This is a genomic window from Rhizobium arsenicireducens (assembly GCF_964021225.1).
In genome coordinates, this window is record NZ_CAXHYK020000001.1 from 1,076,325 (window position 1) to 1,131,184 (window position 54,860).

General features: G+C 62.2%; 56 protein-coding genes and 1 riboswitch (1 of these 57 only partly in view). Of the genes, 27 read left to right on the top strand and 29 right to left on the bottom strand.

Features of this window, described 5'->3' with window-relative positions; all coding sequences use genetic code 11:
• Positions 1–226 carry the final stretch of an ABC transporter ATP-binding protein gene (locus ACWPVA_RS05045; protein ID WP_454286637.1) on the top strand. Its footprint begins 701 nt before the window's first position, so 226 of the gene's 927 nt are visible here — the last part of the coding sequence; its start codon lies beyond the left edge, outside the window; the stop codon is at positions 224–226.
• On the top strand, positions 223–984 hold the full coding sequence (locus ACWPVA_RS05050; RefSeq protein ID WP_454286638.1) for an ABC transporter permease: 762 nt from the start codon (positions 223–225) through the stop codon (positions 982–984). Before ACWPVA_RS05045 ends, ACWPVA_RS05050 begins: the two co-directional genes overlap by 4 nt.
• 6 nt (positions 985–990) lie before the next feature.
• Here the strand turns inward: ACWPVA_RS05050 and ACWPVA_RS05055 are convergent, their stop codons facing one another.
• The 3 genes from ACWPVA_RS05055 to ACWPVA_RS05065 are packed head-to-tail and all read right to left on the bottom strand — an operon-like array spanning position 991 to position 2,733.
• Positions 991–1,692 carry a TIGR02281 family clan AA aspartic protease gene (locus ACWPVA_RS05055; protein ID WP_454289530.1) on the bottom strand — a complete coding sequence of 234 codons (702 nt, stop codon included), beginning with the start codon at positions 1,690–1,692 and terminating at the stop codon, positions 991–993.
• The gene (locus ACWPVA_RS05060) at positions 1,689–1,910 is read right to left on the bottom strand and encodes a DUF1289 domain-containing protein (RefSeq protein ID WP_454286639.1); all 222 of its coding nucleotides are present in this window, start codon (positions 1,908–1,910) and stop codon (positions 1,689–1,691) included. The genes ACWPVA_RS05055 and ACWPVA_RS05060 overlap by 4 nt, the downstream gene beginning before the upstream one ends.
• A gap of 40 nt (positions 1,911–1,950) precedes the next feature.
• Positions 1,951–2,733, bottom strand: a complete 783-nt coding sequence (locus tag ACWPVA_RS05065) for an adenosylcobinamide-GDP ribazoletransferase (RefSeq protein ID WP_454286640.1) — start codon at positions 2,731–2,733, stop codon at positions 1,951–1,953.
• A 129-nt stretch (positions 2,734–2,862) separates the two neighbouring features.
• Here ACWPVA_RS05065 and cobT point away from each other — a divergent pair, with 129 nt between their 5' ends.
• On the top strand, positions 2,863–3,882 hold the full coding sequence (gene cobT, locus ACWPVA_RS05070; RefSeq protein ID WP_454286641.1) for a nicotinate-nucleotide--dimethylbenzimidazole phosphoribosyltransferase: 1,020 nt from the start codon (positions 2,863–2,865) through the stop codon (positions 3,880–3,882).
• Complete coding sequence (locus ACWPVA_RS05075; RefSeq protein ID WP_454286642.1) at positions 3,875–4,279, top strand: diacylglycerol kinase; 405 nt, start codon at positions 3,875–3,877, stop codon at positions 4,277–4,279. Before cobT ends, ACWPVA_RS05075 begins: the two co-directional genes overlap by 8 nt.
• Here the strand turns inward: ACWPVA_RS05075 and ACWPVA_RS05080 are convergent, their stop codons facing one another.
• Together ACWPVA_RS05080 and ACWPVA_RS05085 are read right to left on the bottom strand one after the other, a co-directional pair.
• Positions 4,280–5,254, bottom strand: a complete 975-nt coding sequence (locus ACWPVA_RS05080; RefSeq protein ID WP_454286643.1) for an endonuclease/exonuclease/phosphatase family protein — start codon at positions 5,252–5,254, stop codon at positions 4,280–4,282.
• Between the two features lie 108 nt (positions 5,255–5,362).
• Positions 5,363–6,898 carry a sensor histidine kinase gene (locus ACWPVA_RS05085; protein ID WP_454286644.1) on the bottom strand — a complete coding sequence of 512 codons (1,536 nt, stop codon included), beginning with the start codon at positions 6,896–6,898 and terminating at the stop codon, positions 5,363–5,365.
• A 110-nt stretch (positions 6,899–7,008) separates the two neighbouring features.
• Between ACWPVA_RS05085 and ACWPVA_RS05090 the strand changes: the two genes are divergently transcribed.
• The 4 genes from ACWPVA_RS05090 (at position 7,009) to ACWPVA_RS05105 (ending at position 9,451) form a co-directional block, all read left to right on the top strand.
• A complete protein-coding gene (locus ACWPVA_RS05090; RefSeq protein WP_454286645.1) occupies positions 7,009–7,599 on the top strand; it encodes a thermonuclease family protein in 591 nt (196 codons plus the stop codon).
• 21 nt (positions 7,600–7,620) lie between these two features.
• Complete coding sequence (locus tag ACWPVA_RS05095) at positions 7,621–8,232, top strand: glutathione S-transferase (protein ID WP_454286646.1); 612 nt, start codon at positions 7,621–7,623, stop codon at positions 8,230–8,232.
• A 36-nt stretch (positions 8,233–8,268) separates the two neighbouring features.
• Positions 8,269–8,898, top strand: a complete 630-nt coding sequence (locus ACWPVA_RS05100) for a uracil-DNA glycosylase family protein (RefSeq protein WP_454286647.1) — start codon at positions 8,269–8,271, stop codon at positions 8,896–8,898.
• A gap of 64 nt (positions 8,899–8,962) precedes the next feature.
• Positions 8,963–9,451, top strand: coding sequence for an Lrp/AsnC family transcriptional regulator (locus ACWPVA_RS05105; protein WP_454286648.1), 489 nt, complete (start codon positions 8,963–8,965; stop codon positions 9,449–9,451).
• A gap of 15 nt (positions 9,452–9,466) precedes the next feature.
• Here the strand turns inward: ACWPVA_RS05105 and ACWPVA_RS05110 are convergent, their stop codons facing one another.
• The 4 genes from ACWPVA_RS05110 to ACWPVA_RS05125 form a co-directional block, all read right to left on the bottom strand.
• Positions 9,467–10,159, bottom strand: coding sequence for a DNA alkylation repair protein (locus ACWPVA_RS05110; protein ID WP_454286649.1), 693 nt, complete (start codon positions 10,157–10,159; stop codon positions 9,467–9,469).
• A complete protein-coding gene (locus tag ACWPVA_RS05115) occupies positions 10,156–11,028 on the bottom strand; it encodes an NAD(P)-dependent oxidoreductase (RefSeq protein WP_454286650.1) in 873 nt (290 codons plus the stop codon). The genes ACWPVA_RS05110 and ACWPVA_RS05115 overlap by 4 nt, the downstream gene beginning before the upstream one ends.
• Positions 11,029–11,117: 89 nt before the next feature.
• On the bottom strand, positions 11,118–11,384 hold the full coding sequence (locus ACWPVA_RS05120; protein WP_454286651.1) for a hypothetical protein: 267 nt from the start codon (positions 11,382–11,384) through the stop codon (positions 11,118–11,120).
• An 83-nt stretch (positions 11,385–11,467) separates the two neighbouring features.
• Positions 11,468–12,277: a methyltransferase domain-containing protein gene (locus ACWPVA_RS05125; protein ID WP_454286652.1), complete on the bottom strand. Its 810-nt coding sequence runs from the start codon at positions 12,275–12,277 to the stop codon at positions 11,468–11,470.
• A 159-nt stretch (positions 12,278–12,436) separates the two neighbouring features.
• Here ACWPVA_RS05125 and ACWPVA_RS05130 point away from each other — a divergent pair, with 159 nt between their 5' ends.
• Positions 12,437–13,159: a DUF2270 domain-containing protein gene (locus ACWPVA_RS05130; protein ID WP_454286653.1), complete on the top strand. Its 723-nt coding sequence runs from the start codon at positions 12,437–12,439 to the stop codon at positions 13,157–13,159.
• A gap of 6 nt (positions 13,160–13,165) precedes the next feature.
• On the opposite strand, the gene ACWPVA_RS05135 is transcribed toward ACWPVA_RS05130, so the two are convergent.
• The 4 genes from ACWPVA_RS05135 to ACWPVA_RS05150 form a co-directional block, all read right to left on the bottom strand.
• Positions 13,166–13,432 carry an usg protein gene (locus tag ACWPVA_RS05135; protein WP_454286654.1) on the bottom strand — a complete coding sequence of 89 codons (267 nt, stop codon included), beginning with the start codon at positions 13,430–13,432 and terminating at the stop codon, positions 13,166–13,168.
• Positions 13,433–13,658: 226 nt separating this feature from the next.
• On the bottom strand, positions 13,659–14,489 hold the full coding sequence (locus ACWPVA_RS05140) for an ABC transporter permease (protein ID WP_454286655.1): 831 nt from the start codon (positions 14,487–14,489) through the stop codon (positions 13,659–13,661).
• Entirely contained in the window at positions 14,486–15,289 is an 804-nt protein-coding gene (locus ACWPVA_RS05145; protein WP_454286656.1) for an ABC transporter permease, read from the bottom strand. The genes ACWPVA_RS05140 and ACWPVA_RS05145 overlap by 4 nt, the downstream gene beginning before the upstream one ends.
• Positions 15,290–15,397: 108 nt before the next feature.
• Positions 15,398–16,174: an ABC transporter substrate-binding protein gene (locus ACWPVA_RS05150; protein ID WP_454286657.1), complete on the bottom strand. Its 777-nt coding sequence runs from the start codon at positions 16,172–16,174 to the stop codon at positions 15,398–15,400.
• A gap of 363 nt (positions 16,175–16,537) precedes the next feature.
• Here ACWPVA_RS05150 and ACWPVA_RS05155 point away from each other — a divergent pair, with 363 nt between their 5' ends.
• Complete coding sequence (locus ACWPVA_RS05155; RefSeq protein ID WP_454286658.1) at positions 16,538–18,898, top strand: OmpA family protein; 2,361 nt, start codon at positions 16,538–16,540, stop codon at positions 18,896–18,898.
• Between the two features lie 75 nt (positions 18,899–18,973).
• On the opposite strand, the gene mobB is transcribed toward ACWPVA_RS05155, so the two are convergent.
• From mobB to moaA, 5 genes are all read right to left on the bottom strand, one after another.
• Complete coding sequence (gene mobB, locus ACWPVA_RS05160; RefSeq protein WP_454286659.1) at positions 18,974–19,498, bottom strand: molybdopterin-guanine dinucleotide biosynthesis protein B; 525 nt, start codon at positions 19,496–19,498, stop codon at positions 18,974–18,976.
• Positions 19,495–20,121, bottom strand: a complete 627-nt coding sequence (mobA, locus tag ACWPVA_RS05165) for a molybdenum cofactor guanylyltransferase MobA (protein ID WP_454286660.1) — start codon at positions 20,119–20,121, stop codon at positions 19,495–19,497. Before mobA ends, mobB begins: the two co-directional genes overlap by 4 nt.
• Positions 20,121–21,341: a multidrug effflux MFS transporter gene (locus tag ACWPVA_RS05170; protein WP_454286661.1), complete on the bottom strand. Its 1,221-nt coding sequence runs from the start codon at positions 21,339–21,341 to the stop codon at positions 20,121–20,123. Before ACWPVA_RS05170 ends, mobA begins: the two co-directional genes overlap by 1 nt.
• Positions 21,342–21,360: 19 nt before the next feature.
• Positions 21,361–22,296, bottom strand: coding sequence for a DMT family transporter (locus ACWPVA_RS05175; protein ID WP_454286662.1), 936 nt, complete (start codon positions 22,294–22,296; stop codon positions 21,361–21,363).
• A 152-nt stretch (positions 22,297–22,448) separates the two neighbouring features.
• A complete protein-coding gene (moaA, locus tag ACWPVA_RS05180; RefSeq protein ID WP_454286663.1) occupies positions 22,449–23,438 on the bottom strand; it encodes a GTP 3',8-cyclase MoaA in 990 nt (329 codons plus the stop codon).
• Positions 23,439–23,646: 208 nt separating this feature from the next.
• On the opposite strand from moaA, the gene ACWPVA_RS05185 reads away from it, so the two are divergent.
• Positions 23,647–24,009 (top strand): gamma-butyrobetaine hydroxylase-like domain-containing protein, encoded by a 363-nt coding sequence (locus tag ACWPVA_RS05185; protein ID WP_454286664.1) that lies wholly within the window; start codon positions 23,647–23,649, stop codon positions 24,007–24,009.
• A 33-nt stretch (positions 24,010–24,042) separates the two neighbouring features.
• Here the strand turns inward: ACWPVA_RS05185 and ACWPVA_RS05190 are convergent, their stop codons facing one another.
• Positions 24,043–24,510, bottom strand: coding sequence for a MarR family winged helix-turn-helix transcriptional regulator (locus ACWPVA_RS05190; RefSeq protein WP_454286665.1), 468 nt, complete (start codon positions 24,508–24,510; stop codon positions 24,043–24,045).
• Between the two features lie 47 nt (positions 24,511–24,557).
• Here ACWPVA_RS05190 and ACWPVA_RS05195 point away from each other — a divergent pair, with 47 nt between their 5' ends.
• From ACWPVA_RS05195 to ACWPVA_RS05205, 3 genes are all read left to right on the top strand, one after another.
• Positions 24,558–25,496, top strand: a complete 939-nt coding sequence (locus ACWPVA_RS05195) for an alpha/beta hydrolase (protein ID WP_454286666.1) — start codon at positions 24,558–24,560, stop codon at positions 25,494–25,496.
• A gap of 69 nt (positions 25,497–25,565) precedes the next feature.
• A complete protein-coding gene (locus ACWPVA_RS05200) occupies positions 25,566–26,174 on the top strand; it encodes a pyridoxamine 5'-phosphate oxidase family protein (RefSeq protein ID WP_454286667.1) in 609 nt (202 codons plus the stop codon).
• A gap of 146 nt (positions 26,175–26,320) precedes the next feature.
• Positions 26,321–27,085, top strand: a complete 765-nt coding sequence (locus ACWPVA_RS05205; RefSeq protein ID WP_454286668.1) for a M15 family metallopeptidase — start codon at positions 26,321–26,323, stop codon at positions 27,083–27,085.
• Between the two features lie 14 nt (positions 27,086–27,099).
• Here ACWPVA_RS05205 and ACWPVA_RS05210 read toward each other — a convergent pair whose 3' ends face one another.
• From ACWPVA_RS05210 to fumC, 3 genes are all read right to left on the bottom strand, one after another.
• Positions 27,100–28,167, bottom strand: a complete 1,068-nt coding sequence (locus ACWPVA_RS05210) for a GGDEF domain-containing protein (RefSeq protein ID WP_454286669.1) — start codon at positions 28,165–28,167, stop codon at positions 27,100–27,102.
• A 223-nt stretch (positions 28,168–28,390) separates the two neighbouring features.
• A complete protein-coding gene (locus ACWPVA_RS05215; protein WP_454286670.1) occupies positions 28,391–29,998 on the bottom strand; it encodes a fumarate hydratase in 1,608 nt (535 codons plus the stop codon).
• Between the two features lie 185 nt (positions 29,999–30,183).
• Positions 30,184–31,575: a class II fumarate hydratase gene (fumC, locus tag ACWPVA_RS05220; protein ID WP_454289531.1), complete on the bottom strand. Its 1,392-nt coding sequence runs from the start codon at positions 31,573–31,575 to the stop codon at positions 30,184–30,186.
• Between the two features lie 77 nt (positions 31,576–31,652).
• Here fumC and ACWPVA_RS05225 point away from each other — a divergent pair, with 77 nt between their 5' ends.
• From ACWPVA_RS05225 to ACWPVA_RS05240, 4 genes are all read left to right on the top strand, one after another.
• Positions 31,653–32,063, top strand: coding sequence for an ArsR/SmtB family transcription factor (locus tag ACWPVA_RS05225; protein WP_454286671.1), 411 nt, complete (start codon positions 31,653–31,655; stop codon positions 32,061–32,063).
• A gap of 9 nt (positions 32,064–32,072) precedes the next feature.
• A complete protein-coding gene (locus tag ACWPVA_RS05230; RefSeq protein WP_454286672.1) occupies positions 32,073–32,567 on the top strand; it encodes an arsenate reductase ArsC in 495 nt (164 codons plus the stop codon).
• A gap of 47 nt (positions 32,568–32,614) precedes the next feature.
• Positions 32,615–33,661, top strand: a complete 1,047-nt coding sequence (gene arsB / locus ACWPVA_RS05235) for an ACR3 family arsenite efflux transporter (RefSeq protein ID WP_454286673.1) — start codon at positions 32,615–32,617, stop codon at positions 33,659–33,661.
• 327 nt (positions 33,662–33,988) lie between these two features.
• Positions 33,989–35,827, top strand: coding sequence for a L,D-transpeptidase family protein (locus ACWPVA_RS05240; protein WP_454286674.1), 1,839 nt, complete (start codon positions 33,989–33,991; stop codon positions 35,825–35,827).
• A gap of 36 nt (positions 35,828–35,863) precedes the next feature.
• Here the strand turns inward: ACWPVA_RS05240 and gph are convergent, their stop codons facing one another.
• Positions 35,864–36,538: a phosphoglycolate phosphatase gene (gph, locus tag ACWPVA_RS05245; RefSeq protein WP_454286675.1), complete on the bottom strand. Its 675-nt coding sequence runs from the start codon at positions 36,536–36,538 to the stop codon at positions 35,864–35,866.
• A 162-nt stretch (positions 36,539–36,700) separates the two neighbouring features.
• Between gph and rpiA the strand changes: the two genes are divergently transcribed.
• The 3 genes from rpiA to gor all read left to right on the top strand — a co-directional run bounded on the left by rpiA (position 36,701) and on the right by gor (position 39,451).
• Positions 36,701–37,399 (top strand): ribose-5-phosphate isomerase RpiA, encoded by a 699-nt coding sequence (gene rpiA, locus ACWPVA_RS05250; protein WP_454286676.1) that lies wholly within the window; start codon positions 36,701–36,703, stop codon positions 37,397–37,399.
• Positions 37,400–37,417: 18 nt separating this feature from the next.
• Complete coding sequence (locus tag ACWPVA_RS05255; RefSeq protein ID WP_454286677.1) at positions 37,418–37,945, top strand: DUF2059 domain-containing protein; 528 nt, start codon at positions 37,418–37,420, stop codon at positions 37,943–37,945.
• Between the two features lie 117 nt (positions 37,946–38,062).
• Positions 38,063–39,451: a glutathione-disulfide reductase gene (gene gor / locus ACWPVA_RS05260; RefSeq protein ID WP_454286678.1), complete on the top strand. Its 1,389-nt coding sequence runs from the start codon at positions 38,063–38,065 to the stop codon at positions 39,449–39,451.
• 515 nt (positions 39,452–39,966) lie between these two features.
• On the opposite strand, the gene ACWPVA_RS05265 is transcribed toward gor, so the two are convergent.
• Positions 39,967–40,857 carry an alpha/beta hydrolase family protein gene (locus ACWPVA_RS05265; protein ID WP_454286679.1) on the bottom strand — a complete coding sequence of 297 codons (891 nt, stop codon included), beginning with the start codon at positions 40,855–40,857 and terminating at the stop codon, positions 39,967–39,969.
• A 262-nt stretch (positions 40,858–41,119) separates the two neighbouring features.
• Between ACWPVA_RS05265 and ACWPVA_RS05270 the strand changes: the two genes are divergently transcribed.
• Together ACWPVA_RS05270 and ACWPVA_RS05275 are read left to right on the top strand one after the other, a co-directional pair.
• Entirely contained in the window at positions 41,120–42,496 is a 1,377-nt protein-coding gene (locus tag ACWPVA_RS05270) for a class II 3-deoxy-7-phosphoheptulonate synthase (protein WP_454286680.1), read from the top strand.
• An 87-nt stretch (positions 42,497–42,583) separates the two neighbouring features.
• A complete protein-coding gene (locus ACWPVA_RS05275; protein WP_454286681.1) occupies positions 42,584–43,000 on the top strand; it encodes a GFA family protein in 417 nt (138 codons plus the stop codon).
• Here ACWPVA_RS05275 and ACWPVA_RS05280 read toward each other — a convergent pair.
• Together ACWPVA_RS05280 and ACWPVA_RS05285 are read right to left on the bottom strand one after the other, a co-directional pair.
• Positions 42,964–43,884 carry a hypothetical protein gene (locus ACWPVA_RS05280; protein ID WP_454286682.1) on the bottom strand — a complete coding sequence of 307 codons (921 nt, stop codon included), beginning with the start codon at positions 43,882–43,884 and terminating at the stop codon, positions 42,964–42,966. The genes ACWPVA_RS05275 and ACWPVA_RS05280 overlap by 37 nt on opposite strands.
• Before the next feature lie 214 nt (positions 43,885–44,098).
• Complete coding sequence (locus ACWPVA_RS05285; protein ID WP_454289532.1) at positions 44,099–46,027, bottom strand: LTA synthase family protein; 1,929 nt, start codon at positions 46,025–46,027, stop codon at positions 44,099–44,101.
• A 200-nt stretch (positions 46,028–46,227) separates the two neighbouring features.
• On the opposite strand from ACWPVA_RS05285, the gene ACWPVA_RS05290 reads away from it, so the two are divergent.
• The 4 genes from ACWPVA_RS05290 to ACWPVA_RS05305 all read left to right on the top strand — a co-directional run bounded on the left by ACWPVA_RS05290 (position 46,228) and on the right by ACWPVA_RS05305 (position 51,847).
• On the top strand, positions 46,228–47,907 hold the full coding sequence (locus ACWPVA_RS05290; protein WP_454286683.1) for an NAD+ synthase: 1,680 nt from the start codon (positions 46,228–46,230) through the stop codon (positions 47,905–47,907).
• Positions 47,908–47,940: 33 nt separating this feature from the next.
• The gene (locus tag ACWPVA_RS05295) at positions 47,941–48,774 is read left to right on the top strand and encodes a TolB family protein (protein WP_454286684.1); all 834 of its coding nucleotides are present in this window, start codon (positions 47,941–47,943) and stop codon (positions 48,772–48,774) included.
• 43 nt (positions 48,775–48,817) lie between these two features.
• Positions 48,818–49,041, top strand: a riboswitch (cobalamin riboswitch).
• A 46-nt stretch (positions 49,042–49,087) separates the two neighbouring features.
• A complete protein-coding gene (gene bluB / locus ACWPVA_RS05300; RefSeq protein WP_454286685.1) occupies positions 49,088–49,789 on the top strand; it encodes a 5,6-dimethylbenzimidazole synthase in 702 nt (233 codons plus the stop codon).
• A gap of 180 nt (positions 49,790–49,969) precedes the next feature.
• Positions 49,970–51,847 (top strand): methyl-accepting chemotaxis protein, encoded by a 1,878-nt coding sequence (locus tag ACWPVA_RS05305; protein WP_454286686.1) that lies wholly within the window; start codon positions 49,970–49,972, stop codon positions 51,845–51,847.
• Positions 51,848–51,949: 102 nt separating this feature from the next.
• Here ACWPVA_RS05305 and ACWPVA_RS05310 read toward each other — a convergent pair whose 3' ends face one another.
• The 3 genes from ACWPVA_RS05310 to ACWPVA_RS05320 all read right to left on the bottom strand — a co-directional run bounded on the left by ACWPVA_RS05310 (position 51,950) and on the right by ACWPVA_RS05320 (position 54,710).
• Positions 51,950–53,008: a DUF2865 domain-containing protein gene (locus ACWPVA_RS05310; protein WP_454286687.1), complete on the bottom strand. Its 1,059-nt coding sequence runs from the start codon at positions 53,006–53,008 to the stop codon at positions 51,950–51,952.
• Between the two features lie 186 nt (positions 53,009–53,194).
• Positions 53,195–53,836 carry an acyl-homoserine-lactone synthase gene (locus tag ACWPVA_RS05315; RefSeq protein ID WP_454286688.1) on the bottom strand — a complete coding sequence of 214 codons (642 nt, stop codon included), beginning with the start codon at positions 53,834–53,836 and terminating at the stop codon, positions 53,195–53,197.
• Positions 53,837–53,963: 127 nt separating this feature from the next.
• The gene (locus ACWPVA_RS05320) at positions 53,964–54,710 is read right to left on the bottom strand and encodes a helix-turn-helix transcriptional regulator (RefSeq protein ID WP_454286689.1); all 747 of its coding nucleotides are present in this window, start codon (positions 54,708–54,710) and stop codon (positions 53,964–53,966) included.
• Between the last annotated feature and the right edge of the window lie 150 nt (positions 54,711–54,860).

Consider the following 54,860-nt stretch of genomic DNA (forward strand, 5'->3'; position numbering starts at 1 on the left):
GAAGGCACCGATCAGCGAGATACCCGAGGCGCTTTCCGCCTGGAACCTCTCGCTGTCCGAGACCGGCGAGCAGTTGGTCTACCAGTATGACGACGAGAGCAATCACGGCGGCATCGCGCGGTTTTTGGCAGCGGTCGAGGCGGCCGGCATCGGCTTCGCCGACCTGTCGACCCACCAGACCTCGCTGGAGGACATTTTCGTTTCCCTGATCGGAGAAGGCAGATGAATTTCGAAGCGATCAAGGCGATCTATTATTACGAAATGGCGCGCACGCGCCGCACCCTGCTGCAGAGCGTGGTTTCGCCGGTCATCACCACGGCCCTCTACTTCATCGTCTTCGGCGCGGCTGTCGGCTCGCGCATGGAGCCGGTCGATGGCGTCGGCTATGGCGGCTTCATCACGCCGGGTCTGATTATGCTGACGTTGATCACGCAATGTGTGTCGAACGGCTCGAGCGGCATCTATTTTCCGAAGTTCACGGGCACGATCTACGAGATTCTCTCGGCGCCGATCGCCATGACGGAAATCCTGATCGGTTATGTCGGTGCGGCAGCGACCAAGGGCATGATGATCGGCCTGATCACCCTCGCGACCGCCACACTCTTCGTGGATCTTCGCATCGAGCATCCGATCCTGATGCTCTTCTTCATGCTGCTGACGGCCGTCGCCTTCAGCCTGGCCGGCTTCATCATCGGCATTTGGGCAAAGAACTTCGAGCAACTGAGCATGGTGCCGATGCTGGTCGTTCCGCCACTCACCTTCCTCGGCGGGACATTCTATTCGGTCAGCGTGCTGCCGCCGTTCTGGCAGACGGTCAGCCATTTCAATCCGGTGCTCTATCTGGTGAGCGGATTTCGCTGGAGTTTTTTCGAGGTGTCGGATGTGCATCCGCTGATCAGCCTGGCCATGATCGGCCTGTTCCTCGCCGCCTGCCTCGGATTTCTCGCCTGGGTGTTCCGGACCGGCTACAAGCTGCGCGCCTGAGCGAGCTCAATCGCGCAGGCGCAGTTCGTCGCTCTGCATCTGCAGGGATCCGAGCGTTGACAGGAAGCTCATGCCGAGAAGGCTCTGGCCGAGCCGGCCTTCCTCGATGACGGCCGCGCGGACGTCCTCGCGCAGGATCGGGCCGAGGGCAACCTGCCGCAGGCGTACCGGCGCCGCCAAGGCCTGGCCGTTCGCCGTCATGATGACCTGCGTGAACGCGAGGTTGGCGGGATTGATGCCGATACGCATGGCGTCTTCGTAACGGAGCGCCACTGTGCTCGCGCCCGTATCGATCAGGACTGAAACGGGCACGCCGTTGATATCCACCGAGGTCTCGAAATGGCCGCCGAGCGACTTGTGCAGGATCACTTCGGTCTGACCGTCACTTGTCGTGATGACCACTGCACGACCCGGTACGAGCCCCGCGACCAGCCGGTCTGCGATCGCCTGCAGTTCCATGCGGTACAGATAGCCGGTGACGAGCGCCAGCACGATCAGCAGCCAGATTGCAAGCTGGCGGGCACTCTGGCCGAGCGAACGGCGCGAGGCGAAGATGCCGACTGACAGGAGCGCGGCGAGGGGAAGGAGCCGGACGAATTGGCCGAACTCCTCGTTGTCCATGCCGAAGCTCTGACCGGTGTCGTGGTTGAAGACAAGCACGGCGAGGCCAAAGCCGAGAATGGCAAGAACCAGGATCAGCTGCATCAGTTCATCTCGCGCTCTCTGGCCATGCGCGTACGACGGGTCTCCCGGCGCGGCTTGCGCTCGACGGTCTCAAGGCGGGCCGGCAAGGCTGCCATGATCGAACGGCGTTCGGCGTCTGTGTAGCCCGTCCAGCTGCCGATCTCGTCACCGGTGCGGCCGCAGCCAAAGCAGTAGCCGGTCTTCATGTCAATCGAACAGACGAGTGTGCAGGGTGATTCCATCGTGCGGCCTTGGGTTTGGGTCCGAAATTATATCGGGTGCTCAGGTGGCCATGGCAAGGGCCGCAAGTGCCGCGATCTCGGCCACTTGCTGGGTCGCGCCGATGGTGTCGCCGGTATGGCCGGAAAGCGCGCGACGGACCTTGGCGGTGAAGGCGGAGGCAGCGAGTCCGGCAATGACGACGGCAAGGAAATAGGCAAACAGCGAGGCCGTTGGCACCAGCAGGACGGCGGCAATCGCGAGGCCGGAGATCAGGGCCAGGTTGAGAGAGGACTTGAGCGGCGTGCCGACCGCGAACGCCAGGCCGCTGGTGCGCGCTGGCGGCAGGGCCGACCAGTGCCACACCATCAGCGCGCGGCTAAGGGCCGCGACGGCGGGCAGGCTCAGGGCCGCGCCGAGCGCGCCGAGATGCGTTGCGAGTTCTGCGATCGCCGCGGCGCGCAATCCCAAGGCGAGGAGGAGGGTGACCGCTCCATAGGAGCCGATCCGGCTGTCTTTCATGATTTCCAGCGCATGGTCCCGGTCGCGTCCCCCGCCGAGGCCGTCGGCGGCGTCCGACAGTCCGTCCTCATGCAGCGCACCGGTCACCACTGCCTGTACTGCAAGCGCGGCAAAGGCGGCGAGCAGGGGGCTCGCACCCAGGACCAGCATGAGGAATAGCGTTGCGGCCGCGGGAAGCGCAATCAGCATGCCTGCCAGCGGAAAGGCCCTGACGCCGCGCGAGAGGCTTCCGTCATGGCCGTCGAAGACGTTCGCCGGAACGGTGATCCGGCTGAGAAAGGACACCGCCCGGGCGGTATCGATCATATAGTCGCGCCAATCCATGAGATCTGGTTGCTCCATTTCAAAGACGACGGCGCGCACCGCTTTTTGGCTTGTTGCGGCAAGGCGCGGTCCGTATTAGAGGAGCCAACAAAGACCGATTTGGACGTAGATTACAAGGAAGCCTTGCTCATGACCGTGACCGGCATGCCATTCGACGATTTTCGTGCCCTGTTGCGCGACCTGCCCGGGCCGGACACGGTGGCACTGGTGGCGGCGCGCGAGCGGGACCGGCAGCTGACCAAGCCGGCCGGTTCGCTCGGCCGGCTCGAGGAAATCGCCATGTGGCTTGCCGCCTGGACCGGGCGGCCGCCGGCGGTCACGCGTCCGCTGGTGGCGATCTTTGCCGGCAATCATGGTGTGACCAGGCACGGCATCACGCCCTATCCGTCGTCGGTGACGCAGCAGATGGTCGAGAACTTTGCCGCCGGTGGGGCCGCGATCAACCAGATCTGCGTGACCTATGATCTCGGCCTGAAGATCTTCGACCTGGCGCTCGACTATCCGACCGGCGACATTACCTGCGAGCCGGCGCTTTCCGAGCGCGACTGCGCCGCGACCATGGCCTTCGGCATGGAGGCGATCGCCGGCGGCACTGACCTGCTTTGCATCGGCGAGATGGGCATCGGCAATACGACGATTGCGGCTGCGATCAATCTGGCACTCTACGGCGGCACGGCCGAGGAATGGGGTGGTCCGGGTACCGGTTCTGAAGGTGAAGTCCTGCAGCGCAAGATCGAGGCGGTGAAGACCGCCGTCGAATTCCACAAGGAGCATCTCGATGATCCGTTGGAGGTCCTGCGCCGGCTCGGCGGGCGCGAGATTGCCGCCATGGCGGGCGCCATCCTCGCCTGCCGGGTGCAGAAGATCCCGGTGCTGATCGATGGCTATGTCGCGACCTCGGCTGCGGCGATCCTGAAGGCGGCCAATTCTTCTGCGCTGGATCATTGCCTGATCGGCCATGTTTCCGGTGAGCCAGGCCATCTCAAGGCGATTGAGAAGCTCGGCAAGACGCCGCTTCTGGCGCTTGGCATGCGGCTCGGCGAGGGCACGGGCGCGGCGCTTGCCGCCGGCATCGTCAAGGCCGCGGCCGCCTGCCATTCCGGCATGGCGACCTTCGAAGCCGCCGGGGTGTCGACCAAGGATGGTTAAGGGCGCGCGTAAGAAAGGGTTCGCGGAAAAACCCCGGGCGGTGATCGAGAAGAAGACGGGCGTGGCGCATTTCTTCGCAGCCGGCCGCTATTCCCTGCAGGGATTTCGACGGCTGATCGGTGAGGCCGCATTTCGGCATGAATTGCTGGCGCTGGTGGCCGGCGTCGGGCTGTTCGCGTTGGTCGGTGCGAGCTATGGCGAATATGTCACCTTCATCGTCCTGATGCTGGTGCTGTTCGCGATCGAGGCGATCAATACGGCGATCGAGGAACTGGTCGACCGTATATCGCCGGAAATCTCGACGGTGGGCCGCAATGCCAAGGATCTAGGCTCGTTTGCCGTCTTCTGCCTGCTCCTCGCCAATGGCCTCTATGCCGGCTACGTGGTGTTCTTCTGATCAGAAACGCAGCTTGGCCACGACGGCGCGGTGGTCGGATGGCCAGGGCGTGACGACTATGTCGGCCTCCGGCGCCTTTTCGCCGACGATGGAGACGCTGAGGGTCTCGAGCTTCGGGGCGCGGGCAAAAATATAATCGATGCGGTCGTGATGGTCGTCCGGATCGCTGGCCTCCGTCATCGGCGTCCAGGTAAAGGCGGGCTTGGCCACTTCGTCGGGGTGGGCCGCGCGCAGGAGGTCGGTGAAGCCACCTTGCTGTTCAATACGCAAGGCCGTGGGGTATTTCACCACCATCGGATGGCGACCGGACTTGACGGCGGCTTCGCTCCAGTCGCGGTAGGACGGTTCGTTGAGGTCGCCGAATAGCAGCACTGCATCGGAGGCCTCGGCTTCCTTGAGTTCGTTCATCAGCAGATCGACGGCTGGGCCGCGTGCCGTGCTTGCTGCCTTGACGGCTTCGTCGGCGGTTTTGAGGAAGGGGGCAGGTCCGTAGTCGATACCGAGCAACTGGTACGGCTGGTAGGGATAGTCGGTCAGGTGGATGTTGAAGGCGTGCACCTTGCGACCGTTCACGTCGATCTCGACTCCGAGATCATTCGCCGTCGCCTTGCCGATCGGGTGGCGACTGAGGATGGCATTGGCCCAGAGCGCGGGATTGGCCTTCGTTTGCTCGTAGTAGAAGAAGCCGAGCGCCTTTGCCAAATCCTTGGCGATGCTCGGGCCGGTCGGCACGCAATCGTCCGCGTCACACACGTCCGGCTCGGGTTTGGTTTCCTGGATGCCGATGATGTCGGCGCCGGTCTCACGGATCACGGCCGCCGTCTCAGCGACGTCCTTTCCTTCGTTGGCGCCGCCGCCCCAGACGTTGAAGCTCATGACGGTCAGCTCGGTTGCGCCTTGCTCCGCACGGGCGGAAAACCCAAGCACGGCCGTGAACATCAAGGCAAGCAGGGAGGCAAGCTGCATTCTCTTCATCAACGATTTCCCGAATCTCTGGATTTGGCACAGGATATTCGGGTTGCATCCGGGACGCACGAAAGAAATCAGTCAACCTTTGCGGCGGGTGTTCCGCCGATGGCTCGGTCAGGCGAACTGGCGCCTGCGAGGTTCGACGGCGTGAGTTTCCGAAAAGGCCGGCAGGCTTTCCAGCACGCGGTGCGCTGGCAGGATGGCGATCACCTCCGTGCCTTCGCGCAGCTTTGACTTGAGCTTGAACTCACCACCGTGCTTGGCCAAAATTGCTTGGACGATCGGCAGCCCGAGGCCGGTGCCTTGTTCGGCGCTCTTTATGGCGATGGACCCTTGGCCGAAGGCGGAGAGCACGATCGGGATTTCGTTTTCGGGAATGCCTGGGCCATTGTCGCGGATGGAGACATACTGTCCACCGCCGGCCGTCCAGCCCGCCTTGACATGGACCTCGCCGCCCTGCGGCGTGAACTTGACCGCATTTGACAGGAGATTGAGGACGACCTGGCGCATGGCCTTCTCGTCAGCCCATACGGCTGGAAGGTCCGGCTCGAACTGCTCGTCGATCGTGATGTTCTTTGCCTTGGCGCGCAATTGCACCATGCCGATGCAGTCCTCCGCCAAGTCAAGCAAGGATACCACCTCCTCGTTCAGCTCGTATTTTCCGGCTTCGATGCGCGACAGGTCGAGGATCTCGTTGATCAGGTCGAGCAGATGCTGGCCCGAGCGATGGATGTCGCCGGAATATTCCTTGTAGAGCGGATTGTTGAGCGGTCCGAGCACTTCGGTCGCCATGACCTCGGAGAAGCCGAGGATGGCGTTGAGCGGCGTGCGTAACTCGTGCGACATCGAGGCGAGGAAGCGTGATTTGGCCAGATTGGCTTCCTCGGCGCGGCGTCGCGCCTCGTCGGAGAGCGAATTGGCCACTTCCAGTTCGGCGATCAGATCGTCCTTCTCGGTCTGGTACGACAGAAGCTTGAGGTTGGCCTGGTGCAGGCGGCTGGTGATGTAGATGAAGAAGACGAGCGCAGTGGTGACAAGCGCGGTGATGCCGATGTCGAGCGGCTGGCGGGAGGTTGCGGCGAGGAAGATGAGCGCACCGACCGTCGGCAGGAAGCCGAACAGCACCGCCTGGCGCAGGAGCATGTTCGACATGGCCGTGACCGAGAGCACGATCAGCAGGGCCGCGCCCTTGTAGAGAACGAAGGTGTCGCCGCCGCAGCTTGCGCAGGATTGCAACGAGAAGAAGGCCCAGCATACACCCATGGCCGCCTGTCCGGCGAGGAGTACGCGACGCCATTTGACAATGTTGGCGGTCGACAGGTCCTGGATCGAGGCGCGCTTGACGAGGATGATGTTGAGGGCGTGGACGGTCAGCGTCGCCAGCGTCCAGAGGAAAAGCGTCGGGTCAGGATTGATATAGGCGCCGAATCCGCTGACCATCAATATGATGATCGGCATGACCGCGGCCCCCTGCAGCGAGGCGCTGACGTGCATGGCGAGCATTTCGCTCTCGAACTGCATCGACCCCGATTGGCTGGACTGCAAGCGTTCGCGCGTCGTACGGACCGCCTTCGCCACGGCCTTGTTGCGATGGCCGCGCGAGAGGTCGACGATGTTCTTGTCTGTCGAGGTCGGGACGCCTTTACTCATATGCCGGAAAATTGTTTGCCACGGATCAGGCGAGACTAGCCGGGATTCCTTAAGAAGATGCTGTCGGAAAAGGTTTTGTTTTCCATGATTGCCAAGGATTCGTTGTTGAAATGGGCCAAATTGTGAAGGCGAGAACGGGCCTGCTGCGCGATGTGGTCGTTGGTTTTTCAATGCTGTTTCTGGGGATCCTGATCGTCGCCAAGCTGGAGCGGGATAACAGGCAGATTTTGACCGGCCGTTTTGTTGCCATCGACGGCGATACGTTGGTTCTGGACGGCGCGCGCCTGCGGCTCGAGGGTATCGACGCGCCCGAGATCGGCCAGCGGTGCGACACGAATGATCGTGCTGTCGCCTGCGACGATGCCGCGCGGCGGCGGCTCGCTCTATGGGCGGGGAAAGGCGAGTTTTCATGCGCGGGCAGCGAGCGCGACCGTTACGACCGGCTTCTGGTGCGGTGCAACGCCGGCGATGTGGACGTCAACGCGGCGATGGTGCGCGAGGGATATGCCGTGTCCTACGGTGACTATGGGGCTGCGGAGGCAGCGGCAAAGCGCGACGGGCTCGGCCTGTGGGCGGGTTATTTCCAGCGGCCGGAGGACTGGAGGCGGGAGCATCAGCTGTCGCACACGCCGGAGACCGGGGAGGCGGAACCTGAGGCAGGCTTTTGGGCTTTCATCCGGCGCTGGCTTGGTGTCAACTGAGGGCAAATGGCGGGAGGTATCATGAAGCTCTATGACGGCGGGCGGGCGCCCAATCCACGGCGGGTGACTGTATTCCTGAAGGAAAAGGGGATCGAGGTTGAGACCGTGCCGGTCGACATGGGATCGCTCGGGCACAAGTCGACTGAGATCACGGCGAAGAATCCGTTGCAGCGGCTACCGATCCTCGAACTCGACGACGGGACGGTGATCTGCGAGTTGGTCGCCATCTGCCGCTATTTCGAGGAGGTTCAGCCGGATCCGCCGCTGTTCGGCATCGATGCCAAGGACAAGGCGATCGTCGAGATGTGGAACCGGCGCGCCGAACTGATGTTTCTAGCGTCGGTCGCTGCCGCCTTCCGCCACCTGCATCCGGCGATGGCGGGTTGGGAAGTACCGCAGGTGACGGCCTGGGGTGAGGCCAACAAGCCGAAGGTGCTCGACTTCCTGCGCTTCCTTGACGCAGAGCTGGCAACCCGCGAATTCGTCGCCGGGCCACGTTATACGATCGCCGATATCACGGCGATGATCGCCTTTGAATTCATGAAGCCGGCGAAGATCTCCTGTCCGGAGGAACTCACCCATGTGTGGCGCTGGTTCAACGCCGTCCGCCAACGGCCGAGTGCGGCGCTCTGAGCGGTCGTTGCGATGATTGATTGCTTTGGTGAGGGCATGGACGAAAGGCTTGACCCGCTCAGGCGGGCCATTGCCGCCTGTCGCATCTGTCGCGATTGTCCTGCCGGCGGGGAAGGCAAGCGTCTGCCGCACGAGCCGCGACCCATTGCGATAATTTCATCCCGCGCCCGCATCCTGATCGCCGGCCAAGCGCCGGGGCTGAAGGTTCACCAGACCGGCCTGCCGTTCAACGATGCCTCGGGCGACCGGTTGCGGCAGTGGCTGGGCGTTGATCGCGACACGTTCTACGATCGTAACAGCCTGGCCATCGTGCCGATGGGGTTCTGTTTCCCTGGCTACAATGCTAACGGCCACGACCTGCCGCCGCGCCGGGAATGCGCGCCGCACTGGCGCGAAACGGTGATGGCGGCGATGCCGCAGATCGAGCTTGTGTTGGCGATAGGCCATTATGCGCAGGCCTGGCATCTCGGCAGTCGCAGGAAAAAGACGATGACCGAGACGGTCGAGCATTGGCGCGACTACTGGCAGGGCAATGTCGAGGGATCGAAGGTTCTACCGCTGCCGCATCCGAGTTGGCGCAACACCGGCTGGCTGAAGCGCCATCCCTGGTTCGAGGCGGAAGTGCTGCCGGTGCTCAGATCCGAGGTGGAAAGGTTGATCCGTTGAAACATTTTTCTTTGCGTTGCAGGAATTTGGGCTATATCGACAAAATTATTCGAAAGGCTATGGCATGGACAAACTCGACCGAAAAATTCTGCGCATCCTCCAGGAAGACTCGACGCTGGCCGTCGCCGACCTGGCAAAAAAGGTCGGCCTGTCGACCACGCCGTGCTGGCGCCGCATCCAGAAGATGGAGGAAGACGGCATCATCCGTCGCCGCGTCGCGCTGCTCGATCCGGTCAAGGTCAATACCAAGGTCACCGTCTTCGTCTCGATCAGGACGTCCAGCCATTCGATCGAATGGTTGAAGCGCTTCTCGGAGGTCGTGGCGGAATTCCCGGAAGTCGTAGAATTCTATCGGATGAGCGGCGACGTGGACTACCTGCTGCGCGTCGTCGTGCCGGACATTGCCGCCTATGACGCCTTCTACAAGCGGATGATCGCCAAGATCGAGATCCGCGACGTTTCCTCGGCTTTTGCCATGGAGCAGATCAAGTACACGACGGAACTGCCGCTCGATTACATGCTGATCGACAATCAGAGGCATTCCGAAGACTGAGAGCAGCTGCGACCGTCAAGGCTTCAGGCGCTTGAGGATCTTTTCGCTCGTCAGTTCGCGCACGGCATCCTTGCCGATCCAGCGGGCTGTCTTGTCGCCGCTTGCCGCCAGCTTCTGGGCCAGCGCCAGCGCCGGGGCGTGGCAGGCGTGGTTGCGCTTGCCGATATTGCGCAGCGCCCAGTTCACTGCCTTGCGGACGAAGTTGCGCGGGTCTGTGGAATGCTTTTCGATCAGCGGAAGATAGGCGAGCAGGGCCTGATCCGGCTCGCTCTTGTTGTGGACAGTGGCGCCGGCGATCATGGCGAAAGCCGTGCGCCGGACATACTCGCGATCGTCGGCGGCGAATTCCTCGACAAGATCACGCCAGTAGGGCGTCTCGGTGAAGAGATCGGCTGCGGTATCGACGACCTCCCAGGAGTTGAAGTCGCCGGCCCATCTGCGCGCCTCATCTTCTGTCAGGGCCTTGGGATCGGCGGTCAGGATCGCCAGCATGCGGGCATCGCGCAGTCCGCTCCGCCAGAGGGCGAGCGCCCTCCGGTGGTCGCGCTTCAGTTGCCGGACCAGCGCCTGCATCTGTGGCGTCGTGATGCCAAGCGCTGTCGTGGTGTCGATGCCGTAACGCGCCAGGCCGGCGATGTTGGCCTCGTTTCGTAGTGACTGGAGATAGGCGACGATCTCATCGACCGCCGATCCGGGCGAGATCGTCATTTCTTTTCCAGCCGAGCGAGCAGCGAGGACGTATCCCAGCGATTGCCGCCGAGCTTCTGGACTTCGCCGTAGAACTGGTCGACCAAAGCCGTGACGGGCAGGGCCGCGCCGTTGCGGCGGGCTTCGGACAGAACGATATCGAGGTCCTTGCGCATCCAGTCGACAGCGAAGCCGAACTCGTATTTGCCCTCGTTCATGGTCTTGTGGCGGTTCTCCATCTGCCAGGATCCGGCAGCCCCCTTGGAGATGACTTCGATAACCTTTTCAATGTCCAGGCCGGCTTTCTTTCCAAAGTGAATCCCCTCCGCGAGCCCTTGGACGAGGCCGGCGATGCAGATCTGGTTGATCATCTTGGTCAGTTGTCCGGCGCCGGCCGGTCCCATCAACCCGACCATGCGGGCAAAGGAGTCGATCACCGGCTTGGCCTTGCCGAAGGTTTCCGGATCGCCGCCGCACATGACGGTCAGCATGCCGTTTTCGGCACCGGCCTGGCCACCGGAGACCGGGGCGTCGACGAAGCCGAGGCCCCTTGCCACGGCTGCCGCGGCGAGCTCGCGGGCGACTTCGGCCGATGCGGTGGTATTGTCGATCAGGATCGCACCGGACTTCATGCCGGACAGTGCGCCATTGTCACCGAGCGTCACCGAGCGCAGATCGTCGTCATTGCCGACGCAGGTGAAGACGAAGTCGGCGTCCCTGGCAGCTTCGGCCGGCGTTGCGGCCGAATTTCCGCCGAACTGGGCGACCCATTTCGCCGCCTTGGCGGAAGTCCGATTGTAGACGGTGACGTCATGTCCGCCCTTCGTCTTCAAGTGCCCCGCCATCGGGTAACCCATGACGCCCAGTCCGATGAATGCCACCTTGGCCATATTCTCAATCCTCCTGCCTCGTGTTTCTCACCGACAGGATTAGAGCATCGCACGGCGGAGGAAAAGCCGGCTGGCGGGCGTAGTCGTCCTCAGTGACCGGAAACTTCAAGAAGGTAGGCAATCAGGTCGGCGCGCATGGCCGGGTCGGGCGCTTTGTGTCCGGCGAGGAAATCTTCGAGATAGGCTGTCTTTGCTGCTGCATCGGCCCCGGATATCATCGGCACGATGGCCGCAACGATCCTGTGGCAGCGGGCGCAGGCTTGCGCATAGGCGGCCTCGCCCGCGACGGGATCGCCGCCGGCATGAGCCGGGCCGGCAAGACAGATCAGGGTGGCAAAAGGGATGGCGCGGATCATGGGGGACCTTGGATGAGAAGCGACTGCGCCGGCTCCGGCGTGCACCGTCAGCTTCTCACCAAATCACAGGATCGGCAATCGGTTCAGCGCTTGAGGCGTGAGATCACCAAGTGACCCGGAGACGGGTTTCCGTCCTGCATGCGGACGTTGATCTCCGAGATTTCGACGATTTCGAAGCCGGTCGAGGCCAGCCGCTCGCGAATATAGGCTTCGGAGTGCAGGAAGCGCTGGTGCGGGCCGACGGCATAGGTCCGTGCATCCGAGGCATCGAGCGTTTCCGAGGAGAAGATGAACAGGCCACCGTCGGCCATGTTCTCGGCAGCGCCGAAGAACAGGGGCTCGAGCGCGCCGAGATAGGGCAGCACGTCGGTCGCGGTAATCAGGTCGAAGGGCTCTTCGTCATTGTCCTCGAGGAAGTCCTCGACCTCGGCGACATAGAGTGTCTCGTAAAGGTCCTTTTCATGGGCGAGCTCGACCATGTTTTCCGAAATGTCGATGCCGGTGATGTCCTCGACCATGTCGCGCAGCGTGCCCCCGGTCAGTCCCGTACCGCAGCCGAGATCGAGCATGCGCTTGAAGGGCCCGAGCTCGAGCGCCTGCAGCCGTTGGCGCACCATGGCCGGGACGGCATAGCCGAGCTGTTCGACGAGAATGTCCTCGAAGGCCTCGGCGTGCTGGTCGAACAGTGTTTCGACATAGGCGTCGGGCGCCTTCGGCGGGGCCTCGCCGCGACCAAGCGAGGCGATCCGGACGGATGCGCCGCCATGGTCTTCCGGATCGATCGCCAGCACTTCCTGATAGGCCTTGACGGCAGCGTCGATATCACCGGCCTTTTCAAGCGCGAGTGCCCGATTGTAGGCTTCTGCCAATGCGTCTTCGTCGATCTTGGCCATGGGGAACTCCACTCGTCAGGCGCCGACAACCGGCGCCCCGTTGGGCCAGCCTCTAAAGCGTCTGCCGGGATTTGGCAATGCAGGCCAAGGGAACACGGCCTTGCCGTGCCTCGTTCGTCACGGTAACCACGATTATCAGCGAGGCGATTGGACTGCGACATGGAAGATCAGAACACTGTTGACCCGGTGGTCGGGGTCTTGCACGGTACGGCTCCGGCCCTGCCGGCGACTTCGGCCGAAAAGGCCAATATGATCATCCACTATTACCGGGGCGAAATCGGTCGGATGACGAGCTGGCGCGACCGGATCGACCGTACGTCGAACTGGGCCATGACGGTTGTCGCCGGCCTGTTGTCGGTATCCCTGTCGACACCGAGCTCGCATCATGGCGTGATACTGTTCGCCATGTTGCTGATCTCGGTCTTCCTGACAATCGAGGCGCGGCGCTATCGCTTCTTCGATGTCTACCGCGCCCGGGTGCGGCAGCTCGAGCGATACTATTTCGCCCAGGCGCTCAATCCGCAGGCCGAACTCAATCCGGACTGGGCGGCGGCGATCGCCAAGAGCCTGCGCAACCCGGTTTTCCTGATGAGCCGCCACGAGGCATTTACGCGCCGCATCCGCCGCAACTATGTGTGGATGTATCTCATCCTGCTGCTCGCCTGGGCACTGAAGATTTCGAGCCCCAAGCTGCTGCCGGACGCGCCGTCTGCCGAATTCATCCAATCATTCGGCGAACTCACCGCCAATGCGGCGCTCGGCCCATTGCCGGGTTCGGTCGTTCTGCTGGCCGTCGGCCTGCTGCAGGGCGCGGTGATCTACTCAGCGTTGCACCGCAAATCCGACGATGGTGAGTTTTCCCATGGCGAGGTCCATGTCTGACCGGCATCAGTGCAGGATGAATTCGCCCTTCAGTGCCCGCCATTCATGGGCGGCGATCATCTGCTGGTGCACGTAGCGCACCGAATGCAGCGGGCCGTCGAGCTTCTCCTGCCAGAACTTGAGAAAACCCTTCATCTCGGGGAAGTCGGGCGCCAAATCATAATGCTGCCAGACGTAGGTCTGGAGCAGCGCCGGATGGTCGGGCAGGCGGTAGAGGATTTGCGCCGTCGTCAGGCCGTAGCCCTTCAACATCATTTCCATATCGTGGTTCATGACGACCTCGTCTTCGTTCCCTTTTTCAGAGGACCGGAGCCGGCGGTGTTCCGCTGCGGCGGACCGATCGGCCGCACCACAGGGAGCGGCCTATAGATAGGGAAGCACCGCAAGGTTAATCGAAGCTTAACGGGGGAGTTCTGGTCCCGAATTTCTGTTCGGAACCAATGGCTTGGCAGCCGCTCTCTCGAAGTGCTGCCAGGCTTTCCGCTTGAGCGGACGACCCTCAGCGTTGGAGATGTCGCGTCAGCCGCGCTTCCATGGCCGCCCAGATGTGGCGCATGGCTTCGACGATCGACAGGTAGAAAATCGCCGCCCACAGATAGGCCTGATAGTCGAAGGTGCGCGAGAAGGTGTAGCGGGTCTGGCCCATCAGATCGAGCACGGTGACGACGGCGACGATCGCCGAGCCCTTGATCATCAGAATGATCTCGTTGCCATAGGGTCTCAGCGCCACGATCAATGCCTGTGGCAGGATGATCTTGCGGAAGGTGACGAAGGGGCTGATGCCCAGCGACTTGGCACCCTCCGTCTGCCCGCGCGGCACGCTCTGGATTGCGCCGCGCAGGATTTCCGCCTGATAGGCCGCCGTGTTGAGAGTCATGGACAGGAGCGCACAATACCAGGCTTCGCGGAAGAACCACCACAGGCCGAGCGCCTCGATCTGCGGACGGAACGAACCCAGGCCGTAGTAGATCATGTAGATCTGGGCGAGCAGCGGCGTGCCCCGGAAAACGTAGACATAAGCGTAGGAGACTACGTTCAGGACGCGGTTGGTCGACATCCGGGCAAAGGCGATCGGTATAGAAAGTAGTGCACCCAATGCGATCGACGTGCCAACGAGGGTCAGCGTGACCCAGAGTCCCGACAAATAGCGCGGGCCGTATCTGACGAACTTGTCGGTGTCCCAGTTGCTGACCATCATATAGGCAAGAGCCAGTCCCAGGAGGAGCCAGAGGCCGAGACCGGCAAGGCCGATGACGCGCGATCCGCTGAGCGCGCGCACATGTTGCGGAGGGGCGGCGCGCGGCGGAATAAGTTGTGTGGCGTAGCTCATCGACGGTCTCCGGCGCGGTTGCTCCAGCGGTCGATCGCGCTGATGCCGATCGAAGAGAGGACAGCGAGCACGAGGAACAGGGCGCAGGCAAGCAGGTAGAAGAAGAAGGGTTCCTTGCTTACCTTGGCAGCAATGCCGGTCTGGCGCAGGATGTCGGAAAGGCCGATGATCGAGACCAGTGCGGTGTCCTTCAGGAGGTTCATCCAGAGATTGCCAAGACCCGGCAAGGCGATGCGGATCAGCTGCGGTAGAATGATGAGCCGCATGGTCCGGGCGCGATGGAAGCCGAGTGCATCGCCGGCCTCGTACTGGCCCTTGGGAATGGCGCGGAAGGCCGACAGTAGCACCTCGGAGCAATAGGAAGAGAAGACGACCGACAGAGCGATCATGCCGGCGACAAAGGCGTTGATCTCGATGCGTTGGTTATTGCCGAACCAGGTGAGAATCGACTGGATGCCCATCTGTACGCCGTAATAGACAATGAACAGCGTCAGCAGTTCGGGCAGGCCACGGAAGATCGTCGTGTAGATACCGCCTGCAAGCCGCAGTGTCTTGTCTTGCGACTGCATGGCGAGCGCCACCAGAAATCCGATTGTTAACCCGATGGGCAGTGTCGCCAGCGACAGGGATACGGTCACCTTTACGCCGAAGGCGATCTCGTCGCCCCAGCCGGTTGCGCCGCAGGCGACGATCGAGGAACTGCCGAAGATGGTGAAGACGCCGACCGGCCCGCACAGCGGATCGAAGGCATATTGGAACCAGGCCCAGAAAGACCCGAGGGCGGAAAATAATCCGCTCATGCTGAATTTCCCCTCTGCGGTTCGAGCCGCAAATTATTGTCATTCGTTTTCAAGCAGAAATGGCGGAAGTGCAAGCCTTCCGCCATTCCGGGTTCAGATTTTCAACGCTTACTCGCCGTAAACGTCGAAATCGAAGTACTTGTCGTTGATTTCCTTGTATTTGCCGTTGTCCCGAATCGCCTTGATTGCGGCGCTGAACTTGGCGGCAAGTTCGGTTTCTCCCTTGCGCACAGCAATGCCTGCGCCCGGGCCGTGGATTTCGATGTCGGGCGTGAGCGCGGTCAGGATCTTGCAGCAGGCGCCGGCTTCCGACTTGACCCATTCCGACAGGACGACGACGTCGTCGATGGCGGCATCGATGCGGCCGCCTTCGAGGTCCAGCTTGTATTCGTCCGTGGTCGGATAGAGCTTCAGTTCGGAATCGGCGAAGGCCTTTTCGGCAAAGTTGGCGTGTGTGGTAGACGACTGGGCGCCCATAACCTTGCCCTTCAGGCCGGCCACGTCGGTGATCGGCAAATCCTTCGTCACGGCGATTGCCGGTCCGGTGTTGTAGTACTTCTCGCTGAAGTCGACCTTTTCCTTGCGTTCCGGCGTGATCGACATGGAGGCGATGATGGCGTCGAATTTCTTGGCCTGGAGTGCCGGGATGATGCCGTCCCAATCCTGGGTGACGAATTCGCAGGTGACCTTCATTTCATCGCAAAGAGCCTTGGCGATATCGATGTCGAAGCCGACCAGCGAGCCGTCCGATTCCAGGTTGTTGAAGGGCGGATAGGCACCTTCGGTGCCGATAATCAGCTTTTCGCCCTCGGCCATCGCGCTGCCGGCAAATAGCGACAAGGCGGCAATCGATGCGGCGGCGAAGAAACGTGTGGAAATACGCATGAGATCCTCTCTGTTGGTCGTTCGCGCGGTTGTTGTGGTTCCCGCGCTGAACAGGGCAAGGGCGACACTGCGGTGTCGTTCCTGTCGAGATATTCCTACTCTTTTTCGGGGAAAATCAACTGCAAAGACGCGCCGCCGCAAAAAATTGTACAGTTGAACAATAGTGGGAAGACGGTGCTGATCGTCAGGACATCGGGAAAAGCGTCGATGGCATGAAACTTTTTCGTTCAGCCAAGGTTAATTCGCCGATAACTATGTTCTGCCCGATCCGGAGCGGGAGAATTGGGCGGCCATAAGAAAGCCGCCTTGCCATTGGCTCCTCCAACACTCTCAACGTGTCACACGCTTGGCAAGGAAACAAATATGAATTTGAGATCCAGACTGTTCGCCACCGTTGCAGTGCCGGTTTTATCGGCAGCTGTCATGATCGACCCGGTAACAGCCGCGGCGGTGATGCGTGCGCAGGACGCCGCTAGTCACTCCACCCCCGGCGTACCTGCCGGAATGCTCCTCGCTCAGGCAGCCGTGACCTGCAGCGACGGTAGTGAGGCCGCGGATCAGGCGACCTGCGATGCGATCGATGCCCAAAGGGCCGCTGAGCAGCAGGCTGCCCAGGAAGCTCAGAGGGCTGCCGAACAGCAGGCTGCCGAAGAGGCCCAGAGGGCCGCTGAACAGCAGGCTGCCGAAGAGGCGCAGAGGGCTGCTGAACAACAGGCTGCCGAAGAGGCCCAGAGGGCTGCCGAACAGCAGGCTGCCGAAGAGGCCCAGAGGGCTGCCGAACAGCAAGCTGCCGAAGATGCTCAGCGGGCTGCCGAACAGCAGGCCGCGGAAGAGGCTCAGAGGGCTGCCGAACAGCAGGCCGCGGGAGAGGCTCAGAGGGCTGCCGAACAGCAGGCTGCCGAAGAAGCCCAGAGGGCTGCTGACCAGCAGGCTGCCGAAGAAGCCCAGAGGGCTGCCGAACAGCAGGCCGCCGAAGAAGCCCAGAGGGCTGCTGACCAGCAGGCTGCCGAAGAGGCCCAGAGGGCAGCCGAACAGCAGGCCGCCGAGGACGCCCAGAAGGCAGCGGAACAGCCGGCAACGGAAACCGTGACCTGTGTCGATGGCTCGCAGGCGGCTTCCGCCGATGCTTGCCCCTTGCCGGAAAAGAGCCCGGCCGAGGAGGCAGTGCCCGCTGATAAGCCGGCCCCAGCCCCGGAGGCTCCGTCTGGCGAAGCGGCTCCTGCCGATCAAGCTCCCGCAGCAGAACCGGCTCCGGCCGAACAGTCCGCGCCGACCGAACAGCCGGCTGAAAGCCCGTTGACGAATGAGGAGATGAAGCCTGCTCAGGATGCGACACAGGGGGAGACCCCGGTCGCACCGCAGGACCAGTCCACGGCTGAGCCAGCGCCCGACGCGCAGCAGACCGAAGAGCAGGTTCTCGTGCCGGCAGTCGAGGCACCGAGAGATGCTCCGGTCGTCAATGTAATCGATGAGCGGACCGAGGAAGAAAAGGCTCAGATCGCCGAGGATCCCTCCAGCACGTCTGAAACCGTCGTTCTACCGGTCGAGCAGGGCGCTGCCGTTCTCGACAGCGACAAGGATGCCGACAACACCGGCGATGTCGAGATTCGCAATGTGCGCACCTTGCTTCGCGAAGAGGCCCCGGTCATTGCTGCACCGACTAGCGATGTCGAGGCACAGGGAGAGGCGCCGCAGTTCGAACCGCAGGTGATGCAGGCGATCGTCGCGGAAGAGGGTACGGCAACGGATAACGTCCCGACCTTCGAGGTGCCGACCACGGTCATCAACAACGTGACCAACATCAGCAATGTTACGAATGTCACCACCATCAACAACGAGACGAATATCGTCAATCAGGTGAACGAAGTGCGGGTGATCGAGGAAATCGATAACCGCACGATCATCAATATCGGCAATCGCGAAGTGGTTCGCAGCAACGACCGTTCGCGGCTGCGCTATGATGAAGAGCGGACCTACTACGAGGAACTCTCGCGTGGCCGGGTTCGCGAAACGATCGAGCGTAATGACGGTTCGCGCCTGGTAACGGTCTACAACAGATACGGCGACATCATCCTGCGCTCGCGCTTCACCTCGCGCGGTGACGAATATGTCTTGTTCTACGCACCCGAGGCCGACCGTAATGAGCCGCATATCTATGTCGACATCGGTTACAGCCTGCCGCCCATGCGTCTGACTATTCCGGTTGAGGACTATATCGTCACGACGTCCCGCGCGCCGGATCGGGATTATTACGACTTCCTTTCCCAGCCACCTGTCGAGCGCGTTGAACGCGTCTATTCGATCGACGAGGTGAAGTCGTCGGCCCGTATTCGTGACAAGGTCCGCCGTATCGACCTCGACACGATCACCTTCCCGACCGGCTCGGCCGAGGTGCCGCTGGCCCAGGCCAAGACGCTGCGCAACGTGGCCAAAGCCATGGAAGAGATCCTGGCGAAGGATCCGGGCGAAACCTTCCTGATCGAAGGTCACACCGATGCGGTGGGCTCCGACCGGTCGAACCTGATCCTGTCGGACCAGCGTGCCGAGACGGTCGCCAACCTCCTGACCGAGGTCTATGGCATCCCGCCGGAAAACCTATCGATCCAGGGTTATGGCGAGCGTTACCTGAAGATCCGCACGGCGGAGGCGGAACAACAGAACCGTCGCGTTGCCATCCGCCGCGTCACCTCGCTGGTGCGTCCGGCAACGACCGCCAACCGATAGGCGCCAAACCCGCGCAGATCGTGCAAATGACGAGGCCGCCGGAGATGATCCGGCGGCCTCTTTCTTGCGCGGTTTTCACTGGTCGCGAACTGGCAGGCCTGTAATCTCCGCAATGAAGTCGGCGATCGCCTGGGTGTCGTTGAGGTCGAAGACCGGCAGGCCTTGGTCACTGACCACATGGTCGGCAGCAATGGCGACGATGTGCGGATCGTTCGGCGCCAGCGGCTCGCGATTCTTCGCCTCCAGCCGACGGGCCTCGATCTTCGGCACGGGTTCGCGCTTGTAGCCCTCGATCAGCACCAGATCGCAGGGGCCGAGCCGGGCGAGGATCTCCTTGAAGTCCGGCTCGGCGGCCCCGCGCAGTTCGTGCATGATGGCGTAGCGCGTCCCCGAGACGAGCGCCACCTCATGGGCACCGGCCTGGCGGTGGCGGTAGCTGTCGGCACCGACCTTGTCGATGTCGAAGTCGTGGTGGGCATGCTTGATCGTGGAGATGCGATAGCCGCGCCGGGTGAATTCCTCGACGAGGCGGACGGCAAGTCCGGTCTTGCCGGAGTTCTTCCATCCGGAGATGCCGAAGATGCGGGGATGATCGGTCATTGGGGAAGTACCTGGAGAAAACGCTCGGCCGACGCGAGATCGTCCGGCGTGTTGACGTTGAAGAATGGGTCGAGTTCGCCGATCGCCGTTTCGATCAGCGGGAAGTCGACCGCAATCGAGGGGTGGCGGGCGATATAGGCCTGCAGTCGGCGGTTTTGCGGCTGGGCCAGCCAGTCTTGCAGGTCGTCGGCGAGCGAAAGCGGCCAGAGGGCGACGACAGGATGGATCCGGCCGGCGGAGGCGGCCAGCACGATGCTTGCGGGGTCGTCCGCCATTGCGCAAAGCTCCGAGGCGAGATTGCATGGCAAGAACGGCGTATCGGCCGGGACTGTCAGCAAGTGGGTCGTGTCGGGGGCCGTAATGGCTGCGTGGCGCAGGCCTGCCAGAACGCCAGCGAGCGGGCCCGGTCGATCGGGAACCGTATCCGGTACCAGCGGTAGGTCCAGATTCAGAGAAAAGCCATCTGGCGCGTTGATCGCCAGCGTCAGCACTTGGGGCAGGAGCCTTTCGGCGATCCGCGCAATCATCGCCGTGCCGGCCAAGTCGGTGGAAGCCTTGTCGCGGCCCATGCGGCGCGACAGGCCGCCGGCGAGGATCAGGGCAGGGGGACGGCGGTCTTGCATCATTCCTCTTCGCTTTTCCAACTGTCACTCGGATCAGCATAGTGCAGGTAGGAGATGGCCGCGAGGGCAAGGGCTCCGCAAGCCAGCATCACCAGGAGCAGGGGCATGGCGCCCGTCTCGACGCTGAGGATTGCCGAGGCGTACAGGGAGGTTGCCGCGCCGCCGCCCATGGCGATTGCACCACTGAGGCCCGAAGCCGAGCCGGCGAGATGGGGTTTCACGCTGACCACGCCGGCGTTGGCACTCGGCAGTGTCAGCCCGTTGCCGAAACCGACGATCACCTGGGGGCCGAAGAAAGCCAGCGCCGATTTTGCGCCGATCAGTAGGAGAGCGATCGGTACGAGGGTGCCGATGACGAGCGCGACCGTGCCCGCCAGCATCATGGCGAATGTGCCGAAGCGTCGTGCGTAGCGACCGGACACGAAATTGCCCACCATATAACCGGACGCCACGAAGATGAACTGGAGTCCGAGCATGCTCGGGCTCATTTCCATCAGTGTCGCCCCGATGAAAGGGGCGCCACCGAGAAAGGCGAAAAAAGCGCCGGAGGTGAAGGTCACAACCGCGGTATAGCCCCAGAACTGCGGCGAAGTGAGTAGACCGGGCCAGGCCTTGAACTGGGCGGAGAAGCTCGCACTGCGATTGCGGTTGGTTTCGCCGAGGTCGGCCGCGACCAGCGCCAGCACCAGGGCTCCGAGTGCAAAGAGCGCCACGAAATTGGCCCGCCACCCGAAAGCGTCGCCAAGTACACCGCCGAGCGTCGGGCCGATCATCGGCACGATCGTCATGCCCATGGTGACATAGCCGATCATCGAGGCGGCCTCGTTCATCGGCACCATGTCGCGCACGATGGCGCGCGACAGGACGATGCCGGTGACCACTGCTGTCTGCAGCATGCGCGCGGCGACGAGCGTATAGATGTCGGTCGCCACCATGCAGACGAGGGTCGCGACCAGCAGGATGGCGAGGCTTGCGAGCATGGTTGGCCGCCGCCCGAAGCGGTCCGACAAGGGGCCGATGACGAGCTGGTTCAGGGCCGTCATCGCGATATAGCCGGAGATCAGGATCTGGATCGTGCCGTAGGACACGCCGAAGTCGCTCGCCATGCTCGGCAGCGACGGCAGGAAAATGTTCATCGTCAGCGCCGAAAGCCCGGCGACCGCGACCAGCGTGACGATATGCGGGGGCGAGTGTGGATCGAGAAAGCGTGTCGTCTTCAAGGTATCGTTCCCTGCTGCCTCATGGCCCGGATGATCGCCCTGGCGCCGCTGTCGGGTCCAGAAGGGTGGCGGCAATCCGCGCGGCCTCGGCCCGGCGCTTGTTTTCGCGGTAGAAGGCATAAAGGCCCGAACCGATGACGACAATCGTGCCCGTGACCATCCAGATATCGGGGACTTCACCAAAGAAGATCATGCCGAGTGCGACCGCCCAGAGAAGGCTGGTGTAGCGGAAGGGGGCGATGAAGGAAATTTCTCCGGTGCGCATGGCCATGACGATCGCCAGATAGCCGACGAAGATAAGGCACGCGGCGAGGGTCATAATGAGCCAGGTCGAGCCGCTCATCGGCTGCCAGCCGCCGAAGGGAACGATCAGCGCTGCGCCGGCGAGGGTAATCCCGGCGGCGGTGCTGAGCGTGATCGCCAGGGAGGATATGTGGGCACCGATTTTCTTGGTGACCAGGTCGCGGGATGCGGCGAATAGGACGCTCGTCAACACGTAGAGCGAGGCCATGGTGAACCCCTCTGGTCCGGGCCGGATAATGATCAGCACGCCGAGGAAGCCGATACCGATCGCCAGCCAGCGGCGCCAACCGACCGGCTCGCCGAGGAACAATGCCGCACCGAGGGTGACGGCGAGGGGTAGTGACTGGAGGATCGATGAGACATTGGCAAGCGGCATCGCGCCGAGAGCGCTCAGGAAGGTGACGGCCGCCAGCGTCTCGAACAGCATGCGCAGAAGGACCATCGGCTGCATGAGCATACGAATATGGCCGAGCGCGCCCATGTGACGGGCCACAAGATAGACCAGGATTGTGGTGAGCGCGCCGCGCACAAACATCAACTGGCCGACATTCATGAGCGGGGTGACGGCCTTGCTAAGCGCATCGTTCAAAGTGAAGCCCGCCATCGCGAGCGCCATCAGCAGCGCTCCCTTGGTATTACTGGACAATGCCATCTACGCGAATTCCTGGAATATGGGAGGTCCGTTCTAGCGCAAGCCGCGATCATACGAAATCGCCGTTCAAGACTGGCGGAGAAGCGAACGAAGAAAGAGGAGTATGCGACGCGTCGAGGTGAAGATGTCGGCGGAAATGGGCTGCCGGAAGTTCATCCGCCGGTCACGCTCATATGCCGGGCGACTGCGGGCCGGCGGTGGTCGCGGTCGATGATGAAGTCGTGTCCCTTCGGTTTGCGGCCGATGGCCTCATCGATCGCGGCCGATAGATAGGCGTCGTCTTCGGAGGCGCGCAGGGCAGTGCGCAGATCCGCGGCGTCGTCTTGGCCGAGGCACATGAAGAGCGTGCCGGTACAGGTCAGCCGCACGCGGTTGCAGCTTTCGCAGAAATTATGCGTCATCGGTGTGATCAGGCCAAGTTTGCCGCCCGTTTCCTCGACCGCCACATAGCGGGCCGGGCCGCCGGTCGAGAGCGGCAGGTCCGTCAGCGTGAAGCTTTCCTCGAGGCGCTGCCGGACAAGGGATAAGGGCAGGTACCGATCGGTGCGATCCTCACCCGTCTCGCCCATCGGCATGGTCTCGATCAGCGTCAGGTCCATGTCGTTACCATGCGCATAGCGCATCAGTTCGGGGATTTCGTCCTCGTTGAACCCCTTGAGCGCGACGGCATTGAGCTTGACCCGGATGCCGGCCTTCTGGGCGGCGCGGATGCCCTCCATCACCTTGTCGAACTCGCCCCAGCGGGTAATCGCGCGAAACTTTTCCGGGTCGAGCGTGTCGAGCGAGACATTGATGCGGCGAATTCCGCAATCAGCCAGTTCGTCTGCAAAGCGCGTCAACTGCGAACCGTTCGTCGTCAGCGTCAGTTCGTCGAGAGCGCCGCTCTGCAGGTGACGCGAAAGGCTGCGGATCAGGAACATGATATTCTTGCGCACCAGCGGCTCCCCGCCCGTGAGGCGCAGCTTCTTCACGCCCTTGGCGACGAAGGCCGTGCACAGGCGGTCGAGCTCCTCAAGAGTGAGCAAGTCCTTCTTCGGCAGGAAGTTCATGTTTTCCGCCATGCAATAGGTGCAGCGGAAATCGCAGCGGTCGGTGACCGATACGCGAAGATAGGTCACCGCCCGCCCGAAGGGGTCGATCATCGGCGCGTCGTTTGACGCAAGCGCGGATGCGTTCTGCCATGGTCCGGCACTGAAATTCAAAGCATGACCTCCCATTTATGAGTTCAAGATGGTCACCATGGCGCGCTGCGTCAAGCAAATGGGTGCTCGACCCGTCGGCAAAATGTCTTGCGCTGCACAAGAGGCAGGCATAGTTCTCGATATCACACGACAATTGACGGATGCAAAGATGAGCGATTTCTGGCCAAGCGAGCTGAAAGTGTCGAAGGACCGGCGCGTGTTGTTTGTGACATTCAACGACGGGCTCGTGGCCACGCTGCCCGCCGAGATGCTCCGGGTCCTTTCGCCGTCGGCAGAAGTGCAGGGGCATGGGCCCGACCAGAAGGTCACTGTGCCCGGCAAACGGGAAGTGGCCATCTCCGCTGTGGCGCCGACCGGAAACTATGCGGTGCGGATCGCCTTCGACGACGGGCATGACAGCGGCATCTTCACCTGGAGCTATCTGCGGGAACTCGGACAGACCGGGGAGGCGAAGTTTGCCGACTACGAGCGCGAACTGGCGCAGAAGGGCTTGAGCCGCGACCGGCACTGAACCGATACGGTCCAAGGCGCACCGATTGCCGGCTCAATCGCTGGCCGTTTCCTCGCTCATCAGCCGTGTGATCAGCTTTTCCATTGTCGTCGCCATCAAGAGGCAGTCGTCGATCGGCGTCACTGAGAGTGTCCGTTCGATCAGCTCCGTCTGGATCGCCATGGCGCGGGTGGTCAGCTCGCGGCCTTGCTCGGTCAGGAAGAGGCGCAGGATCCGCTTGTCCTTGGCGTCCGGGCGCCGCTCGATCAGGCCGCGCTTTTCCATCTGCGGCAGGAGCATGCTCATATTGGAGCGTCCGACGAGAAGCTTGCGGGCCAGTTCCTGCTGCGAGATCGCTTCGAAGCGATAGAGATTGACGAGTATATCGAGATGCGGTGGCTTGATGTCCAGCGGCGCGAGCGCCCGCGTCAGCGCCTGTTGCATGAGCTGGCAGGCGCGACCGACAGTGACCCAGCTCTTGAAGCGCGGGTGATCCCAGGGCAGGGCTTGATTTTTGTTCATCGTTGTACTTTATTGTTCATAGTTGAACATTTTTGGGGAGTCCGACTATGCCATCCTTTGCAGCCAAGGTCACCCGATTCGGTTTTTCCTCGCTCGGGCGCATTTCCCCCGAATTCGCGAGCCGGGCGGCGCTTGCCCTCTTCTGTCGCACCCCGCCCAGGCGTCCCACGACCGGCAAGGCCAAGAAGACCTTCGCCGAGGGCGCGCGCAAGCTAGCCATGGCCGAAAAGTTGGCAGTCCACTACGGGTCGGCGAAAGTCGGCGTCCATCGCATAGGCAGTCCAAGCTGTTCGGCTCCGCGCATTCTCGTCGTGCACGGCTGGGGCTCGCGGGCCGAATACCTGGCGGATCTGGCCATGGGCTTGAGGGAAGCTGGAGCGGAAGTCTTCGTACTCGACCTTCCGGGTCACGGCCGCTCGTCCGGCCGAATCCTTGACATGCGCATGGCGGCGGTGGCGATGTCTGCGGTTGAGGAACGTTTCGGCCCCTTCGATGCGGCGGTCGGCCATTCGTTCGGCGGGGCCGCGCTGATGACGGCCGCCGGCGGAAGCTTTCCAGGCATCCCGGCCTTTTCCGCCAGGCGGCTCGCCGTAATCGGATCGCCGTCGCGAATTGAGGATGTTTTCGATAGCTTTGCCAGGATGGCTGGACTGACGCCCGCGACGGCAGTCGCTCTCGCCAAGAGGGCGCAGCGGCGGGTTGGCTGCCCGGTGGAGGCGCTGGATGGAGTGCCGATCGCGCTCAAACTCGCCAAGCCGCTGCTGGTCGTCCATGCGGAGGACGACAAGGAGGTCGGTGCGGATCAGGCCAGGCGCTACCTTGGCCTATCCGAGCTCATCCGACATCACTGGGCGAACGGGCATGGGCATCGCCGCATCGTCAGCGCGCCGGAGGTGATCGCCGCCGTCGCGGACTTTCTTCTCGGAGACGGCTTGGCCGGTGAAGCCGTCGAAACAGCAAGGCTGCGTGCGGCGTCATCCTTCTGATAAGGTTTGTCCGTAGGGGATGCTGCGGCTCGTGTCGCGCCGGTTGCGACAGACCCCGGAGGAGAGGCCATGACGATCATCCGAACCCCAGAAGCGCTTAAGGAGATCTATCCCGCTGCCTCCGAGGCATCGCTCATCAAGGTAACGCCGACGCTCACGGCGGGGTATCGGCGGATGGTCGAGGCATCGCCGTTCATGGCGCTGGCGACCGTCGGGCCGGAGGGGCTCGACTGCTCGCCGCGCGGAGATCATGGCTCTGTCGTGCGGGTGGAGGACGAGAGGACGCTCGCCATACCGGACTGGCGCGGCAACAACCGGGTCGATTCGCTTCTTAACATCGTGCGGGACCCGCGCGTCGCGCTGATGTTCCTCATCCCCGGTTCGAATACCGCCATGCGGGTCAACGGCCGCGCGGTCGTCTCGATTGATACGGACCTGCTCGCCAGCTTCGAGATGGACCGGAAACATCCGCGCACCGTCGTGCTGGTGACGATCGATGAGGTCTATTTCCAGTGCGCCCGGGCGATCATGCGGGCCGACCTGTGGAACCCCGAGAGTTTTGCCGATCCGCAGAGCCTGCCAACGCCCGGCGATCTGCTGCGGGCGGCAAAAGCCGACTTCGACAAGGAAAGCTACGATCGTGAATGGCCGGAGCGCGCCGCAAAGACCATGTGGTAAGGTCAGGAGACCTTGGCGCCGGTTCGCCGCGGTGGCGGCATGACACATTGCCAGAGCAGGTCCCCCATGCAAGGTTTTCTTGCAGGATTTGGGTAGCGAGCAAGGGGGAGCGCATGGAGCGCCTTGGACTTTTGGTGGTGTCGTGTTTGGCAACTGTATTGGCGGCCGGGACTACCCTTGACGGCGAACTCGGGCTGGATGAGAAACTGCGGCTTCTCGTTGAGGCCTATCCCGAAACGATCAGCGGCATCGAGGACGGTTATCTGATCTTCCGCGATGGCGGTGAGCCGCTTCTCATCGATGACGGCGCCGCGAAGGACCATTTCGCCAGGCTGGCCCAGGGCGATGTCGAGGACAGCCTTTCGCAGGATTATCCGGTCGGGCCCTGCGAAACGAAGCCGGAAGTCAATTTCGATCCGGGGCGTATCCGCAGCGATCCGTTGTTGATGCGGCTCTACGGGGCGTCGGCGCGCGACGTGGAACGCTCACTGGTCAAGGTGGCCTGGTTCGGCGGGAATGTCCGGGTGACGAAGAGACAGGGCGCGGCTGCGGCTCTGGAAAGGGTTCGCGAGGAACTGGCATCAAGACCGGAATTGAAAAAGTACCTTTCGCCCTCGGCCGGCACGTTCAACTGGCGCAAGGTGGCGAACGCTCCCAACATGTCGGTGCACAGCTTCGGGGCGGCGATCGACATCAACACCAAATATGCCGACTACTGGGTCTGGTCGGGTGGCAAGCCGGGCAAGGTACCGCACTATGCCAACAAGGTTCCGATGGAGATCGTCGATGCGTTCGAGCGACACGGCTTCATCTGGGGCGGCCGGTGGTATCATTACGACACCATGCACTTCGAGTACCGGCCGGAACTGATCGCGATCGCCAAGGCTGGCGGCATATCCGCCTGTCCGTGAGCCTTTGCCAGTCGCTACCGCTTGTAGATTAGCCAGCTCTTGGTGAAGTCCTTCTTCATGCCGTCCTCGAAGATCCTCGTCCGATTGCGGCCGGCATTCTTGGCGCAGTAGAGCGCAATGTCCGACTTGGCGTAGAGTTCACCCGGATCCTCGGCCTCGCCGGCCATGCAGAAGCCGAGCGAAAGTGTGATCGGACCGTAGTTCACACCGGTTTTCGAGTTCTTGAACGGCGTCGCTTCGAGTGCGGTACGCACGCGCTCGCACATCACGTTGACCTCCTCGGCCGTGTTGCCCTCGACGATGATCGCGAATTCCTCGCCGCCGGTGCGCGCGACGAAACAGTCCTTGCGCACATGGGCGCGGATCACGGTGGCGACGCTTGCGAGGATCTTGTCGCCGACAGGGTGGCCATAGGTGTCGTTGATCTTCTTGAAGTTGTCGATGTCGGCAAGCACGAGGGCGGTCAGCGGCGCGCTGCTCGTGGCACCGTAGATCGACGCCAGGCGTTCGTCGAAGGCGCGGCGATTGGCGATGCGGGTCAGCGAGTCGGTGTTGGCGATACGCTTGTATTCGTCCAGTTCCTTGCGGACCTGGTCCATTTCATGGGACTTCTGACTGACCTGCTCGACCGTCTGCTCACCATGGGCCATGGTGTCGCCGGTCGCTTCGGACAGCAGGGTTATCGCGCTGCGCAGGAGGTCGGCGCTGGTGTTGTTCTTCGTGCTGATGCGGGAATAGGTCTCGCCAAGCAGTTTGTTGTAGCTCTCCAGTGACGTCTGTTCCTGCTTCAGCAGGCGCAGCAGTCCATCGAGTTCATTGATGATCTTGGAATGGGCGTTCTCGATGACTCGGGTCTGGTGGTCGCCGAAATACTGCTGGCCGATCTGGTCGAGTTCATCCTGCGTTGCCCTACAGCCGAGCGCTGCAAGCTCCTTCGTCAGGGTCGGATTGGAGCCGATATAGGCCTCATAGAAAAGCTCGTAGTTCCGCGGAATCGGAGCAACACCCATGCTGCGCATCGCAAAGGTGATCTGCGCCGATATATCGGGAATTTGCGCCTTCGGCGTCGTTGCCGTGCTCATCGGCGAACTCCATTCACTTCTGGGATCCACGATCCTTTCCAATAGTTAGACGAAAATTGTTTGGAAATATTTAATGTCCGACGCGCGAGAAATAGTCCGCAATATTTTGGGGAACCAGTGCAGAGGAAGTGTAAGGTTCTGAAAATAAACGCATAAAAACACCGATAGTAAAAAGGCGGCACTTTCGCGCCGCCCTCGTGTGTTCATTTTTTCCGCATCCGGCTCAGCCGAGGTTGAATTCCTGGAAGAAGTCGTTGCCCTTGTCGTCGGTCACGATGAAGGCCGGGAAGTCCTCAACCTCGATTTTCCATACGGCCTCCATGCCGAGTTCCGGATACTCGAGCACCTCCACTTTCCTGATGCAGTCCTGGGCCAGACGCGCGGCCGGGCCACCGATCGAGCCGAGGTAGAAGCCGCCATGCGTCTTGCAGGCCTCGCGCACGGCGCGCGAGCGGTTGCCCTTGGCCAGCATCACCATCGAGCCGCCGAAGGACTGGAACTGGTCGACGTAACTGTCCATGCGGCCGGCGGTCGTCGGGCCGAAGGAACCGGAGGCGTAGCCGGCCGGTGTCTTGGCCGGGCCGGCGTAATAGACCGGGTGGTTCTTCATGTAGTCGGGCATGCCTTCGCCCTTTTCCAGCCGCTCGCGGATCTTGGAATGGGCAAGGTCGCGGGCGACGATGATCGTGCCGGTCAGCGACAGGCGCGTCTTGACCGGATGCCTGGTCAGCTCGGCCAGGATCGCGCTCATCGGCTGGTTGAGGTCAATCTTGACAACGGAGGAGGACAGTGCCGCCTCGTCGATGTCGGGCATGTATTTCGACGGATCGGCTTCCAGCTGTTCGATATAGATGCCGTCCTTTGTGATCTTGCCGAGCGCCTGGCGGTCGGCGGAACAGGAGACGCCGAGCCCGATCGGCAGCGAGGCGCCGTGGCGGGGCAGGCGGATGACGCGCACGTCATGGCAGAAATACTTGCCGCCGAACTGGGCGCCGACGCCGAGTGACTGGGTCAGCTTGTGGATTTCCTGTTCCATCTCCAGATCGCGGAAGGCGTGGCCCGATTCCGAGCCTTCAGGCGGCAGCCTGTCGAGATAGCGCGCCGAGGCGAGCTTGACCGTTTTCAGGTTCATCTCGGCCGACAGGCCGCCGATGACGATCGCCAGATGATAGGGGGGGCAGGCCGACGTTCCGAGCGAGAGGATCTTGTCTTTCAGGAACTCGATCATCCGGTCATGGGTCAACAGCGAGGGCGTGCCCTGGTAGAGATAGGTTTTGTTGGCGGAGCCGCCGCCCTTGGCCATGAACAGGAACTTGTAGGCGTCCTCGCCTTCCTCGTAGATGTCGATCTGGGCCGGCAGGTTGGTCCTGGTGTTCTTTTCCTCGAACATCTTCAGCGGCGCCAACTGCGAATAGCGCAGGTTCTTGTTCTCATAGGCGTCCATCACGCCCTTGGCGAGCGCCACCTCGTCGCCACCCTCGGTCCAGACACGGCGGCCTTTCTTGGCCATGATGATCGCGGTCCCGGTGTCCTGACACATCGGAAGCACGCCGCCTGCCGCGATATTGGCGTTCTTCAAAAGGTCATAGGCAACGAAGCGGTCATTGTCGGTCGCTTCGGGGTCTGAAAGGATCGAGGCGAGCTGCTTGAGATGGCCCGGGCGCAGCAGATGGTTGATGTCGGCAAAGGCCGTCTCGGCAAGCAGGCGCAGGCCCTCCGGATCGACGGTCAGGACCTCCTGGCCCTTGAAGCTGTCGACGGATACGTAATCGGAGGAAATCTTGCGGTAGGGGGTGGTGTCTTCGCCGAGGGGAAAGAGAGCATCAGCCATCAGTCAAAAGCCTTTCGGAGGCAGGTTGTCGGATGGCGGTGGTGTAAGGGCTAGATTTGAAGAATTCAATGCCGCGAAAGGGTAAGCGAACCGGTTGAATGGATTGAAATCCGGGCCGACCCGATAAAATCGATTTGACAGGAGCGAGCCCGTCGCCGGGCCCGCCCGTTTTGCCGCAGCACGGCTCACTTCGGTCCGATCATCAGTTCCGGCCGCACCAGTTCATCGAACTCCTCGTTGCTGAGATAGCCGCCGCCGACCGTTTCCTGGCGCAGCGTCGTACCATTCTTGTGGGCGGTCTTGGCGATCTTGGCGCAGGTGTCGTAGCCGAGACGGGTGTTGAGGGCGGTCACCAGCATCAGCGAATTCTCCACGCCCTTCTTGATATTGTCCTCGCGCGCCTCGATGCCGATTACGCAATTGTCGGTGAAGGAGCGGGCCGCGTCGCCGAGCAATTGCACCGACTGGAGGAAATTATAGGCCATCATCGGGTTGTAGACGTTCAACTCGAAATGGCCCTGGCTACCGGCGAAGGTGATGGCGGCATTGTTGCCGAAGATATGGGCGCAGACCTGGGTCAGCGCCTCCGACTGGGTCGGGTTGACCTTGCCCGGCATGATCGACGAGCCCGGTTCGTTTTCCGGCAGCGAGAGTTCGCCCAGGCCCGCGCGCGGGCCGGAGCCGAGGAAGCGGATGTCGTTGGCGATCTTGAACAGGGCGGCGGCGGCGGCGTTGATCGCACCGTGCGAGAAGACCATGGCGTCATGGGCGGCGAGCGCCTCGAACTTGTTCGGGGCTGTGACGAAGGGAAGGCCGGTGATGGTGGCGATCTCCCCCGCCACCTTTTCGGCAAAGCCGATGGGCGCGTTGAGGCCAGTGCCGACCGCGGTGCCACCCTGCGCCAGTTCGAAGAGACCCGGCAGCGTCAGTTCGATCCGCTTGATCGCCGAGGCGACCTGGGCGGCATAGCCGGAGAATTCCTGACCGAGGGTCAGCGGGGTCGCGTCCTGGGTGTGGGTGCGGCCGATCTTGATGATGTGGGCGAAGGATTTCGCCTTGGTATCAAGGGCCTGGTGCAGGTGCTTCAGATTCGGAATCAGGTGGTGGGCGATCTGCTCGGCGCAGGCAATGTGCATGGCCGTCGGATAGGTGTCGTTCGACGACTGGCTCATGTTGACGTGGTCGTTGGGGTGCACCGGCTTCTTCGAGCCCATGACCCCGCCCAGCATTTCGATCGCCCGGTTGGAGATCACCTCGTTGGCGTTCATGTTGGACTGCGTGCCGGATCCGGTTTGCCAGACCACCAGCGGAAAATGCTCGTCGAGCTTTCCGTCGATCACCTCCTGCGCGGCGTCGTTGATGACATTGCCGATCTTTGGATCAAGGACGCCGAGCGCCATGTTGGCGCGCGCCGCCGCCTGCTTGACGATGCCGAGCGCGCGCACGACGGAGAGGGGCTGCTTTTCCCATCCGATCCTGAAATTGCCGCGGGAGCGTTCGGCTTGAGCGCCCCAATAGCGGTCGGCTGCCACGTCGATCGGGCCGAATGTGTCGGTTTCGGTGCGGGTGCTGCTCATCATCGTGTCCCTGTCCTCAATCTGTTTCGTCACGGGATAATTAGCCTTCGCCCGGTTATGGGCAATGGCTGGGCTCAATGTTTGAACGCCGAGTTCATATTGATTTCGCGGCAAGACCCTCTTGCAAACTTCGACAATTCATGATTTCTGGAAATATGGATGCGAAACAGAGTCTCGACGCGCTTTCGGCGCTTGGTCATGAAGGGCGGCTGGCGATCTTCCGTTTGCTGGTCCGTCACGCCCCTGACGGTCTCAACGCCGGTGATATTGCAACGGCGCTCAATTTCCGCGCCAACACTCTTTCGGCCAACCTGACCGTGCTTTCCAATGCCGGGCTGGTGGGCAGCGAGCGCGAGGGGCGGCACATCCGCTATCGCGCCGACCTGGAGGCTATGCGTAGGCTGATGTGCTTCCTGCTCGAAGACTGCTGCGGCGGCTCACCGGAGATTTGTCGTCCGGTCCTCGATGAAATCACCTGTCGTTGCTAGGAGGCTTCCATGACCCTTGATCATTTCAATGTTCTGTTCCTGTGCACCGGCAATTCGGCGCGTTCCATCCTCGCCGAGGCTTGTCTCAATCGCGAGGGGCGGGGGCGTTTCACGGCCTATTCCGCCGGCTCGCACCCCAAGGGCGATGTTCATCCGATGGCGATCGAGCTTCTGAAGCGGGCAAACCATGAAACATCCGGGTTACGCTCGAAAAGCTGGGACGAATTTGCCGCTCCCGGCGCGCCTAGGATGGATTTCGTCTTTACGGTTTGTGACTCTGCCGCCGCCGAATCGTGCCCTGTCTGGCCCGGCCAGCCGATGACCGCTCATTGGGGTGTCCCGGATCCCGCGGCGGTCGAGGGAAGCGATACGGAGAAGTCGCTTGCCTTTGCAGACGCCTATCGCATGCTGAACAATCGCATTTCCATTTTCGTCAATCTGCCGATCGCCAGCCTCGACAGGCTTGCGTTGCAGAAGCGGATCAGCGACATCGGCCGATCCTGAGGCCCAGCGTTTCGCCTTAACATCCCAGAACGATCGGTCTTTCCATCATGTCCACGCTTTCGTCACCATCCCCGCTCGGCTTTTTTGAACGCTATCTGTCGCTCTGGGTCGCGCTCTGCATCGCCGCCGGAGTCGGCCTCGGACTGTCCTTCTCCGGATTGTTCCGGGCGGTGGCGGCAATCGAATATGCGAGCGTAAACCTGGTCGTTGCCGTGCTGATCTGGGTGATGATCTACCCGATGATGGTGAGCATCGACTTTGCCTCGTTGAAGGACGTCGGGCGCAAGCCGAAGGGCCTCTGCGTGACGCTGGTTGTCAACTGGCTGATCAAGCCATTCACCATGGCCGTTCTCGGTGTGCTGTTCTTCGAGCACATCTTTGCCGGGCTCGTTTCGCCCGAGAACGCGAAGGAATATATTGCCGGCATGATCCTGCTTGGCGTCGCTCCCTGCACGGCCATGGTCTTCGTCTGGAGCCAACTGGTACGTGGGGACGCGAATTACACGCTGGTCCAGGTCTCGATCAACGATCTGATCATGGTCGTTGCGTTTGCGCCGATCGCGGCCTTTCTGCTCGGCGTCACAGAGGTGATTGTGCCCTGGGAGACGCTGCTGCTGTCGGTGGTGCTTTACGTCGTGATTCCGCTTGTTGCGGGCTATCTGACACGTCGTCAGCTCGATGCCCGTCATGACGGAGAGGCTGTCGCCCGCTTTACCGGAGCGCTCAAGCCCTTCTCGATCATCGGGCTCCTGGCGACCGTGGTGCTCCTGTTCGGTTTCCAGGCGGGGACGATCGTCTCTTCGCCCTTGGTGATCGTGCTGATTGCCATTCCGCTGCTGCTGCAGAATGTGCTGATCTTCGCCATCGCTTATGGCTGGGCCTATCTTTGGCGCCTGCCGCACAATGTGGCGGCGCCAGCCGCGCTGATCGGCACGTCGAACTTCTTCGAACTTGCCGTTGCGGTGGCGATCAGTCTCTTCGGCCTCAATTCCGGCGCCGCGCTGGCGACGGTCGTCGGCGTGCTGGTCGAAGTGCCGGCCATGTTGGCTCTCGTGGCGATTGCCAACGGCACGCGGCGCTATTTCCCGGCCTGAGCAAGCCCTCTGCCCGGCGAGTCGGCGAACCACGTGTCATATTTGGCACGCGGCCCGGCAAAACGGTGCGGCCAACCGCCTGCCGGTTCTGTGGCCGTACATGTTTCTGGCGTTCGACAACAGAGTTTTACCGAGTAGTTTCAAAGACGTCGAGCGAATTGTCGGCAGACTGGTACTTGTGGATTCACACAAATCTTAAGCCAGTTGGCTTCGCCGCCTCGGTGCCGACAACTTTTCAATGATAAGCGTTTCGGATAGTGATCCGTTCCCTGAACGGCGGCGGCCGGTTCACTGCTTCGCGACGACAGATCTGGAACGAGTGCGAGAATGAAAACCTATAAGACAATCGCGGCAACGGCAGTGCTTGCTGCGATAACGGGCCTCAATGCCTTTCCCCAGGCAGCCGAGGCGGCCACGCTCCTGGATCTGCTGCGCGGCGGGCCGGGCAAATCCAGCGAGAGGCCCGGCTCAAGGACGGTCTTTGAGCCTCAGGCTCGAGGCGGGCTGGAGATGGGCGACCCCGAGCCGCTGCCCAGGGTCGCCGGTCCCCGCTACTATGCCTACAAGGCCGAGGCGACACGTCTGATCGCGATTCCGACTGCCGACACCGACGCGACGACTGCGGCACCGCAGCTGCGGCGCTTTCTCGGCGAAGCCGGTGTGCGTGCACCGGATGAAATTGCCGCGGCCGTCGAGGCCTATTACAAGGAAAGCAAGCCGCTCATCTGGGTAACCGACACGGGCATCACCGATCGGGCGCGGCAGGCAATGGATGGGCTTGCACGGGCCGCTGATGTCGGGCTCGCGCCGGAAGACTATGCGCTCGCGCAACCGGCGGAGACAACCGATCCGTCCGATCCGGACAAGCTTGCCCGCGATCTCGCCCGGTTCGAGGTGGCCCTGTCGGCAAAGTTGCTCTCCTATATCGCCGACACGGTGCGGGGCCGGATCGATCCGAACAAGATCTCCGGCTACCATGACTTCAAGCGCAAGACGGTCAATCTCAAGCCGCTCCTCAACATGCTGCGGCTGAGCCCCGACGTAGCCGCTTATTTGCGCTCGCGCGATCCGGACAATGTGCAGTTCCAGGCTCTGAGAGCCGAGCTTGCCCGGCTGCGTGCCGACAGCGAGGCTGGCGACCGTCTGGCGATCGCGCCCGACACTCTGCTGAAGCCCGGCCAGAGCAATCCGGAACTCTCCAGCATCCTCGCTGCGATCAAGGTCGAAGGATCGGATGAACTCAAGGCCGGGCACGCCGTGGTTCTTGCGGGCTATGCCGGGACACCGGAGTATACGCCGGAGCTCGTCACCCTGGTCGAGGCCTTCCAGAAGGAAAAGGGTTTGAAGCCGGATGGCGTCGTCGGTCGGGCGACGATCCGGGCGCTCACCGGCCATAGCAACGCCGAGAAGATCGACAAGCTCATGATCGCCATGGAGCAGCTGCGCTGGCTGCCGGACGATCTGGGCCAGCGCTATGTCTTCATCAACCAACCCGCCTATACCGCCTATTATTTCGATGAAGGTCGCGAGCAGCTGGCCATGCGCGTGGTCGTCGGTTCGAAGGCAAACCAGACCTATTTCTTCCAGGACCAGATCGAAACGGTCGAGTTCAATCCTTACTGGGGTGTTCCGAAGTCGATCATCGTCAACGAGATGCTGCCGAAGCTCCGCCGCGATCCGTCCTATCTCGATCGCCTCGGCTATGAGGTCAGCCACCAGGGCCGGAAGGTGTCGTCCACTCAGGTCGATTGGAACACGACCCACAGCGTTAACGTGCGCCAGCCGCCAGGGGGCGACAATGCCCTTGGCGAGCTGAAGATCCTGTTCCCGAACTCGCACGCCATCTACATGCACGACACACCGTCCAAGAGTTTCTTCCAGCGCGACATGCGGGCACTGAGCCATGGCTGCGTACGCCTTGCCGAGCCGCGCGCCATGGCGGCGGCGGTGATGGGCACGACGACCCAGGAAATCGCCAAGCAAATCGCGTCGGGCCAGAACCGCGCGGTTCAAGTGCCGCAGAAGATCCCGGTCTATGTGTCCTATTTCACTGCCTGGCCGACCAAGGACGGCGGGGTCGACTATTTTGACGACGTCTACGGGCGCGATGACGCGACCCGCAAGGCCTTAAAGGCAACCAGCGACGCTCGCGCGCCGCGAGGCTGAGCGACAGAAAGGGTGGGGTCCGAGCCCCGCCCTTTTCTACTTGCGCATCAATTCCTGGAGAAGAGCCGGGGTCAGCTCGTCGAAGTGATCGATTTGCCTGTCTGCGCCGAGCTCGGCGATCGGAATGTCCGAATAGCCGAACGGCACGACGATCGACGGGATGCCGGCATTGCGGGCGGCGAGGATGTCATTGACGCTGTCGCCGACCATTACCGCGATCTGCGGGTCGCCGCCGGCCCGTTCAATGGTCGCGATGATGTGGCCCGGATCTGGCTTGCGCACGGCGAAGGTGTCTCCGCCGGCGATCGCGGAAAAATGGTGGGCGAGCCCCAGCTTCTCGATCAGCGGCACGGCCAGCGATTCCATCTTGTTGGTGCAGACGGCGAGACGGAAGCCGGCCTTCCTCAAACGTTCAAGCGCGTCGACGAGGCCGGGGTAGGGCCGGCTTTCGCCCGGCATCCCCGCCATATAGTGGGCGATGAAGCGGTCGAGCAGCGGCTGCAGATCTTCCTCGGCGAGCGACGCACCGCGTAGCGCGAAGGCGCGGGCTATCATGGCGCGGGCGCCCTGACCGACGAGATGCGTGAGGTCCTCGTAGCCGACCGGCGCAAGGTCGGCCGTGGCGATCGTATGGTTGAGGCTGGTGACAAGGTCCGGGGCCGTATCGACGAGCGTGCCGTCCAGGTCGAAGACGATCGTGGGATTCAACAAGGTCAGGCTCCGTCGCTTTTTGGGGGCTTACTGGATTGGTTTAGCGCGGTAGGCGAAAACCCGGCAAAACGCAACTGCTAGAGCGGCTTTGCAAAGGGGCTTTCGTTTGACGGACGAGGCGTGTAAACAGCTGACGACGAAACGGACAGGAGCTTTTGGCGCATGGACGCCCGCGAAATGAAGATAAAGGCTGCGGCTGTGGCTTTGGAGCACGTCGAAGACGGTATGCGTCTTGGCATCGGCACCGGTTCCACCGCCGAGGAGTTTGTGCGGCTTCTGGCGGAAAAAGTGGCGAACGGCCTCAAGGTCGAGGGCGTACCGACCTCCGAGCGCACCGCGCGTCTTTGTGTCGAACTGGGCGTGCCGCTGAAGTCGCTCGACGAACTGCCGCAGCTGGATCTCACCATTGACGGCGCGGACGAAGTGGACGGCCATTTGCGCCTGATCAAGGGCGGCGGCGGAGCGCTGCTGCGCGAGAAAATCGTCGCTGCGGCATCCGCGCGCATGATCGTGATTGCCGACGAGAGCAAGGTCGTCGATACGCTCGGCCGGTTTCCGCTGCCGATCGAAATCAATCCCTTCGGTCAGGTCTCCACGCGCATTGCAGTGGAGAAGACGGCCGAACGGTTGGGGCTCACCGGCCAAATGGCGTTGCGTACCTCCGGCGACGGGCTCTTCATGACCGATGGTGGACACCTCATTCTCGACGCATCATTTGGCCGTATTCCTGATGCAGAGGCCTTGGCTATCGCGCTCAATACCATTCCGGGTGTTGTCGAACACGGGCTATTCATAGATTTGGCCACGCTTGCCATTATTGCCGGTCCGGCGGGCGCGCGGGTCATCGACGCAAAGAACTAGACAGGAGCAATGGATTTCATGGTCAGATTTTCGGGTTTGGGACGTTTCGCATCTGCTACCGTCATTGCAGGTAGCCTTTTTCTGGGCGGCGCTGCCTGGGCTCAGGAAGTGCCGGCCGAGCATGTGCAGGCGGCCCGCGCGGCAATCGCTGCGCTTGGCGTGACCGATCGCTTCGACGACATTCTGCCGGGCGTGTCAGATCGGCTGAAGAGCCAGCTTATCCAGGCCTATCCCAATTTGCAGGACAAGATCTCGGAAACGGTGGATTCGGAAGCGCTGAAGCTCGCGCCGCGCCGAGGCGATCTCGAGCGCGAGGCAGCTTTGGTCTATGCCAAGGCATTCTCCGCCGAGGAACTCAATGCAATGACCGCCTTCTATACCAGCGACGCCGGCAAGAAGTTGCTGAAGGACGGGCCCATCGCCATGCGTGAACTGATGAAGGCCGCGGATATCTGGACAGCGGGCATCGCCCGTGATCTCGACAAGCAGGCCAATGAAGCCATGCTGAAGGAGGTTGGTGCGACCGAGCCGGCGGCCAAGCCCTGATCACACGCTATCGGCAAAGAAACGCTAAGCTCGGAATTCGTTCCGGGCTTTTCTTTTGCGACCCTCGCATCTTATATCAGCGCCACTGTCCGCACTTTGTCTGCAAGGAGATACGCCATGTCCGGTTTTGACTATGATCTGTTCGTGATCGGTGGCGGCTCCGGCGGGGTGCGAAGCGCGCGTGTCGCCGCCGCGCTCGGCAAGAAGGTCGCGATCGCCGAAGAATACCGCTTCGGCGGCACCTGCGTGATCCGCGGCTGCGTGCCGAAGAAGCTGTTCGTCTATGCCTCCCAGTTTCACGAGCATTTCGAGGATGCGGCTGGCTATGGCTGGACCGTCGGCGAGAGCCGCTTCGACTGGCCGGCTCTGGTTGCTGCAAAGGACAAGGAAATCGCGCGGCTCGAAGGTCTCTACCGCAAAGGCCTCGACAATGCGGGCGCCGAAATCTTCGAAACCCGTGCCGAACTTGCCGGCCCGAATAGCGTTCGCCTGGTGAAGACAGGCCAGATCGTCACCGCGGAAAGGATCGTCATCGCCGTTGGCGGCGGCGCCAATCCGCATGCAGCGTTGCCGGGCCATGAGCTTTGCATCTCGTCCAACGAAGCCTTCAACCTGAAGGAACTGCCGCGTGCGATCGTGATTGCCGGTGGCGGCTATATCGCGGTCGAATTCGCCAACATCTTCCACGGTCTTGGCGTTGAGACGACGCTGATCTATCGCGGCGCGGAAATCCTCAGCCGCTTCGATCAGGACATGCGGCGCGGCCTGCACGAAGCGATGGCGGCCAAGGGCATTCGCATCCTATGCCATGACATCATCGAGCAGGTGAGCAAGGGGGCCGACGGTCGGCTGGTCGCGGCCACGAAGAACAGTGGCGAACTGGTTGCCGATCAGGTCATGCTGGCGCTTGGACGCGATCCCTATACCGAAGGACTTGGGCTCGAGGCGGCGGGGGTCGAGATCAACGAGCGCGGTGCGATCGTTGTCGACAAGTACTCGCGGACCAATGTTGCGAGCATTTTCGCGCTCGGCGACGTGACCGACCGGGTGCAACTGACGCCGGTGGCGATCCACGAAGCGATGTGTTTCATCGAGACCGAGTACAAGAACAACCCGACCTCGCCGGATCATGAGTTGATCGCGACGGCGGTCTTCTCCCAGCCGGAAATCGGTACCGTCGGCATGTCCGAAGACGAGGCCGCCAAGCGCTTCGTCGACGTCGAGGTCTATCGCGCCGAGTTTCGGCCGATGAAGGCGACGCTTTCCGGCCGCAATGAAAAGACCATCATGAAGCTCATCGTCAATGCTGCCGACCGCAAGGTGGTGGGCGCCCATATCCTCGGTCACGATGCCGGGGAGATGGCGCAGATTCTTGGCATCACCCTCAAGGCCGGCTGCACCAAGGACGATTTCGACCGGACCATGGCGGTCCATCCGACTGCGGCGGAAGAGCTGGTGACGATGTACAATCCGAGCTACCGGATCAAGAACGGAGAGCGGGTATAGGTTTGGACGTATTGGCTTAAGCGAAGGCAGGGGCATGAACGAAAAATGCCCCGTCAATGAGACGGGGCAATTCATGCGGAAGGAACCTCGGACAAGCGCCATAGCGCCTGACCGGCAATACACAAACGCCGGAACGCGATGGCGGTTCCGTCAAAATCAAAGAATTTCTTCAGGTGAAGGCCAGGACCGGTGCTGCCAGCACCATCAGCCCGATACAGGATGCGACCGCAAATTTCAGTCGCCGGATACGCCTCGTACGAACTCCACTCCAATCATACGCCATCGAACAGATCCTCATGATCGCTACTAACACGCGGGTACAGCCAACATTCATGCCGCTCATAGATCTCGAAGCTGGCGTGAAGCTTGCTGCAGGCATTTCAGGCGCGAACGCTCTCATCACGTCCAAGAATTAGAATATGACAATTTCTCGATGGACGCCAGCCTCCATCGAGCCGCGGTGCGAATCGCCAGAATGCCTGGGTTAATCGTTTTGAATCAGTGATTTGCCGCGTTCACGACGCGATCGCTGAGTTTTTCGACCGGTTGTCGGACAGCCAATCGATCGCCGGCTTCCAGAGCGTCTCGCGAAAGGCCGGGCGGAAAAACCCGAGATGGCCGATTGGCTGGCCGGTAGTTACAGGAGATACGCGCACGCGCTCTACGGGCGCGTTCACATAGGCGCTGAGGATCGCTTCCTGGGCCTTCGGCGTTCCCCACGGATCGTCCTCAACGCCGATGGAGAGGATCGGGGTTCGGACTTCCGCAAAGCGGCGGGCCGCATCCATCTTCGTGTCCGCAAAGAAATAATCCGGCGAGCGGCCCCAGCGGGCCCATTGGCGGAAGACCGTGCCGGGCAGCGTCTGGCCAAGTCCGGTCCAGCCGGGCACCCTGCCGGTCAGCAAGGCGAGGGGTACGCCGACAAGATTCATCGTAGCAAAGACCTTGTAGGGTTCGGCGGTGTAGGCCCAGTGCCCCGACATGACGGCCACCATCAGGTAGCGGTCGAACCGGTTGGCGCGGTTGCAGAGCCCGAGCCCTTGGCCACCAAAAGACTGGCCGACGCCCACCATCGGGTGACCCGGCGCAATGCCTTCGAGATGGTCGACGGCCGCGGCCATGTCCTTTTCCGCCCAGTCGGCCATGCTCGGCCTCGCCTTCCAGCCGCGCGGAATGCGGGAGCCCGCGACGCCGCGGTAGTCATAGGTCATGGCAGCGCGAAAGCCGCGATCGGCCACCAGATGTTGGGCAAAGCGGGCGTAAATGCCACGCGGTACGGCCGCGGCGGAGGAGATGAGGGCGAGGGGACCGTCACCGGTGCCACGGAACAGTGTTCCGGCGAGAGGAAACCGGTCCTCCGCGGCAAACGTCACCTCTTCGCGCGCGATGCCAATCCGATCCTGCATGGCTGATCTCCTCCATCTCTACGCCTTGCGAGCAAAAAGCTTACGTTTACGTCCATGTAAAGGCAAGCGGGTCTTCAGCGCCGTTTTGGCTCGTGCATGGTGAGACTTGGCGAGACGCGTGCTCGTCTTATTGCCAAAGATAAAGAATCGTCGCGCCTAGGGCTTCAAGTTCGGCTTTGCAAGGCAAATATTAGGGTCTATAAGCCCCCGATCCAAAGCGGCCGGGAGGAGGCCGTCCTATTTCGAACAGCAGGTGACGATCATGGCACAGAATTGGACCCCGAGCAGCTGGCGCAGCAAGCCGATCAAGCAGGTTCCGGCCTATCCGGACCTGGGCGCCCTTGCCGATGCGGAAGCGCGTCTCGCCAAGTTTCCGCCACTCGTCTTCGCCGGCGAAGCTCGTCGCCTGACCAAGGCGCTCGGCAATGTCGCCGAAGGCAACGGCTTCCTGCTCCAGGGCGGCGATTGCGCCGAGAGCTTTGCCGAGCATGGCGCCGACACCATCCGCGACTTCTTCCGCGCCTTCCTGCAGATGGCCGTCGTCCTGACGTTTGGGGCGCAGCTGCCGGTGGTCAAGGTCGGCCGTATCGCCGGCCAGTTCGCCAAGCCGCGCTCGTCCGACATCGAGAAGCAGGGTGACGTCGAGCTGCCGAGCTATCGCGGCGACATCATCAACGGCATCGAGTTCACACCGGAATCGCGGATTCCCAATCCGGACCGCCAGATCATGGCCTATCGCCAGTCGGCGGCGACGCTCAACCTGCTGCGCGCCTTTGCCATGGGTGGCTATGCCAATCTCGACAACGTGCACCAGTGGATGCTCGGCTTCATCAAGGATAGCCCCCAGGCCGAGCGTTATCGCAAGCTCGCCGACCGGATTTCCGAGACCATGGATTTCATGAAGGCGATCGGTATCAGCTCCGAGACCAATCCGAGCCTGCGCGAAACCGATTTCTTCACCAGCCATGAAGCTTTGCTGCTCGGCTATGAAGAGGCGCTCACGCGGGTGGATTCGACCTCGGGTGACTGGTACGCCACATCCGGTCACATGATCTGGATCGGCGACCGCACGCGCCAGGCGGACCATGCCCATCTCGAATACTGCCGCGGCATCAAGAACCCGCTCGGTCTGAAGTGCGGCCCGTCGCTGCAGGCGGACGATCTCTTGAACCTGATCGACATCCTGAACCCGAACAACGAGGCGGGCCGCCTGACGCTGATCTGCCGCTTCGGCCACGACAAGGTCGCCGAGCATCTGCCGCGCCTCATTCGTGCCGTCGAGCGCGAAGGGCGCAAGGTGGTCTGGTCGTGCGATCCGATGCATGGCAACACGATCACGCTCAACAACTACAAGACCCGTCCATTCGAGCGCGTCCTGTCGGAAGTCGAGAGCTTCTTCCAGATTCATCGTGCGGAAGGAACGCATCCGGGCGGCATCCACATCGAGATGACCGGCAATGACGTGACGGAATGCACCGGCGGCGCCCGTGCCGTGACGGCCGAAGCACTCCAGGATCGCTACCACACCCATTGCGACCCGCGCCTCAATGCCGACCAGGCGCTAGAACTGGCCTTCCTGCTCGCCGAGCGGATGAAGGGTGGCCGCGACGAAAAGCGGATGATGGTGGCGAACGGCTGAAGCTTACCTTCAGATAAGCGCATTTGACCCACCGGGCCGGCTTCACCAAGCTGGCCCGGTCTCTTTTTGCCAGGTTGGGAGCGCTGAATGGATGAGTTAAGAACCGGGGCCTGTCTGTGCGGTGCCGTCCGCTTGCGCACGCAGGGGACGGTCCGCGAGGTCGTGTTCTGTCACTGCTCGCAGTGCCGGCGACAGACGGGGCTCCATTACGCCGCCACCGACGTGGCGCGGGATCGCCTGAAGGTCACGGGTGAGGACATGGTGCGCTGGTATCGGTCGAGCGATGGGGCCCAGAGGGGTTTCTGCAGCACCTGCGGTTCGGCGCTTTTCTGGCTGCGCGATGGCAGCGACCATATTTCGGTCATGGCGGGAGCGTTCGACGAGCCGAGCGGATTGGTCGGCGGCTATCACATCTTCTGTGCGGACAAGGGCGATTTCTACGAGATCGGCGCCACACTGCCGGCCTATCAGGCGGGCAGGCCCGCCTCCGCCAGCAGCGGCTGAGGAGTGGCTGCGCTCACGGAGATACCCAGTTCGTCGATCGCGTGGTGGAACGCCTGATCCAGCGCCGCGAATTTTGCCGACTGCCATTGAAAATAGTCGCCGACGAAACGGTGCGACAGCCAGAGCGATCCGCGTCGGCGCGGCAAATCCCAGCCGAGCAGGCCTTCGGTCTCGGCCTTCTTGAACATGCGCTTCAGGTTCGTTGCCGAGATCATATAGACCTCGCCGAGTTCGGGGAGCGACAGGCGGCCGATCTCGATCCTGTCCGCCGGGTCCGGAGCGCTGGGAATCCGGGCGATAAGGCCATGGAGTACCATGCCCCCGAGATCCGACCAGAGGAAATGGCCGATGCTGTCGGGGGGATCGCGCCAGATGGGATCTTCCGCCAGACGGGCGGCGGAAAAGGGCTGGGCGATGCGGAAGATGCGTGGATCGACTGAGGCAAGCTCTTCGCGCTTGCCGCCGTCCAGCCGGTCGAGGCAGGCCATGTGCCCCATGAACCAGCCACTCATCGCGTCATAGGCGGCTTCGGTGGTCTCCAGCACGCGCACGCGGCGGTCCGGGATATTGGGCACGTCGCGGAGGAACTTGTAGGCGACCAGTTCAGCAAGGAAGGAGGTCGCCGTGTTGCGGCTTGCGGCTCCAAGCTTCATGACGATCTCGACGAAGCGGGTGGCGGTCAGCCCCGACAAGGGGTCGTCGTCCCGGCGCTGCAAGGACAGGGCGAACAGCGAATGGGTCATCAGCCATTTACGATGCGATGCCTTCAGCCGCGACAGGCGTGGCGTGCGCAGGTGTATGCCGATCAGGTGTTCGGCTATCTGTTTCTCGATCGTCGGGAACAGCGGGTGGGCGGCGATCTCGGCGCGGGTCAGTGGCCGCATGGCTTTTCACGCTTTGCTAAAGGTCTTGAACATCTTCGGTCTGCAAGCAATCGGGGCCGGTATATTGGCGCAGCAAGCAAACCTGGCTGCTGGCTAAACAATTTCCTTATCCGTTTTGTGTCAATGGCCGGTTTACGCAGCCTTGGCAAGCTGGGACCGAAGAGCCGCCACGGCGGAGAGCCGTAATCGGCAGCCTCTGCGACGTCTTACCTGCTCAGCTGGATGGCGTTTCCAACCGCTCCGACTGTTCGGGGAAGAAGCGCCCGGTCCCGAAGCCTTCGCCGAACATCTGGTCGTGCTGCAGGTAGCGGTATTCGCGGATCAGCGGGTCGATCGGTTCGCCGGACGTCGCCCAATCCGGGTGGGCGCGATCATTGCGCTCGATCAGCTGGTGGCGGTCCACGACGGCATAGCGCTCGCTAAGCCGACCAAGCACGCCGGTATAGAAAGCGTGACGGTAGCCGGCCAGGTGAACCACGTAGTACGGCAGCTGCGAGGGGCTGACCGAACCAAGGTCCTTCTGTACGCCGCGCTTTGACGACCATATGACCAGCGGCGTTTCGTGTTCGCGTTTCATCACGCTGACCGAAGCCTTGCGGGTGGCGACCACGTCCGGCATGTATCCGGTTTCGGTGTAGACATGGCCGAGCGGCGGCAGGTGATCGCCGAACAACACGATAATCGTCTCGCGGCGACGCTTCTTGGCCCAGTCCATCAGGGCCTGAAGGCTGCTGTCGGCTTCGCGGACGCCCTGAGCGTAGGTGGCGAGGCTGTCGCGGTTTTTCTGCGTCAGCGATGCCGACTGCACATCGACCGTATTCTTCGCGTAGCGGTTCTTCTCGTAAGGACCATGGCCCTGCAACGTGACGGCAAAGAAGAAGAACGGCTCCTCGGTCTGGTCGGCGGTGCGAATGATTTCCTTCGTCAGGGCCTCGTCGGAGGTGAACGCGCCACGCTTGTCCATGACCGGCATGTTCTCTTCCGACATGAACGACTGGAAACCGAGCGACTGATAGACATTCCCGCGGTTCCAGAACCAGCTCTGGAACGGGTGGAAGGCTTGGGTCACGTAGCCCTTCGAGGCGAAGAAGGTGGCGAGCGAGGGCAGGGGGCGGCGCACATACTGTTGATAGGGGATGCTGCCATAGGGCAGGAAGGCATTGGAAAACCCGGTCAGCGCCTCGAATTCGACATTCGCTGTCATGCCGCCGAATTCTGGCGAGAACAGATGGCCGGATGAATTGGCGCGGATCGTTGGCATCGGATCGGGCGAGAACGTCGTCTTCGAAAGGCGCGTCGGGTCCCAGAGCGACTCGCTCATGACCATGATCACATCGGCATTGCGGCCGCCAAAGAAGGTTGCCGGCATCCGCTCCGGGGCGATGTCGTTGATTACGTCGGCGCCATAGCCCTGCGGTGCCTGGACATTGGCCATCGGCACGTTGAAGGCGAAGGCCAGCAGGAAGCCGTTATGGCGATAGTTCTCTTGCTGGTCCCACATCATGGGGATGATGTTCAGCCGGTCGCGAATATAGGAATATGAACTGGGATTCATCAGCGACAGGAAGCCGCCGATGAGCGGCAGGGCGACGAGCAGCCGGACCAGCTTCGATACGGGCGAAAGCGACGGAAAGTGCCGGCGCCCGAGCACCAGCAGATAGGCGAGCAAGGCCAACAGGGCGAGCACGCCAAGGCCCAGGCCGATGGCCGCAAGGGGCCTGGCAGCGAACATGACGGGGACGAGTTCGGCAATCTGTCGGCCGAAGAGCATATCGCTCGGATAGAGCGGGTCCGACAGGTATTGCTGCTTCTGCAGCGACAGGAAGGCCGGTAGGAGTGCCAGCGGCACGAGGATCAGTGCCGACTGGTAGGCGCGGCCGAAGAGGGCGTCGGTGGCGACGAAAAGAAGAAAGACGGTCAGCACGGCAACCATGCCGGGACGGGCTGGAGACAGCAGATAGTCGGAGACGCCGGTCAGCGTTCCGCGCGCCAGCCACTCGGTCAGGATGATCGTGAGCAGGGCAAGCAAGAGCGTATTGATGTGCCTGACCGTGAAGCGCAAGGCGACGGCGCGCTGCGAGCGTGCCGCAATCCGGCCCTCGTTGACGGCACCTGCAATGGACACTCCACGCTCGGAGACAATCTCAGCCAACGCACTCTCCAGCAATCGAAAGAAGCTTAATAAATCTGTCGCACAGCTGTCACATAACCGTCATGAACGCTACATGAACCGAGCCTGCCGGCCGTTTGTTCCCGCAATTTTACCGTCCTATGTTGCAATGCGGCACACTGCTTTGGATCCCCGACATTGCGAAGGTGAGCGCCACGCGCTAAACGATGGTCATGAGCGAAAATCAGACCCGTCCCGACACCCTTCGCATCGCCATTGCGCAGCTCGATCCGACTGTCGGCGACGTCGCCGGCAATCTTGCCAAGGCCCGCGAGGCCCGAGCTGAAGCCGCATCGCAAGGCGCGGAGCTTTTGCTCCTGACCGAGCTGTTCATTTCCGGCTACCCGCCGGAGGATCTCGTGCTGAAATCGGCCTTCCTCAGGGCGTGCCGCGTGGCGGTCGAACAGCTTGCCGCCGACACAGCCGATGGCGGCCCCGGTGTCGCGATCGGGTTCCCGCGGGAGGACGAGAAGGGCCGCTACAATTCCGTTGCCGTTCTGGATGGCGGCAAGGTCATTGCGACCCGCGACAAGATCGATCTGCCGAACTACGGCGAGTTCGACGAGAAACGCGTCTTCGACGCCGGCGAGATGCCAGGTCCGGTCAACTTCCGGGGTGTGCGCATCGGGATCCCGATCTGCGAGGACATCTGGGGGGATCTCGGTGTGTGCGAAACGCTGGCCGAGGCCGGTGCCGAAATCCTGCTCGTTCCGAATGGGTCGCCCTATTTCCGCGAGAAGGTCGATATCCGCCACCAGGTGGCGCTGAAGCAGGTGATCGAGTCCGGTTTGCCGCTGATCTACGCCAACCAATTGGGGGGGCAGGACGAACTTGTGTTCGACGGTGCGAGCTTCGCCTTCAACGCTGACAAGACCCTTGCCTTCCAGATGAGCCAGTTCGAGGCCACCCTTTCGGTCACCACCTGGAAGCGCGCAGCCGATGGCTGGCGCTGCAGCGAAGGGCCGATGTCGCGCATCCCGGAAAAGGAAGAGGCCGATTATCGCGCCTGCGTGCTCGGGTTCCGCGACTATGTGAACAAGAACGGTTTCAAGAGCGTCGTGCTCGGCCTTTCAGGCGGCATTGATTCCGCGATCTGTGCGGCGATTGCCGTTGATGCGCTCGGTGAAGAGCGGGTGCGGGCGATCATGCTGCCCTACCGCTATACGTCGCAGGAATCGCTGGCCGACGCCGCCGCCTGCGCCAGGGCGCTTGGCTGCCATTATGACACCGTGCCGATCGCCGAGCCGGTCGAGGGTTTTCTTTCGGCGCTCTCCGACATGTTCGAGGGCACCGAAAGCGGCGTCACCGAAGAGAACCTGCAGAGCCGCACGCGCGGCACGATCCTGATGGCGATCTCCAACAAGTTCGGCTCGATGGTCGTGACGACGGGCAACAAGTCGGAAATGTCGGTCGGCTATGCGACGCTCTACGGCGACATGAACGGCGGCTTCAATCCGATCAAGGACCTCTACAAGATGCAGGTCTATGCGCTGGCCGCGTGGCGCAACAAGCATGTGCCGCCAGGCGCACTCGGCCCGTCGGGTGAGGTGATCCCGGCCAATATCCTCTCCAAGGCGCCTTCGGCCGAGCTTCGGCCCAACCAGACGGACCAGGATTCGCTGCCACCCTATCCGGTGCTGGACGATATCCTCGAATGCCTGGTCGAGAAGGAAATGTCGGTCGAGGAAATCGTTGCGCGTGGCCACGAGATCGCCACCGTCCACAGGGTTGAGCATTTGCTCTACCTCGCCGAGTACAAGCGCCGCCAGTCGGCGCCGGGCGTGAAGATCACCCGCAAGAATTTCGGACGAGACCGGCGCTATCCGATCACCAACCGCTTCCGCGACCGCTGATCCCAGCGTCTGCGGCCTGACGAGGGCGAAGCGATGCGCAGTTCCGTCGAGATCTACAGTATCCGCAGCCGCACGCACCGCGTGGTCTGGCAGTCGGATCAACTGGTCGAGGCACCCAACTGGAGCCCGGACGGCGCATCGCTGATCATCAACGGCGACGGTCTGCTCTATCGCCTGCCGGTGGATGGCAGTGCCGCGCCGCAGCAAATTGATACCGACTTCGCCACCGACTGCAATAACGACCACGGCATTTCACCCGACGGCCGATGGCTCGTGGTGTCGGACAAGGTGGAGCACGGCAAATCCTGCATCTACATCCTGCCGGTCGAGGGCGGCGAGCCGCGTCAGGTCACGCAGAATATGCCCTCCTACTGGCACGGCTGGTCACCGGACGGCCGGACGCTGGCCTATTGCGGCATTCGCGACGAGATCTTCGACATCTACACGATCTCCGTCGATGGCGGGGAGGAGGCCAGGCTCACCTTCGGCGAGGGGCGCAACGACGGTCCGGACTATTCGCCGGACGGGAAATGGATCTATTTCAATTCCAGCCGCTCGGGGCGGATGCAGATCTGGCGCGTGCCCTCCGAAGGCGGGGCGGCCGAGCGGATCACCGACAGTGCCTTCGGTGACTGGTTCCCGCATCCCTCGCCGAAGGGCGACAAGGTCCTGCTTTTGTCCTACGGCCCGGATGTCTTTGACCATCCACGCGATCTTGACGTGCGGCTGCGCCTCCTGGATGCGGACGGCGGAAATCTGGAGACATTGTTCGAACTGTTCGGCGGGCAGGGCACGATCAACGTCCCGTGCTGGTCGCCGGATGGCGAGGAGATCGCCTACGTGCGCTATTTTCCGACAGCCGGGTGACCTTGCCGCGCGTCGGGCCGCTTGCCTTGCGAGCCACGATCTGTAGTAACTATCCGCGTCAGGTGCCTGCCTTTCACGGCGGGAGAATCGGGAATTCGGTGCGGCGCCATGCCAAGTCCGGAACGTGCCCAACGCTGTGACGGGGACGGCCGCCGCCGGGAAGGATCTGGAATCCTTTCAGTGATTTGCCACTGGTTGTTCAACCGGGAAGGCAGGGGCGGCCGGAGGATCCGGAGTCAGAAGACCGGCCTGACACGATAGGCTTTGCCCGCGCGGACGGCGGGCGGTCGTGCGCATTGTTGGGGATATGACGATGCACGATGAACCGAACGACCATCTCGTCCGGGCTGGCGCCTTTTCGAGCGAAGAGCGCGAGGCCGTCTACCGGGCGATCCGTACCCGCCGTGACGTGCGCGACCAGTTCCTGCCAGATCCGTTGCCGGAAGAGCTGATCGCGCGCCTTCTGGAGGCTGCCCATGCGGCGCCTTCTGTCGGCTTCATGCAGCCGTGGAATTTTCTCGTGGTGCGGGACGCCACGCGCCGGGAGGCGGTGTGGCGTGCCTTCGCCAAGGCCAATGGCGAGGCGGCCGAATTGTTTTCGGGCGAGCGCCGCGACAGTTATATGCGACTCAAGCTGGAGGGGATCCGCAAGGCGCCAGTCGGCATCTGCGTCACCTGCGATCCGACCCGCGGCGGTCCTGTCGTGCTGGGGCGCACCCACAATCCGCGGATGGACAGCTATTCAACCGTCTGTGCCGTGCAGAACCTGTGGCTCGCGGCACGGGCCGAGGGTGTTGGCGTCGGCTGGGTCAGCATCTTTCACCAGGAGGACATCCGCGCCCTGCTTGGCATACCGGCCCATGTCGAGGTGATCGGCTGGTTCTGCATCGGCTATGTCGACCGGCTCTACGACCAACCGGAACTGGCGCTGAAGGGTTGGCGGCAAAAGCTGCCGCTCGAGGAGCTTGTCTTCGACGAAGTCTGGGGAAACCTGCGGCAGCCTGATGCGACGTAAGCTTTTGATCGTATTCTGCAGCAATGTCGCTCTCGACCGCTATGTTTAACATGCGTTAAATATCCTGGGCTAAAACTAGCCCTGCCTGGGAGTTCTCTCCACCAATTGCATGATGCAAGTATTGCGCACCGAATGGCTCGGTGAGGCTGTTTCCACTCTTCATAGGCAATTGGGGTCAACATGAATCTTCTCAAAATCCGCCTCGGCAAGGCTGTTTCGGCTGGCATTGGCGCTCTTGTGCTCGTCAGTGTCTCGGTGATTGCCATTTCCGATATAGCCGGTCAGCGGCAACTCGAGGCGGTCATTGGCCTTTACGAGGAAGAGAGTAAGGCCGGCATGCTGCTGCGCGAACTGATCGCCAGCCAGAAGGACGTGGAACTGGCGATCGTCAGCACTCAGGAATCCCTCACCGACATTTCGGCGACACAGGGCCTGGACGGCCTGGACGACGGCTTCCTGCTTGCTGAGCAGGAAGGAGCGCGCCTTGCCAAACTGATCGAGCGCATCAACGACCTGGCTGTCGCATTGCAGGCCCCCGAACTCGTTCCCGCCATGAAGCTACTCTCCGACCGCTATGGCGACTTTCATAAAGCAGGTGTCCAGATGGCCAATGCCTTCATCGCCGGCGGACCGGCGGAGGGCAACAGGCTGATGGGCGGCTTCGACGGCTTCTCCGATGCCCTTCAAAAGGAGATCGAGGCCACGGGCGCCATTGTCGCAGCGGTCGTGGATCGGGAGACGCGCAAGGCCGGGGCGGACATCACCGGGGCCCGCGAGCAGTCGCGTGACATGGCTTTCGTTCTGGCGGCGCTCGGCGTATTCGTGCTTGCCTGCGGTGTCGGGCTTGCAGTCTTCGTCATGCGCCGGCTGCTGAGCCCGCTCAACCGGGCAACCGCCGCCATGAACCGGCTGGCAGAGGGACATGTCGATGTGGAACTCGCCGGGGTCGACCGTGCCGATGAAATTGGCGATCTCGCCCGCGCGTTCAGGAACTTCCGCGAGAACCTCATCGCCCGTCGCGACGCCGAGGCAGAAGAACAGCGCAACCGCGACCGTGTCGCCGAGATCCAGTCGATGAGTGATGCGGAACGGATTGCCGAACTCAATCGTACCAAGACGGCAGTCGATGCCCTTGCTGAGGCCCTTGACCGGCTGGCGCAGGGGGATCTGGCGTCGCGGATCACCACGAGTTTCGACGGCGAATATGATCGCCTGCGGACGAATTTCAACCAATCGGCAGACCGGCTCCAGGCCGCCATGGTCGACATCACGGGCGTTTCGCACGAGATCCGCTCCAGCTCGGCCGAGATGCGGTCTGCTTCCGACGACCTTGCTCGCCGCACCGAACAGCAGGCTGCAGCCCTCGAGCAGACGGCTGCCGCCCTCAACGAGATTACCACGACGGTCACCAATTCGGCGGCGATCGCCGACAGTGCAAGCCGCAAGGTCGCGGAGGCCAACCGGCAGGCACAGCAGTCGGACCAGATCGTCCGCAACGCCATCGCCGCAATGGGCAATATCGAGGAGAGTTCGTCGCAGATCGGCAAGATCATTGGCGTCATCGACGAGATCGCCTTCCAGACCAACCTTCTCGCGCTGAACGCCGGCGTCGAGGCGGCCCGCGCCGGTGATGCCGGCAAGGGTTTTGCGGTCGTTGCCCAGGAAGTCCGCGAGCTTGCTCAACGTTCGGCCAATGCAGCGAAAGAAATCACCGCTCTGGTCGTGCGAGCGAGCGAGGCTGTCACCTCCGGCGTTTCGCTGGTCAACCAGTCGGGTGAGATCCTCAGCCTGATCCAGGCGAATGTCACGGAAATCAACAGCGACATCGGCGCGATCGTCACCGGAGCCCACGAACAGGCCACCGGCCTGTCTGAAATCAACGGTGCCATCAACCAGATGGATCAGGTGACCCAGCAGAATGCGGCCATGGTCGAACAGTCCACCGCTTCCGCCCACAAGTTGGCGCAGGAGGCAGAGGAACTCTTTACCCAGTTGGGGCAGTTCGAGATCGGCGGCGGTCGACGCGCATCGGTACCGGCTCGGGCCCGTGCCGCCTGAGGGTAATCCAGTCCGCGACAGAAACCAGGAAATGGCCGGGCTCTTGTCCGGCCGTTTCCGTTCATCGTCGGGTCAGACCAGCCATCAGCCGCGGGCTGGCGGCTATTGCTGGATCGGCTGAGGGCCGGGCAGGGCAGGTTTTCGCAGATCGATGTTTTTGGTCGTCGTCGGCAGGAAGGTCGGGCCAACCTGGCGTACGGAGGCGGCTTGCGGGTCGTAGATCCGCTCCGGCGGCTGTGATGCTGCCGGCGGAGAATACTGGTCCGGCGTCGAGTTATTCGAGCTGGATGGCCCGATCTCCAGAACAGCCTTGTCGTTGCCTCGGACGGATCTGCCTTGCACGCCCTGGTTCTGCATCCGGCGATGATAGGCGGCAAGATCGCAGCCGCAGGATGGGTCCTCGCCGCTTGGCCGGCTCAGGTATGCAAATGCGGTCGGCAGCATCCGATAGGGCCGGCCGGTCTCGGCGGAAACCATGTCGGCGCTCTCTTCGGTGCGCATGGCGTGGTAGTAGAGTTCCGTCTCAGTGTCAGGGCACATCTGCTCGCAGATCTGGATGTCGCGATGGAAGTTGAGCGGCGAGGTGTTCGACGAAATGGGGAAGAAAGCGCCGTCGCAGGTCCTGACGCACAGTGTCCGTAAGCTTCCATGCCTGGCATATGCCGGGAAGAGGCCGGACTGGTCGCCCTCTGCATAGTTTCCCGGTGCGGCGCCCGGGCGGGAAAAGCTGTGCGGCGAAGGCGCCGGCGTTTCAGGCTGATCTGTTTCATTGCAGTGGTTGGCTTCAAGTGCTGCCAGCAGTCGCTCCCGCACGGGATTGATGCCAGCGCCTCCGTGGCGCAGCGCGTCGCGCTTCTCGGATAGCATCCGTTTGTTGCTTTCCATGCGCGTCAGGGCCGCGGAGAGCTGTCGGCATTGGCTCGTTCCGTCGGCCCGATATTCAACGATGGCACCATCGCAGCGCAAGCGCCGCATGTCATAGCGTGCCTTGCGGATTTCAATGTTCTGTCGGGCAATGGCGCTGGCGTAGCGACGCATCTCGCTCGTGTCGGCGACGACTTCCGGCTGGGAGGCGAGTTGCAGGCGCAAATTCTCGCAGACCACCGAGGCCCGCGCCGCCATCGGCTGCAGGGTCAAGGTGACGGCAAGCGTCAACAGCAATCGTGTTCCGCGTCGGTGCAAGTCGCGTCCCCGTTCGGCGTGGTTCAACGTACGGATTACGTTGGAGGCCTAATAACACTTTCACTCTAGTTTGCGAGAGTGGAGGCGCCAATCAGGAACACGAATCTGTGTTAATGCCGAAGCGCCGCGGCAGGCGTAGCGCTTCGGCAAAGGGTTGAGGAGGGGTCAGGCGGCGCGTGCCGGTTCGAGAGCGGTCGGTTTGGCCAGCACAGGTCCGTCGATCTGTGCAACCGCCTTCATCCGCTGCAGCAGGTCCTGTGTCACCTCCCAGGCAACCGCGACAGCATAGACCGAGCCGATCTTGTGTGGTTCGGCAATGCGCTCGCCAGGACATCCCATCCGTCGGAACATGCGTTCCAGGAACACGTCCGTCACAGTGACGATATGGCTGAGACCGGAGGAGAGACCAAGCTCGCCGACGCCGCACATCAGTTCGGCCGCCGCGATGGTTACCTGGTTCGAGGCGCGGTCCTGCGAGATCTCCGGCTCGATGCAGAAGCGGCTCGATTCCCAGATCGCCCCGCTGCGGATCTGCGGGCGCCCGCCCAGGAGTATGGGGAAGGTGTCGTCGAGCATGTTGGGACCGAGCGTCGGCAGCAGCCGGAGCGACCCGCGCAACATGCCCTCAGGCGAATAGGACAGGACGTAGATGGGATTGGCATCGTCGTAGTGGTCGATTTCCCAGTCGTCCCTGACCGTCACGTCCCACTTGAGCAGATCGTGGAAGACGCGCTTGCGCAGCCGGTGCATGGCGGCGATTTCCTGGGGAAAGTCATTGCGATTGGCGCCAGTGATGATCCGGATCATTCCAGTCTCCCTTGTTTGTCGAGGCGACTGAAAGATGGCGAAGCGCGCAAAAATTGAAACTGTCGGTAGCGACAGGTCGCGATAATGCAATTATGGATTATATTGGGCGAAGCGAAGTTCAGGCCGCTCAGTGCAAGTCAGGGCCGGGGAGCAATCCGCGCCAGGCGGCCTCGGCCACCGCTTGGGTGTTGGACACGACATTCAGTTTTCGCCGGGCGTTCGACATAAAGTAGCGTACCGTGCGCTCTGTGATGCCGAGGATGACGGCGATTTCCCAGTAACTCTTGCCGGCCGCTGCCCAGTAGAGCGCCTGCCGCTCGCGCCGTGTGAGCCGCAGAGCGGCCCCTTCAACCGTTCGATCGGCGCGGTTTCCTTTGATCAGGGCGGCGTGGAATTCGATGGCCAGCGCCTGCAGGTCGCGATCATGGAGCCGACGGAACCGACCCCATTCGCAGGCTTCTGCGTCGATATGGATCGCCAGCAGGGCCTGCCGACCTTCGCGCGAGATCAGCGGATAGGCGACGCCGGTCGGACTTATGGCGAGGCTTGCGGCAATCTTGTCGAGGCCGTCGCGGGCGGGCGTTCCCGGGGGCAGGTGGTTCCAGTCAAAAGGTCGGATGGCCGCAAGCGCCTGACGCAGCGGCGGTTCGTAGACGTGCGGCCCGAGCGCACGCACTGTGCTCACCGCCGCCGGGTCGAAGGTGTGGCACAGGCGGTGTGGCTTTATGCCCCCCGGCGTGCAGACAGCGTCGATATACAAAAGGTGGTTGATCCCGAAGGCGACCTGCATTTTCTTGAAGAACAGGAGCGGGCGCACGACCTTCTGGTCCTGCAGCCAGTCCAGCACGTTGAAATAGCCGTCCTGGTTCGTCATTCCTGAAACCCTATAATAATACGGGCCAAGAGTGTTCGCCGAGGGCCGCGATGTCCAGCCGGTATTTCGGATGGTGGGCGGCCCGGTGAGGCCGCTTTATTTTGCATTGGGCCTCGCACTGCCGCGCACCAGCTGCAGGTCAGGACCTTA

Coding starts and splice junctions, on each gene's coding strand:
- ACWPVA_RS05295 (WP_454286684.1), top strand. CDS start 47,941: ATGCGCAGTTCCGTCGAGATCTACAGTATCCGCAGCCGCACGCACCGC.
- ACWPVA_RS05265 (WP_454286679.1), bottom strand. CDS start 40,857: ATGCAGGATCGGATTGGCATCGCGCGCGAAGAGGTGACGTTTGCCGCG.
- ACWPVA_RS05280 (WP_454286682.1), bottom strand. CDS start 43,884: ATGCGGCCACTGACCCGCGCCGAGATCGCCGCCCACCCGCTGTTCCCG.
- ACWPVA_RS05100 (WP_454286647.1), top strand. CDS start 8,269: ATGGACGAAAGGCTTGACCCGCTCAGGCGGGCCATTGCCGCCTGTCGC.
- ACWPVA_RS05215 (WP_454286670.1), bottom strand. CDS start 29,998: ATGGCTGATGCTCTCTTTCCCCTCGGCGAAGACACCACCCCCTACCGC.
- ACWPVA_RS05195 (WP_454286666.1), top strand. CDS start 24,558: ATGCCATCCTTTGCAGCCAAGGTCACCCGATTCGGTTTTTCCTCGCTC.
- bluB (WP_454286685.1), top strand. CDS start 49,088: ATGCACGATGAACCGAACGACCATCTCGTCCGGGCTGGCGCCTTTTCG.
- ACWPVA_RS05120 (WP_454286651.1), bottom strand. CDS start 11,384: ATGATCCGCGCCATCCCTTTTGCCACCCTGATCTGTCTTGCCGGCCCG.
- mobB (WP_454286659.1), bottom strand. CDS start 19,498: ATGACCGATCATCCCCGCATCTTCGGCATCTCCGGATGGAAGAACTCC.
- ACWPVA_RS05065 (WP_454286640.1), bottom strand. CDS start 2,733: ATGGATTGGCGCGACTATATGATCGATACCGCCCGGGCGGTGTCCTTT.
- ACWPVA_RS05110 (WP_454286649.1), bottom strand. CDS start 10,159: ATGACGATCTCGCCCGGATCGGCGGTCGATGAGATCGTCGCCTATCTC.
- ACWPVA_RS05115 (WP_454286650.1), bottom strand. CDS start 11,028: ATGGCCAAGGTGGCATTCATCGGACTGGGCGTCATGGGTTACCCGATG.
- ACWPVA_RS05150 (WP_454286657.1), bottom strand. CDS start 16,174: ATGCGTATTTCCACACGTTTCTTCGCCGCCGCATCGATTGCCGCCTTG.
- ACWPVA_RS05105 (WP_454286648.1), top strand. CDS start 8,963: ATGGACAAACTCGACCGAAAAATTCTGCGCATCCTCCAGGAAGACTCG.
- arsB (WP_454286673.1), top strand. CDS start 32,615: ATGTCCACGCTTTCGTCACCATCCCCGCTCGGCTTTTTTGAACGCTAT.
- cobT (WP_454286641.1), top strand. CDS start 2,863: ATGACCGTGACCGGCATGCCATTCGACGATTTTCGTGCCCTGTTGCGC.
- ACWPVA_RS05305 (WP_454286686.1), top strand. CDS start 49,970: ATGAATCTTCTCAAAATCCGCCTCGGCAAGGCTGTTTCGGCTGGCATT.
- ACWPVA_RS05085 (WP_454286644.1), bottom strand. CDS start 6,898: ATGAGTAAAGGCGTCCCGACCTCGACAGACAAGAACATCGTCGACCTC.
- ACWPVA_RS05315 (WP_454286688.1), bottom strand. CDS start 53,836: ATGATCCGGATCATCACTGGCGCCAATCGCAATGACTTTCCCCAGGAA.
- ACWPVA_RS05080 (WP_454286643.1), bottom strand. CDS start 5,254: ATGAAGAGAATGCAGCTTGCCTCCCTGCTTGCCTTGATGTTCACGGCC.
- ACWPVA_RS05125 (WP_454286652.1), bottom strand. CDS start 12,277: ATGGCCAAGATCGACGAAGACGCATTGGCAGAAGCCTACAATCGGGCA.
- ACWPVA_RS05145 (WP_454286656.1), bottom strand. CDS start 15,289: ATGAGCGGATTATTTTCCGCCCTCGGGTCTTTCTGGGCCTGGTTCCAA.
- ACWPVA_RS05140 (WP_454286655.1), bottom strand. CDS start 14,489: ATGAGCTACGCCACACAACTTATTCCGCCGCGCGCCGCCCCTCCGCAA.
- ACWPVA_RS05155 (WP_454286658.1), top strand. CDS start 16,538: ATGAATTTGAGATCCAGACTGTTCGCCACCGTTGCAGTGCCGGTTTTA.
- ACWPVA_RS05270 (WP_454286680.1), top strand. CDS start 41,120: ATGGCACAGAATTGGACCCCGAGCAGCTGGCGCAGCAAGCCGATCAAG.
- ACWPVA_RS05290 (WP_454286683.1), top strand. CDS start 46,228: ATGAGCGAAAATCAGACCCGTCCCGACACCCTTCGCATCGCCATTGCG.
- ACWPVA_RS05255 (WP_454286677.1), top strand. CDS start 37,418: ATGGTCAGATTTTCGGGTTTGGGACGTTTCGCATCTGCTACCGTCATT.
- ACWPVA_RS05130 (WP_454286653.1), top strand. CDS start 12,437: ATGGAAGATCAGAACACTGTTGACCCGGTGGTCGGGGTCTTGCACGGT.
- ACWPVA_RS05060 (WP_454286639.1), bottom strand. CDS start 1,910: ATGGAATCACCCTGCACACTCGTCTGTTCGATTGACATGAAGACCGGC.
- mobA (WP_454286660.1), bottom strand. CDS start 20,121: ATGCAAGACCGCCGTCCCCCTGCCCTGATCCTCGCCGGCGGCCTGTCG.
- ACWPVA_RS05175 (WP_454286662.1), bottom strand. CDS start 22,296: ATGGCATTGTCCAGTAATACCAAGGGAGCGCTGCTGATGGCGCTCGCG.
- ACWPVA_RS05190 (WP_454286665.1), bottom strand. CDS start 24,510: ATGAACAAAAATCAAGCCCTGCCCTGGGATCACCCGCGCTTCAAGAGC.
- ACWPVA_RS05225 (WP_454286671.1), top strand. CDS start 31,653: ATGTTTGAACGCCGAGTTCATATTGATTTCGCGGCAAGACCCTCTTGC.
- gor (WP_454286678.1), top strand. CDS start 38,063: ATGTCCGGTTTTGACTATGATCTGTTCGTGATCGGTGGCGGCTCCGGC.
- fumC (WP_454289531.1), bottom strand. CDS start 31,575: ATGAGCAGCACCCGCACCGAAACCGACACATTCGGCCCGATCGACGTG.
- ACWPVA_RS05275 (WP_454286681.1), top strand. CDS start 42,584: ATGGATGAGTTAAGAACCGGGGCCTGTCTGTGCGGTGCCGTCCGCTTG.
- ACWPVA_RS05210 (WP_454286669.1), bottom strand. CDS start 28,167: ATGAGCACGGCAACGACGCCGAAGGCGCAAATTCCCGATATATCGGCG.
- ACWPVA_RS05135 (WP_454286654.1), bottom strand. CDS start 13,432: ATGAACCACGATATGGAAATGATGTTGAAGGGCTACGGCCTGACGACG.
- ACWPVA_RS05185 (WP_454286664.1), top strand. CDS start 23,647: ATGAGCGATTTCTGGCCAAGCGAGCTGAAAGTGTCGAAGGACCGGCGC.
- moaA (WP_454286663.1), bottom strand. CDS start 23,438: ATGATCGACCCCTTCGGGCGGGCGGTGACCTATCTTCGCGTATCGGTC.
- ACWPVA_RS05050 (WP_454286638.1), top strand. CDS start 223: ATGAATTTCGAAGCGATCAAGGCGATCTATTATTACGAAATGGCGCGC.
- ACWPVA_RS05200 (WP_454286667.1), top strand. CDS start 25,566: ATGACGATCATCCGAACCCCAGAAGCGCTTAAGGAGATCTATCCCGCT.
- ACWPVA_RS05075 (WP_454286642.1), top strand. CDS start 3,875: ATGGTTAAGGGCGCGCGTAAGAAAGGGTTCGCGGAAAAACCCCGGGCG.
- rpiA (WP_454286676.1), top strand. CDS start 36,701: ATGGACGCCCGCGAAATGAAGATAAAGGCTGCGGCTGTGGCTTTGGAG.
- ACWPVA_RS05090 (WP_454286645.1), top strand. CDS start 7,009: ATGGGCCAAATTGTGAAGGCGAGAACGGGCCTGCTGCGCGATGTGGTC.
- ACWPVA_RS05240 (WP_454286674.1), top strand. CDS start 33,989: ATGAAAACCTATAAGACAATCGCGGCAACGGCAGTGCTTGCTGCGATA.
- ACWPVA_RS05230 (WP_454286672.1), top strand. CDS start 32,073: ATGACCCTTGATCATTTCAATGTTCTGTTCCTGTGCACCGGCAATTCG.
- ACWPVA_RS05095 (WP_454286646.1), top strand. CDS start 7,621: ATGAAGCTCTATGACGGCGGGCGGGCGCCCAATCCACGGCGGGTGACT.
- ACWPVA_RS05320 (WP_454286689.1), bottom strand. CDS start 54,710: ATGACGAACCAGGACGGCTATTTCAACGTGCTGGACTGGCTGCAGGAC.